Source organism: Achromobacter sp. 1011791174, assembly GCF_059760925.1.
Map to the genome: position 1 here is coordinate 1 of NZ_JCBANH010000020.1, position 57,671 is coordinate 57,671.

Annotated in this window: 46 protein-coding genes and 1 tRNA gene; 19 read left to right on the top strand and 28 right to left on the bottom strand. The window is 67.6% G+C overall.

All coding sequences use genetic code 11. From position 1 onward, the window contains the following. Positions 1–75 precede the first annotated feature (75 nt). Both AC6LJ5_RS09800 and AC6LJ5_RS09805 read right to left on the bottom strand, forming a co-directional pair. Positions 76–1,617: a hydantoinase/oxoprolinase N-terminal domain-containing protein gene (locus tag AC6LJ5_RS09800; RefSeq protein WP_392408946.1), complete on the bottom strand. Its 1,542-nt coding sequence runs from the start codon at positions 1,615–1,617 to the stop codon at positions 76–78. 10 nt (positions 1,618–1,627) lie between these two features. Then, positions 1,628–2,692: an S-methyl thiohydantoin desulfurase family protein gene (locus AC6LJ5_RS09805; RefSeq protein ID WP_392408945.1), complete on the bottom strand. Its 1,065-nt coding sequence runs from the start codon at positions 2,690–2,692 to the stop codon at positions 1,628–1,630. A gap of 275 nt (positions 2,693–2,967) precedes the next feature. Here AC6LJ5_RS09805 and AC6LJ5_RS09810 point away from each other — a divergent pair, with 275 nt between their 5' ends. The 7 genes from AC6LJ5_RS09810 to AC6LJ5_RS09840 all read left to right on the top strand — a co-directional run bounded on the left by AC6LJ5_RS09810 (position 2,968) and on the right by AC6LJ5_RS09840 (position 10,303). Further along, on the top strand, positions 2,968–4,554 hold the full coding sequence (locus AC6LJ5_RS09810) for an ABC transporter substrate-binding protein (protein ID WP_103271392.1): 1,587 nt from the start codon (positions 2,968–2,970) through the stop codon (positions 4,552–4,554). 14 nt (positions 4,555–4,568) lie between these two features. Next, entirely contained in the window at positions 4,569–5,579 is a 1,011-nt protein-coding gene (locus tag AC6LJ5_RS09815) for an ABC transporter permease (RefSeq protein ID WP_392408943.1), read from the top strand. A 5-nt stretch (positions 5,580–5,584) separates the two neighbouring features. Then, on the top strand, positions 5,585–6,481 hold the full coding sequence (gene nikC / locus AC6LJ5_RS09820) for a nickel transporter permease (RefSeq protein ID WP_103271394.1): 897 nt from the start codon (positions 5,585–5,587) through the stop codon (positions 6,479–6,481). Between the two features lie 41 nt (positions 6,482–6,522). Then, on the top strand, positions 6,523–7,551 hold the full coding sequence (locus tag AC6LJ5_RS09825; protein WP_498140353.1) for an ABC transporter ATP-binding protein: 1,029 nt from the start codon (positions 6,523–6,525) through the stop codon (positions 7,549–7,551). Beyond that, the gene (locus AC6LJ5_RS09830; RefSeq protein ID WP_498140354.1) at positions 7,541–8,491 is read left to right on the top strand and encodes an ABC transporter ATP-binding protein; all 951 of its coding nucleotides are present in this window, start codon (positions 7,541–7,543) and stop codon (positions 8,489–8,491) included. Before AC6LJ5_RS09825 ends, AC6LJ5_RS09830 begins: the two co-directional genes overlap by 11 nt. 71 nt (positions 8,492–8,562) lie before the next feature. Further along, positions 8,563–9,480 (top strand): LysR family transcriptional regulator, encoded by a 918-nt coding sequence (locus AC6LJ5_RS09835; protein ID WP_392408940.1) that lies wholly within the window; start codon positions 8,563–8,565, stop codon positions 9,478–9,480. Between the two features lie 115 nt (positions 9,481–9,595). Next, on the top strand, positions 9,596–10,303 hold the full coding sequence (locus AC6LJ5_RS09840; RefSeq protein WP_498140355.1) for a FadR/GntR family transcriptional regulator: 708 nt from the start codon (positions 9,596–9,598) through the stop codon (positions 10,301–10,303). A gap of 85 nt (positions 10,304–10,388) precedes the next feature. Here AC6LJ5_RS09840 and otnK read toward each other — a convergent pair whose 3' ends face one another. The 7 genes from otnK to AC6LJ5_RS09875 form a co-directional block, all read right to left on the bottom strand. Further along, positions 10,389–11,648, bottom strand: a complete 1,260-nt coding sequence (gene otnK / locus AC6LJ5_RS09845) for a 3-oxo-tetronate kinase (protein WP_498140356.1) — start codon at positions 11,646–11,648, stop codon at positions 10,389–10,391. After that, a complete protein-coding gene (gene ltnD, locus AC6LJ5_RS09850) occupies positions 11,645–12,565 on the bottom strand; it encodes an L-threonate dehydrogenase (protein ID WP_392408937.1) in 921 nt (306 codons plus the stop codon). Before ltnD ends, otnK begins: the two co-directional genes overlap by 4 nt. A 52-nt stretch (positions 12,566–12,617) precedes the next feature. Further along, positions 12,618–13,589 carry a D-erythronate dehydrogenase gene (gene denD / locus AC6LJ5_RS09855; RefSeq protein WP_212314384.1) on the bottom strand — a complete coding sequence of 324 codons (972 nt, stop codon included), beginning with the start codon at positions 13,587–13,589 and terminating at the stop codon, positions 12,618–12,620. 45 nt (positions 13,590–13,634) lie between these two features. Next, a complete protein-coding gene (otnI, locus tag AC6LJ5_RS09860; protein ID WP_103271402.1) occupies positions 13,635–14,423 on the bottom strand; it encodes a 2-oxo-tetronate isomerase in 789 nt (262 codons plus the stop codon). Between the two features lie 23 nt (positions 14,424–14,446). Continuing rightward, positions 14,447–15,766 (bottom strand): MFS transporter, encoded by a 1,320-nt coding sequence (locus tag AC6LJ5_RS09865; protein ID WP_233772801.1) that lies wholly within the window; start codon positions 15,764–15,766, stop codon positions 14,447–14,449. Positions 15,767–15,852: 86 nt separating this feature from the next. Then, a complete protein-coding gene (otnC, locus tag AC6LJ5_RS09870; protein WP_498140357.1) occupies positions 15,853–16,503 on the bottom strand; it encodes a 3-oxo-tetronate 4-phosphate decarboxylase in 651 nt (216 codons plus the stop codon). A gap of 227 nt (positions 16,504–16,730) precedes the next feature. Next, entirely contained in the window at positions 16,731–17,417 is a 687-nt protein-coding gene (locus tag AC6LJ5_RS09875) for a DJ-1/PfpI family protein (RefSeq protein WP_103271405.1), read from the bottom strand. A gap of 134 nt (positions 17,418–17,551) precedes the next feature. Between AC6LJ5_RS09875 and AC6LJ5_RS09880 the strand changes: the two genes are divergently transcribed. Continuing rightward, positions 17,552–18,514 (top strand): GlxA family transcriptional regulator, encoded by a 963-nt coding sequence (locus AC6LJ5_RS09880; protein WP_498140358.1) that lies wholly within the window; start codon positions 17,552–17,554, stop codon positions 18,512–18,514. Positions 18,515–18,533: 19 nt separating this feature from the next. On the opposite strand, the gene AC6LJ5_RS09885 is transcribed toward AC6LJ5_RS09880, so the two are convergent. Further along, the gene (locus AC6LJ5_RS09885; RefSeq protein ID WP_498140359.1) at positions 18,534–19,268 is read right to left on the bottom strand and encodes a GntR family transcriptional regulator; all 735 of its coding nucleotides are present in this window, start codon (positions 19,266–19,268) and stop codon (positions 18,534–18,536) included. 369 nt (positions 19,269–19,637) lie between these two features. On the opposite strand from AC6LJ5_RS09885, the gene AC6LJ5_RS09890 reads away from it, so the two are divergent. The 3 genes from AC6LJ5_RS09890 to AC6LJ5_RS09900 all read left to right on the top strand — a co-directional run bounded on the left by AC6LJ5_RS09890 (position 19,638) and on the right by AC6LJ5_RS09900 (position 22,192). Further along, the gene (locus AC6LJ5_RS09890) at positions 19,638–20,540 is read left to right on the top strand and encodes a dihydrodipicolinate synthase family protein (protein ID WP_392408932.1); all 903 of its coding nucleotides are present in this window, start codon (positions 19,638–19,640) and stop codon (positions 20,538–20,540) included. 122 nt (positions 20,541–20,662) lie between these two features. After that, complete coding sequence (locus AC6LJ5_RS09895) at positions 20,663–21,607, top strand: tripartite tricarboxylate transporter substrate binding protein (RefSeq protein WP_392412805.1); 945 nt, start codon at positions 20,663–20,665, stop codon at positions 21,605–21,607. A gap of 96 nt (positions 21,608–21,703) precedes the next feature. Continuing rightward, positions 21,704–22,192 carry an NADAR family protein gene (locus AC6LJ5_RS09900; RefSeq protein ID WP_498140360.1) on the top strand — a complete coding sequence of 163 codons (489 nt, stop codon included), beginning with the start codon at positions 21,704–21,706 and terminating at the stop codon, positions 22,190–22,192. 7 nt (positions 22,193–22,199) lie between these two features. Here the strand turns inward: AC6LJ5_RS09900 and AC6LJ5_RS09905 are convergent, their stop codons facing one another. The 5 genes from AC6LJ5_RS09905 to AC6LJ5_RS09925 all read right to left on the bottom strand — a co-directional run bounded on the left by AC6LJ5_RS09905 (position 22,200) and on the right by AC6LJ5_RS09925 (position 36,764). After that, entirely contained in the window at positions 22,200–24,812 is a 2,613-nt protein-coding gene (locus AC6LJ5_RS09905) for an autotransporter family protein (protein ID WP_498140361.1), read from the bottom strand. Positions 24,813–25,023: 211 nt separating this feature from the next. Further along, on the bottom strand, positions 25,024–26,469 hold the full coding sequence (locus AC6LJ5_RS09910; protein ID WP_498140362.1) for a TolC family outer membrane protein: 1,446 nt from the start codon (positions 26,467–26,469) through the stop codon (positions 25,024–25,026). Beyond that, positions 26,469–27,836, bottom strand: coding sequence for an HlyD family type I secretion periplasmic adaptor subunit (locus AC6LJ5_RS09915; protein ID WP_498140363.1), 1,368 nt, complete (start codon positions 27,834–27,836; stop codon positions 26,469–26,471). Before AC6LJ5_RS09915 ends, AC6LJ5_RS09910 begins: the two co-directional genes overlap by 1 nt. 59 nt (positions 27,837–27,895) lie before the next feature. Next, complete coding sequence (locus AC6LJ5_RS09920) at positions 27,896–30,076, bottom strand: type I secretion system permease/ATPase (protein WP_498140364.1); 2,181 nt, start codon at positions 30,074–30,076, stop codon at positions 27,896–27,898. 25 nt (positions 30,077–30,101) lie between these two features. Beyond that, positions 30,102–36,764: a calcium-binding protein gene (locus AC6LJ5_RS09925; protein ID WP_498140365.1), complete on the bottom strand. Its 6,663-nt coding sequence runs from the start codon at positions 36,762–36,764 to the stop codon at positions 30,102–30,104. Between the two features lie 12 nt (positions 36,765–36,776). On the opposite strand from AC6LJ5_RS09925, the gene AC6LJ5_RS09930 reads away from it, so the two are divergent. Further along, on the top strand, positions 36,777–37,136 hold the full coding sequence (locus AC6LJ5_RS09930; protein WP_498140366.1) for a hypothetical protein: 360 nt from the start codon (positions 36,777–36,779) through the stop codon (positions 37,134–37,136). 532 nt (positions 37,137–37,668) lie between these two features. Here the strand turns inward: AC6LJ5_RS09930 and AC6LJ5_RS09935 are convergent. From AC6LJ5_RS09935 to AC6LJ5_RS09960, 6 genes are all read right to left on the bottom strand, one after another. Then, complete coding sequence (locus AC6LJ5_RS09935) at positions 37,669–38,325, bottom strand: imm11 family protein (protein ID WP_498140367.1); 657 nt, start codon at positions 38,323–38,325, stop codon at positions 37,669–37,671. Between the two features lie 438 nt (positions 38,326–38,763). After that, entirely contained in the window at positions 38,764–39,426 is a 663-nt protein-coding gene (locus tag AC6LJ5_RS09940; protein WP_212314427.1) for a hypothetical protein, read from the bottom strand. Positions 39,427–39,758: 332 nt separating this feature from the next. Continuing rightward, complete coding sequence (locus tag AC6LJ5_RS09945) at positions 39,759–40,442, bottom strand: hypothetical protein (protein ID WP_498140368.1); 684 nt, start codon at positions 40,440–40,442, stop codon at positions 39,759–39,761. Between the two features lie 114 nt (positions 40,443–40,556). After that, positions 40,557–40,633: transfer RNA gene (locus tag AC6LJ5_RS09950), tRNA-Pro, on the bottom strand. A gap of 113 nt (positions 40,634–40,746) precedes the next feature. Further along, positions 40,747–41,712 (bottom strand): octaprenyl diphosphate synthase, encoded by a 966-nt coding sequence (gene ispB, locus AC6LJ5_RS09955; protein WP_498140369.1) that lies wholly within the window; start codon positions 41,710–41,712, stop codon positions 40,747–40,749. A 148-nt stretch (positions 41,713–41,860) separates the two neighbouring features. Next, complete coding sequence (locus AC6LJ5_RS09960; protein WP_498140370.1) at positions 41,861–43,045, bottom strand: fumarylacetoacetate hydrolase family protein; 1,185 nt, start codon at positions 43,043–43,045, stop codon at positions 41,861–41,863. A 137-nt stretch (positions 43,046–43,182) separates the two neighbouring features. On the opposite strand from AC6LJ5_RS09960, the gene AC6LJ5_RS09965 reads away from it, so the two are divergent. The 5 genes from AC6LJ5_RS09965 (at position 43,183) to proB (ending at position 47,360) form a co-directional block, all read left to right on the top strand. Then, positions 43,183–43,941, top strand: coding sequence for an IclR family transcriptional regulator (locus AC6LJ5_RS09965; RefSeq protein ID WP_498140371.1), 759 nt, complete (start codon positions 43,183–43,185; stop codon positions 43,939–43,941). Positions 43,942–44,238: 297 nt separating this feature from the next. After that, positions 44,239–44,550 (top strand): 50S ribosomal protein L21, encoded by a 312-nt coding sequence (gene rplU, locus AC6LJ5_RS09970; RefSeq protein WP_103271416.1) that lies wholly within the window; start codon positions 44,239–44,241, stop codon positions 44,548–44,550. Positions 44,551–44,585: 35 nt separating this feature from the next. Continuing rightward, positions 44,586–44,846 carry a 50S ribosomal protein L27 gene (gene rpmA / locus AC6LJ5_RS09975; protein ID WP_006216229.1) on the top strand — a complete coding sequence of 87 codons (261 nt, stop codon included), beginning with the start codon at positions 44,586–44,588 and terminating at the stop codon, positions 44,844–44,846. Between the two features lie 184 nt (positions 44,847–45,030). Then, a complete protein-coding gene (gene obgE / locus AC6LJ5_RS09980; protein WP_498140372.1) occupies positions 45,031–46,167 on the top strand; it encodes a GTPase ObgE in 1,137 nt (378 codons plus the stop codon). Positions 46,168–46,223: 56 nt separating this feature from the next. Continuing rightward, positions 46,224–47,360 carry a glutamate 5-kinase gene (proB, locus tag AC6LJ5_RS09985; RefSeq protein WP_103271418.1) on the top strand — a complete coding sequence of 379 codons (1,137 nt, stop codon included), beginning with the start codon at positions 46,224–46,226 and terminating at the stop codon, positions 47,358–47,360. Here the strand turns inward: proB and AC6LJ5_RS09990 are convergent. Beyond that, complete coding sequence (locus AC6LJ5_RS09990; protein WP_498140373.1) at positions 47,329–48,048, bottom strand: winged helix-turn-helix domain-containing protein; 720 nt, start codon at positions 48,046–48,048, stop codon at positions 47,329–47,331. The two genes, proB and AC6LJ5_RS09990, sit on opposite strands and share 32 nt — an antisense overlap. A gap of 58 nt (positions 48,049–48,106) precedes the next feature. Here AC6LJ5_RS09990 and AC6LJ5_RS09995 point away from each other — a divergent pair, with 58 nt between their 5' ends. Then, positions 48,107–48,574 (top strand): helix-turn-helix domain-containing protein, encoded by a 468-nt coding sequence (locus AC6LJ5_RS09995; RefSeq protein ID WP_369869731.1) that lies wholly within the window; start codon positions 48,107–48,109, stop codon positions 48,572–48,574. A gap of 124 nt (positions 48,575–48,698) precedes the next feature. On the opposite strand, the gene AC6LJ5_RS10000 is transcribed toward AC6LJ5_RS09995, so the two are convergent. Beyond that, positions 48,699–49,289 carry a SecDF P1 head subdomain-containing protein gene (locus AC6LJ5_RS10000; RefSeq protein ID WP_103271419.1) on the bottom strand — a complete coding sequence of 197 codons (591 nt, stop codon included), beginning with the start codon at positions 49,287–49,289 and terminating at the stop codon, positions 48,699–48,701. Between the two features lie 375 nt (positions 49,290–49,664). On the opposite strand from AC6LJ5_RS10000, the gene thiC reads away from it, so the two are divergent. After that, positions 49,665–51,578 (top strand): phosphomethylpyrimidine synthase ThiC, encoded by a 1,914-nt coding sequence (thiC, locus tag AC6LJ5_RS10005; RefSeq protein ID WP_392412788.1) that lies wholly within the window; start codon positions 49,665–49,667, stop codon positions 51,576–51,578. A 94-nt stretch (positions 51,579–51,672) separates the two neighbouring features. Here the strand turns inward: thiC and AC6LJ5_RS10010 are convergent, their stop codons facing one another. The 5 genes from AC6LJ5_RS10010 to AC6LJ5_RS10030 all read right to left on the bottom strand — a co-directional run bounded on the left by AC6LJ5_RS10010 (position 51,673) and on the right by AC6LJ5_RS10030 (position 57,579). After that, a complete protein-coding gene (locus tag AC6LJ5_RS10010) occupies positions 51,673–53,085 on the bottom strand; it encodes an FAD-binding oxidoreductase (RefSeq protein ID WP_498140374.1) in 1,413 nt (470 codons plus the stop codon). Between the two features lie 85 nt (positions 53,086–53,170). Then, the gene (locus tag AC6LJ5_RS10015) at positions 53,171–53,878 is read right to left on the bottom strand and encodes a FadR/GntR family transcriptional regulator (protein WP_498140375.1); all 708 of its coding nucleotides are present in this window, start codon (positions 53,876–53,878) and stop codon (positions 53,171–53,173) included. 184 nt (positions 53,879–54,062) lie between these two features. Beyond that, entirely contained in the window at positions 54,063–55,250 is a 1,188-nt protein-coding gene (locus AC6LJ5_RS10020) for a GGDEF domain-containing protein (RefSeq protein ID WP_498140376.1), read from the bottom strand. A gap of 134 nt (positions 55,251–55,384) precedes the next feature. Continuing rightward, positions 55,385–56,140, bottom strand: coding sequence for a HesA/MoeB/ThiF family protein (locus AC6LJ5_RS10025; RefSeq protein ID WP_103271423.1), 756 nt, complete (start codon positions 56,138–56,140; stop codon positions 55,385–55,387). Beyond that, entirely contained in the window at positions 56,137–57,579 is a 1,443-nt protein-coding gene (locus AC6LJ5_RS10030; RefSeq protein WP_103271424.1) for a S41 family peptidase, read from the bottom strand. The genes AC6LJ5_RS10025 and AC6LJ5_RS10030 overlap by 4 nt, the downstream gene beginning before the upstream one ends. Positions 57,580–57,671 lie beyond the last annotated feature (92 nt).

Genomic DNA, 57,671 nt, shown 5'->3' on the forward strand with positions numbered 1-57,671 from the left:
CCGGCCTGAAAAACCGAAGGCTGTCCGGCAACAGCCCCGGCACTGCAATCGTCCGATGCCCAAGCCCCGCCCTGTTCAGCCCGCGCGGCCAGCGATCTCGCCCACCACCCGCACCCGCGCCCGGACGGCGTTGCCCGGCAGGTAGGCCAGCGGAATGTCCTCCTGCTCGATCACGGTGACGGTATCCGCGTCGGCGCCGGCGGCCACCGCGCGGCCCACGGCGATCTTGCGCGCCTGTTCCAACAGTTCCTCGCGGCCGAGGTTGGTGAAGATCTGGTCGACCTCGCCCGACACCTGCGCGATGGCCGCGCCCACGGCATTGGCCACCGCGTGATTGGCCACCCGTGCGACTTCCGAGAAGCCCGCCACGCGATCGGGAATCAGCACCGAGCCGCCGCCGACCGCGATCAGCGGCACGTCGCGCGCATCGCTCTTCATGCGGTCGCTGGCTTCGGCGATGGCTTCGTGGATGCGCGCCAGCGCCCCTTGCACCGTGGCCGCGCTCAGGTGCGCCACGCGCGAGCGGTCGCCGATGTCGGCCAGGCCCGCCGCCACCGCGATGTCGGTGCAGGTCAGCTGATTGCCGCCGAACACCAGCGCCTCCTGCAGCAGCCGGTGGCCCACGCTGACCGGCCCGATCTGCAGGGTATCCGGGTTCACCAGCGTACCGCCGCCCACGCCGATGGACAGCAGATCCGGCATGCGGAAGGCCGTGCGCACGCCGCCCACCTCGACCATGTTGTTGGCCTGCCGGGGGAAGCCGTTCTGCACGCAGCCCACGTCGGCGGTGGTGCCGCCCACGTCGCAGACCACCGCGTCATTGATCTTGGCCAGGAACACCGCGCCGCGCATGGAGTTGGTCGGCCCCGACGCGAAGGAATGCACCGGGAAGTCGCGCGCGTTCTCGGCCAGCGTCACGGTGCCGTCGTTCTGCGTCAGGAACAGCGGCGCGTCGATGCCGCTGTCGGCCAGCGCCTGCACGAAGGCGTCGGTGGTCTTGTGCGCCAGGTCGATCAGCGTGGCGTTCAGCAGCGCGACGTTCTCGCGGCCCAAAAGGCCGATGCGGCCGAGCTGGTGCGAATAAGTGATGCGGCAGTCCGGATGCTCCTGCTTCAGGATCTCGCCGGCACGCAACTCGGCGTCGCCGATCAGCGGCGAGAACACGCCGCTGATCGCCACGGTCGACACGCCCGAGGCGCGGATGGCGCGGGCGGCGTCGCGCACCGCGCGTTCGTCCAGCGGCATCAGCTCGCGGCCGTCGAACTCATGGCCGCCCTGCACCAGATAGGTGCCGCCGTTGACCTTCTGCGCCAGGTCCTCGGGCCAGTCGCAGAACGGCAGCAGCGAGGCCGCGGCCGGCAGGCACACGCGCAGCGCGGCGGCGGGCTCCAGATCGCGGCGCTGCACCACCGCGTTGGTGAAATGGGTCGTGCCGATCATCACCGCCTCGGGCGCCGCGGCCTGCGGGCAGGCCTGGATCAGCGCCGCCAGCGCGCGCCGCACGCCAGTGGTCACGTCGGAAGTGGTGGGCGACTTGACCGCCCCGAGGACCTGGTTGTCCTGCACGAATACGGCGTCCGTGTTGGTGCCGCCTACGTCGATGCCAATGTGTTTCATAGCGATTGCTTCACGCGAAGACGGTGCGATAGTCGATGTCGAATCCAAACGCGCGCGGGCCGACCAGTTCGAGGCCGCGTTCGCTGGTGAATACCTGGGGCGCGGGCAAGGCCAGCACGCTGACACGCTGGCCGAAGCGCAGCACGTCGGTGCCGATGCCGTCGCCGCTGACCGAGTCCAGCACGCAGATCAGGTCCGGCGTCATGACCTCGGGCACGCCGTCGCGCTCGCCCACCGAGAACTCGTTCTGGAAATGCAGCGTGTAGCGCGAACCGCGATCCTCGCCCAATCCTTCGAGCACGGCGCGGCCGCGCAGGAAGCCCGCCGTGGTGCGGCGTTCCACGTCCACGACCTTGCCGCTGAACATGCGCTTGCCGCCGGATTCCTGCAGCACCGCGTCGATCACGTCGTCGTGCTGGCGCCGCGCGCGCAGCACCACCTCGCCCAGCCGGATGGCCTTGCTGACTGTGTAGAGGATGCCGTGTTCCTTGACCTCGGCGCCGCTGCGCGGGGTCTTGCAGGTGGCGGCGGTGGAGCCCATCTCGACCACCACCTTGCGGCTCAGGCGCTCGACCCAGGTGGCCGACGCGGCGCGCGTGACGATGACCTCGTTGTCGCGGATGTCGGCCACGGCCAGCGGATACATGGGCAGGCCGCGCACGGCGAAGCTGGTCATCTGGGCCTCGGGATAGGCGCGGCCCATGCTGTCGGCGTCCACCACCGGCAGGCCCATCAGCGCGGCCACCATGAAGGGTTGCAGGCCGTTGCCGCCGCCGATTTCCAGCGCCATGATGGCGCGGAAGCGCTGGCCGCAGTATTCCTCCATCATGCGCACCGGCTTGACCGCGAAATGCGGATCGGCCAGCCGTTCCTGGCCGACCAGCGGCGCGCCCATGCCCGACACCACCGCCACGCGGTCGTCCTCGTTCAGGTACATGGGATCCAGCAGCGAGGCGCGATAGCCCTTCTTGTAGAGCTGGCGCATGTTGAGCAGTTTCTGGTACGGATCGCCGCCGCCGCCGGTGCCCAGTATCCAGGCGCCCACGGCCAGGGCTTCCATCTCTTCGGCGGACACGACGCGCGTTCCGGTTTGCGTGCTTGCGACTACAGATAGCATGGTTCGATGAAGTCTCTGGTGAACCGGGAAGGTGGCCAAACATTACTGCGCGCTTCCAAGCCCGGGCAAATTGAATCTGTGCATGCCTCGCATAAACCCAAATCATGCGGCGGCATGCGCTGCGCCTATGCGCCGCATTCTTCGTATTTATTTGCCGCCGCCGGGTCCATCTGCAAATATCGGCGTACAGACTCCGGCAGCGTCCGGCACGCGACATACAAGGGGAAACACCAATGCGGCATCGTCTGAGCAACTTCCTGCTGGCGGCGGCCATCGCCTGCGCGCCGCTCGCCTCGCATGCGTTCGAGACCGCCAACGGCAAGCGCATCCTGGTCATCGGCGGCCAGCAGGCCGTGTCGGTGATGGACCCTGCGCAGAAGTACGACTTCTCGATCCGCACCATCCAGCAGGCCACCTACGACGCGCTGCTCAAGTACGAGGGCGACCCCGTCGAGCTCAAGCCCTGGCTGGCCACGTCCTGGACCGTCAACGACGACGCCACCGTCTGGACCTTCAAGCTGGACCCGCGCGCGAAATTCCAGAACGGCGATCCGGTGGACGCCGCCGCGGTCAAGGCCTCGTTCGAGCGCACGCTCAAGCTGAACAAGGGCCCGGCCTGGATGTACACCGATTTCCTCAAGCCCGAGAACATCAGCGTCGAAGACCCGCAGACGCTGCGCTTCACGCTCAGCCGCCCCTACGCGGCCTTCCTCAGCCTGCTGCCCTGGTGGTACGTGGTCAACGTCAAGCAGGCCATGGCCAACGAGCACAATGGCGACTATGGCCAGCAATGGCTGACCGATCACACCGCCGGCTCCGGCCCTTACCGCGTCAAGCGCGTCGAACCCAATTCCCTGTACGAGCTGGAAGCCTGGGACGGCTACTGGAAGGGCTGGCCGCAGCCCGAGAAGGCGCGCCTGGGCGGCATCATCTACCGCGTCATCACCGAGAACTCCAGCCGCCGCGCGGCGCTGGCGCGCGGCGAGATCGACATCGCCGGCAGCCTGTCGCCCGAGGACCTGGACCAGCTCGAATCGGTCAAGGGCGTGAAGATCGGCCGCAAGGCCGGCACCGGCATGGGCGGATTCGGTCTGAAATTCAATACGCAGGGCAAGTACATGTCAGACCTGAACCTGCGCCGCGCCCTGGCCTACGCCTTCGATTACGACTCCTTGCTGAAGATCTACAACGGCCGCGCGCGGCTGATGGACAGTCCCTTCCCGCCGTCGGTCAAGGGCCATGTGGCCGTGCCCGACATGCCGCGCCGCGACATGGACAAGGCCCGCGCATACCTGGCCAAGTCCAAGTGGCCGCAAGGCGGCATCGAGCTGGAATACGTCTACGTGCAGGGGCTGGAGGAAGAGCGCCAGATGGGCCTGTTGCTGATCGACAATCTCAAGCCGCTGAACATCACGATCCGCATGGTGCCGCTGACCTGGCCCAACATGGTGGCGCGCGGCGCCAAGGCCGAGACCTCGCCCGACATATTCGCGTCCTTCAGCACCACCATGTCGATCGATCCGGACCCGGTGGCCTACATGTATCACAAGGGTTCCTGGGGCCAGTACTACGCCACGCATTTCCTGGACGACCCGGAACTGTTCTCGCTGATCGACCGCGCACGCACGCTGCCGGCCTGGTCCGACCGCCAGCCGCTGTATGAAGAGATCCAGCGCCGCATCGTGGCGGACCAGCCCGAGATCTTCGGCATGATCCGCGACCGCAACACGGCCACGCGCGACTACGTGCAGGGCTTGGTGGACTCGCCCATCCGCATGGCCAGCGAGTTCGACCTGTACCCGCTGTACATTGGCCGCTAGGACCGTCACGCCCCATGCTGCGCTTCATCGTCAAACGCTCGGCCTTCATGCTGCTGATGGTGGCGGGCCTGCTGGCCATCACCTTCACCATCTCGCACGTGGCGCCGGGCGATCCTGCCCGGCTGGCCGCCGGCCCGAACGCCACCGAGGCCATGGTCCAGACGCTGCGCGCCGAGTACGGCATGGACAAGCCGGTGGTGGCGCAGTTCGGCGGCTATCTCGCCGGCGTCGTGCAGGGCGACCTGGGACGCTCCATCACCACCACCCGGCCGGTGTTCCAGGACCTGCTGCGCTATTTCCCCGCGACGTTGGAGCTGGTGTGCTTCGCCATCCTGCTTTCCATCGTCGGCGGCGTGGCGCTGGGCACGCTGGCCGCCGCCACGCAGAACCGCTGGCCCGATCACCTGATCCGCCTGCTGTCCACGTCCGGCGTGGCCTTCCCGATGTTCTCGCTGGGCCTGCTGCTGAAATACGCCTTCGCCCAGCACCTGGAATGGCTGCCGCTGGGCGGCCGGCTCGACATGCTGGCCTTTCCGCCGGACACCATCACCGGCTTCTACACCATCGACAGCCTGCTGCACGGCGACGTCGACACCTTCCTGTCGGCGCTGTCCTACATGCTGCTGCCGGCGCTGGCGCTGTCGTTTCCGGCGCTGGCCTCCATCATCCGCGTCAACCGCGCCGAGATGCTGGAAGTGCTGCGCCAGGACTACATCGTCGCGGCGCGCGCGCACGGCGTGGCGCCCTGGCGCGTGATCGCCAAGTACGCGCTACGCAACGCCATGCTGCCCACGCTGGCCATGATCGGCCTGCGCTTCGGCTGGATGCTGGGCGGCACGGTGCTGATCGAATCGGTGTTCGACTGGCCCGGCATCGGCCTGTACGCGGTGCAGGCCACCATGAATTCCGACTTCCAGCCCATCATGGGCGTGACGCTGGTGCTGGGCGTGAGCTTCATGCTCATCAACTTCGTCATCGACATCATCTACGGCCTGCTGGACCCGCGCGTCCGGCAGCAGGGTTGAGCACCATGTCCACCACCGCCCTACCCACCTCCCAGGATGCGCGGCACGGCCTGGGCCGCCAGCTGCGGCTGTATGCCAGCACCTTCGCGCGCAACAAGTCCGCCATGCTGGGCCTGGTCATCGTCGTCGGCTTCCTGCTGGTGGCGCTGTTCGCGCCCTGGCTGGCGCCCTATCCCGAAGACGCCGCCGGCAGCGTCAAGCTGGCGCAGAAGCTGCTTCCGCCCAGTTCGGCGCACTGGTTCGGCACCGACGAGATGGGCAACGATGTGTTCTCGCGCGTGATCCTGGGCGCGCGCACCTCGTTGCAAATCGGCCTGACCATCACCGTGATCGCCGCGCTGATCGGCGTGCCGCTGGGCGTGATCGCCGGCTACTTCGGCGGCCGCGTGCAGGAATGCATCATGCGCGTCACCGACATCTTCCTGTCGGTGCCCGGACTGGTGCTGGCCATCGCCATCGTCGGCGCGCTGGGGCCCGGCATCCTCAACGCCATGATCGCGCTGTCGCTGGTCTGGTGGCCGGGCTACGTGCGGCTGGTGCAGGCCAAGACGCTGTCGCTCAAGGGCGAGGTCTATATCGACGCGGCCCGCATGATGGGCGCCGGCCCGCTGCGCATCGTGTTCGTCCACATCCTGCCCAACTGCGTCTCGCCCATCGTCATCAAGGCCTCGATGGACATGGGCATGGCCATCCTCAGCGCCGCCAGCCTGGGCTTCCTGGGCCTGGGCGCGCAGCCGCCCGCGCCGGAATGGGGCGCGATGATCTCCGTGGGCCGCAACTACCTGCCGCAATGGTGGTGGTACTCGGCCTTTCCCGGCCTGGCCATCTACCTGACGGTGCTGGGATTCAACCTGATCGGCGACGGGCTGCGCGACGTGCTCGACCCCAAACAACGAGGCTGAGGCTTCCCCCGAAGCGCCGGAAGCGCGGCGGAACGACTGACATGAACGCACCTTTGCTCGAATTCGACGATTTCAAGCTGCACTTCGATACCTTCGACGGTTGCTACCAGGCGCTGGACGGCGTCACGCTCAGCGTGGCGCCGGGCGAAGCCCTGGGGATCGTGGGCGAAACCGGCTGCGGCAAGTCGGTCACGGCCAAGAGCGTGCTCGGGCTGATGCCCAGCCCGCCGGCGCGCGTGGCGGGCGGCGACCTGCGCTATCGCGGCCGCAGCCTGCTGGGCCTGGATGAAGCCGCCATGCGCCGCATCCGTGGCGTGGAGATCGCGATGATCTTCCAGGATCCCACGACCTACCTGAATCCGCTGTTCACCATCGGCGACCAGATGTCGGCGGTGATCGCCGCGCACGACGCCGGCAAGCCGCGCGGACAACGCCGCGACGCGCGCCAGCGCCGCGCCCATGCCACCGAGATGCTGGCCCGCGTGCACCTGCCCAATCCCGACACGCAATTGACGCGCTATCCGCACCAGCTGTCCGGCGGCCAGCGCCAGCGCGTGCTGATCGCCATGGCGCTGGCCGGCTCGCCGTCGCTGCTGATCGCCGACGAGCCCACCACGGCGCTGGACGTCACCATCCAGGCGCAGATCCTGGACCTGCTCGACGAGCTGCGCCGCGACCTGGGCCTGGCCATCCTGCTGATCTCGCACGACCTGGGCGTGATCTCGCGCGTCTGCGACCGCGTCGCCGTGATGTACGCCGGCACGGTGGTCGAGACCGCGCCGGTGCAGGCGCTGTTCGACGCGCCGCGCCATCCCTACACGCGCGGCCTGCTGGCCTCGGTGCCGCACCCGCGCCGGCCCGCGCAGATGCCGGTGGGCATCCCCGGATCCGTGCCCAACCTGCTGCATCCGCCCGCCGGATGCCGCTTCCAGGCGCGCTGTCCGTCCGCCGCCGCGGCCTGTGCCGTCAAGCGCCCGCCCACCGTGGAACTGGCGCCGGGCCACGGCGCCGCCTGTCTGCTGCTGACGCCGGCCTCGGCCACCGCCGGAGGCCGCGTCCATGCTGCTTGAGCTGCAATCCGTATCGCGCGAGTTCGCGATGAACGACGGCCGCAAGCTGCACGCGGTCAACGAGGTCGACCTGGCCATCGCGCCCGGCGAGGCGCTGGGCCTGGTGGGCGAGTCCGGCTGCGGCAAGTCCACGCTGGGCCGGCTGTGCGCGCGGGCGCTGGACCCGACGCGCGGAAAGGTCATGTTCGAAGGCCGCGACATCACCCGGCTGCCGCCCGCCGAGCTGCGCGCGCTGCGCCGCTCGATCCAGTTCATCTACCAGGATCCGCATTCGGCGCTGAACCCGCGCATGACCATCCTGCGCAGCGTGTCCGAGCCGCTGATCCTGCATACCGATCTGCGCGGCGCCAGGCTGCGCGCGCACGCGGCCGAGCTGATGGAGATGGTGGGCCTGCCGGCGCAATTCCTCAGCCGCTATCCGCACGAACTGTCCGGGGGCCAGAAGCAGCGCGTGTGCATCGCCCGCGCCATCGCGCTCAAGCCCAGGCTGCTGGTTCTGGACGAACCCACCTCGGCGCTGGATGTATCGGTGCAGGCGCAGATCCTGGGCTTTCTCAAGGATTTGCAGGAGCGCTTCCAGCTGTCCTATCTGTTCATCTCGCACAACCTGGCGGTGATCCGCGCGCTGTGCCCGCGCGTGGCGGTGATGTACCTGGGCCGCATCGTCGAGCAAGGCCCCACCGAGGCGGTCTTCGCCCAGCCCCGCCACCCTTATGCGCAGGCGCTGATCGACGCGATCCCGGTGCCCGAGGCGCGCCAGCCGGAGCGCCGCATCGTGCTGCAGGGCGACATCCCCTCGCCCATCGACCTGCCGCGCGGCTGTGCCTTCGCCTCGCGCTGCCTGCAGGCCATCGCCGGCCGCTGCGACGCGACGCAGCCGGGGCTGTACCGCGACGGCGCGGCGCGCGAGGTGCGCTGCCATCTGTACGCGCCGGCCTGAGCGGGCCGCGCTGACACGCTCCTGACGGCCGGCAAGATGGTAAAACAGCACACTGATATGAGTCGCCCGGCATGACCGCTCTCGTGGACAAGTTCGCCAACCAGCTCGACTGGAACCTGCTGCGCACCTTCATGGTGATCGTGCAGGAACGCAGCATCACGCTGGCCGCCCACCGGCTGTCGGTGACGCAGCCCTCGGTCAGCGCGGCCCTGCGCCGCCTGGAAGAGCGGCTGGACCGCCGGCTGATCGAACGCGGCGGCGCGGCGTCCTTCCAGCCCACCGCCGCCGGCGAGGTGCTGTACCGGCACTGCGCCGACATCTACCGCCTGGTCACCGCGCTGCCCGACGCGCTGGACGCGGCCCATAGCGCCGTGCAAGGCATCGTCACCCTGCACCTGAGCGGCCATGTGCACTGGCCCGAACTGCCGGCCCTGATCGCCGCCTACCGTCAGGAGTATCCGCTGGTCCGCTTCCGCATCAAGCGCGGCACCTGCGGCGACATCCTCAGCCTGCTGGCGCAGAAGAACGCCGCGCTGGGCGTCGTGTCCGCGTCCGACGCGCGCCCGACCCTCAGCCGTGCGCCGCTGTTCGAGCAGGACATGCTGCACTACGCCGCCGCCGGCGCGCCGTCCGGCGAACTGCGCGGCGCGCCCGTGATCGGCTACGAAGACGAACAGACCGGCGCGCCGCTGGCCGCGCTGGCCGTGCACCGGATCCGCTGCGGACTGGAAGGCGCCACCGTGGCCGAGGGCCTGGACTGCGACGCCGTCGCCGCGCTGGTGCGCGCCGGCGCCGGCATCGGCGCCCTCCCGCGCCGCTACGCCGAGGCCGATCCCGCCCTGGCGGCGTTGCCGCTGGAACCCGTGACGCTGCCGGTCTACCTGGTGCGCCACGAACAGGCCGGCGCCAGCCGCGCGGACCAGAGCTTCCTGCAATTCCTGGCGTCGCGTCTGCCGGCCGCCAGCACGCCCCGCGCCGCCTCGGACTGAGCCGCCCCGCGCCGGGCAAGCGCACGCGCCCCTGCGGTTATCATTGCGCGTAGCCCGGACGCCCCCGCCTGCCAGACGGACGGCGCGGATCCGCCCACCCCTGCCGCCGCGACCCATGTCGTTCCCCAAACTCTCCTCGCCGCCCACCCTGACCGACACGGTCACCAAGCGCCTGCTCGCCGAAATCCAGGAAGGCCGCGCGCAGCCCGGCGACAAGCTGCCCACCGAAACCGCGCTGGCCGAACAGTTCGGCGTCAGCCGCACCGTGATTCGCGAAGCGGTGTCGCGGCTGCGCCAGGACGGCATCGTCGAGGCGCGCCAGGGCAGCGGCGTATTCGTCACCGGCGCCACCGGCAACCGCGCGCTGCGCATCGACGCCGCCGAGCTGCGCTCGCTGGATGCCGTGCTGCATATTGTGGAATTGCGCCGCGCGCTGGAGACGGAGATCGCCGCGCAGGCCGCGGCGCGGCGCAAGAAGCGCGACATGGCCGCCATCGACGCGGCGCTGGCCGCGATCTCCGAGGCCGTGGCCGCCGGCGGCGACGGCGTCCAGGAAGACGTGGCCTTTCACCGCAGCATCGCGCACGCCACGGGCAACCCGTACTTCCTCACCACGCTCACCTTCGTCAGCCAGTTCCTGGTCGCCGCCACCCGCATCACACGCGGCAACGAGGCGCGCCACGCCGACCAGATGCGCGCCGTGCTGCAGGAACACGCCGCCATCGTCGAGGCCATACGCGGCCAGGACGTGGAAGGCGCGCGCGAAGCGGCCCGCGTGCACATGGTCAACGCCGCCAAGCGACTGAGCCTGGCGCACCGCTGAACGGCGCGGCGACGATTGCCGCAAGAGGCCACGTCATCCGCCCACGCTCAAACGCGCGGGCGCGCCGTCGCCAGCAGCGCCGGCATCAACCTTGCGCGAACGCCTTCAGGAAGAAATCCGCGGCGCCGAAATTGCCGGACTTCAGCGCGATGCTGATGTCGGCATCGACCGCCGCCGCGCGGCCCGAACACCAGGGCACGCCCGGATCGATCTGCTCGCCGATGGCGATCTGCTCCAGTCCCAGCGCCTGCACCACCGCGCCCGAGGTCTCGCCGCCGGCCACGATGAGCTGGCGCACGCCGAGTTCGATCAGACCGCGCGCGATGCGGGCGATCTCGGCCTCGATCAGCGCGCCGGCCCGTTCCGCGCCCAGCGCGCCCTGCGTCTGCCGGACGCTGTCCGGCGCGGCCGTGGAATAGAGCAACACCGGTCCCGAGGCCAGCAAGGGCCGCGCCCACGCCAACGCCTCGCCCGCCACGTCCTCGCCAGCGGCGATGCGCAGGGGATCCAGCGCCAGCGCCGGACGGCCGCTGGCGATGAACGCGGCAACCTGCCCATTGGTGGCGGCCGAGCAGCTGCCGGCCACCACGGCCTGCGCGCCGGCCGCGCGCGCCGGCGCCGTGGCCGCGCCCGGCGTCAGGGCCCAGTTCGCCGGCAGGCCAATCGCCACGCCCGAACCCGCCGTCACCAGGGGCATGCCCTTCAGCGCCGGTCCCAGAGCCAGCAGGTCGTCGTTGGACACGGCATCGACGATGGCGATCTCCACGCCCTCGGCGCGCAGCGCGGCGATGCGCTCGCGGATGGCGGCGCTGCCGCGCGCCACCACGGCATGGTCGATCAGGCCGACCTTGCGCCGCGTCTGCGCCGCCAGCACGCGCAGCAGGTTCGGATCCGTCATGGGCGTGAGCGGATGATGCTGCATGCCCGACTCGTTCAGCAGCACGTCGCCCACGAACAGATAGCCCTTGAACACCGTGCGCTTGTTGTCCGGAAAGGCCGGCGTGGCAATGGTGAAGTCCGTGCCCAGCCGGGCCATCAGCGCATCCGTCACCGGGCCGATATTGCCCTGCGGCGTGCTGTCGAAGGTGGAGCAGTACTTGAAGTAGATCTGCTCCGCGCCCTGCGCCCGCAGCCATGCCAGCGCCGCCAGCGAGTGCGCGACCGCCTCGTCGGCGGGCAGGCTGCGCGTCTTGAGCGCGACCACTACCGCGTCGGCATCCGCGCGCAGCGGGCCGCCCGGCACGCCGATGGTCTGCACGGCGCGCATGCCGGCGCGCACCAAATTGTTGGCCAGATCGGTGGCGCCGGTGAAGTCGTCGGCGATGCAGCCCAGCTTGATGCTCATTTCGCCTCCGGCAGGCGGATGCCCGGGAAGATCTTGATGACCGCGCTGTCGTCCTCGCGGCCATGGCCGGCGGTGGACGCCTGCATGAACATCTGGTGCGCGGTGGACGCCAGCGGCAGCGGGAATTTGCTGTGACGGGCCGTGTCCAGCACCAGCCCCAGATCCTTGACAAAGATGTCCACCGCCGACAGCGGCGCATAGTCGCCGGCCAGCACGTGCGCCATGCGGTTCTCGAACATCCAGCTGTTGCCGGCGCTGTGCGTGATCACTTCGTACAGTGCATCGGCGTCCACGCCCTCGCGCAGGCCCAGCGCCATGGCCTCGGCGGCCGCGGCGATGTGCACGCCGGCCAGCAGCTGGTTGATGATCTTGACCTTGCTGCCCGCGCCGGCGCGGTCGCCCAGCCGGTAGACCTTGCCGGCCATCGCTTCCAGCACGCCTTCACAAGCCGCGTAGGCGGCGGCGCTGCCGGCCGTCATCATGGTCATCTGGCCGGCGGCGGCCTTGGCCGCGCCGCCTGAGATCGGCGCGTCCAGATAGTGCAGGCCCAGCGCCTGCAGCCGGGCCTCCAGCGCCACGGACCAGTTCGGATCCACGGTGGAGCACATGACGAACACCGAGCCGGGTTGCAATTCGCCGGCCAGCCCGCCGTCGCCGAACAATACGGCCTCGGTCTGCTGCGCGTTGACCACCACGCTGACGATCACATCGCAGGCCCGCGCCATCTCGGCCAGCGTGGCGCAGGCCACGCCGCCCTCGGCGGCGAAGGCGGCGGCGGCCTCGGCGCGCACGTCGTACACGTGCACGGTCAGGCCGGCGCGGCGCAGGCTGCGGGCGATGCCCGAGCCCATCGCGCCCAGGCCGACCACGCCGACGCGGCGGCCGGTCGAGTTGGAAGAAGAAGTTGTGCTGTTCATGGTGTGAAGAGAGTGACGGCGATGAGTTGCGATGATGGGCGGCCGGGCGCGCTCAGCGCGGCAGGTCGTCGTCGATGTAGGCCCGGATGATGTCGGCGAAGCTGCCGTCGCCTGACAGCCCCAGCCGTTCGGCCCGGGACGTGTCCCAGCGGCCCGGCCAGCTGCCGACGATGCGCTCGACGCGCGCGTCCGGCTCCCAGTGGATGCGGTCCGCGACCGTGTCGCCCGCCACCTCGCGCAGCGCCCGCGCCATGTCTTGGGCCGTCACGCAGACGCCGGGCAGGTTGATGGGCGCGCGGCTGTCCAGCCGCGCCGCGTCCAGCTCGCAGCCCGCCACCAGCGCCGCGATCGCGCCGCGCGGCGACAGCAGCCACAGCCGCGTGCCGGGACGCACCGGGCACACGGCATCCTCTCCGTTCAGCGGCTCGCGGATCATGCCGCTGGCGAAGGACGAGGCGGCGGCGTTGGGCTTGCCCGGCCGCACGCTGATGGTGGGCAGGCGCAGCACCCGGCCGTCGACGAAACCGCGCCGCGTGTAGTCGGCCAGCAGCAGCTCGGCGATGGCCTTCTGCGTACCGTAGGACGATTGCGGATTCAGCGCGGTATCGTCGCGCACGATCTCGGGCAGGTCTCCGCCGTACACCGCGACGGAGCTGGTGAAGATCACGCGCGGCCGGTGTCCCAGCGCGCGGCAGGTTTCGAGCAGCGCGCGCGAGGCATCCAGGTTGATGCGCATGCCCAGGTCGAAGTCGGCCTCGGCCTGCCCGCTGACGATGGCGGCCAGATGGAACACGACGCGCGTGTCGGCGTCCATCGCCTGACGCAGCACGGCCGGGTCGGAAATATCGCCCACCTGCGCATGCGCGCGCGGATCGCCGTGCGTATCGGCGGCGACCACGTCCAGCAGATCGATGCGCGAGATCGGCTCGGCCGCGCCGTCCAACGTCAGCACGCCTTGCGCCAGCAGCTTGCGCGCCAGCCGCTGGCCCAGGAAACCGGCGCCGCCGGTGATGAGTATCTTCATGGCTGTGTGCCTCGTAGCGGATTCAGGGGTGCATGGCGCGCCGGATCAGGCGCCCCGGTTCAGATAGGGCCGCGCCCAGCCCAGGCCGGCCGATGTGCCCGCGCGGGGCCGGTACTCGCAGCCGATCCAGCCGTCGTAGCCCAGCGCGTCGATCTGCTCGAACAGGTAGGGGTAGTTCAGCTCGCCCAGGTCGGGTTCGTGCCGGTCCGGCACGCCCGCGATCTGGATATGGCCGATGCCGGCCATGTCGCGGCGCAGTTTCATCGTCAGATCGCCTTCGACGATCTGGCAGTGATAGCAGTCGAACTGCACCTTCAGGTTGGCCGCGTCCAGCACGGCTCGGACGGCCTGGGCCTCGTCCTGGCGCGTCAGGAAGAAACCGGGCATATCGCGTGGATTGATGGGTTCGATGACGATAGTGATGCCGGCGCCGGCCGCGAGACGCGCGGCGTAATCCAGGTTCTCCAGGTACGCGGCGCGATGCGCGGCCCGGTCCTGGCCGGGCGCGATCAGCCCCGCCATCACGTGCAGGCTGCGGTTGCCCAGCCGCGCGGCGTATTCCAGCGCCTGGTCCAGCCCGCGCCGGAACTCGTCCTGCCGACCGGGCAGCGAGGCGATACCGCGCTCGCCGGCCTGCCAGTCGCCGGGCGGCGCGTTGAACAGCGCCTGCGCGAGGCCATGCGCGTCCAGCCGCGCACGGATCTCGGCGGCGGGATGCTCGTAGGGGAACAGGAACTCCACCGCCCGGAAGCCATCGCGAGCGGCCGCGGCGAAGCGTTCCAGGAAGGGATGTTCGGTGTACATCATGCTGAGGTTTGCAGCCAGGCGCGGCACGGCGATTCCTTTTCTGTATAAAGCTAACGGTTCACCATCCGGGCCGGCGTCAGCCACACGGCGACGGCGCCCAGCACCAGCAGCGCAGCCAGCACGTACATGCCGGACTGCGTCGACTGGGTCAGGTCCTTCAGGTAGCCGACCATGTAGGGGCTGACGAAGCCCGCGAGGTTGCCCACGGAGTTGACGATGGCGATGCCGGCGGCGGCGGCTGTGCCCGACAGGAAGGCGGTGGGCAGCGACCAGAACAGCGGCGCGCAGGTCAGCACGCCAGCCGCGGCCAGCGACAGGAACAGCAGCGACATCGCGGTGTTGTCGGCGAACGAGGCCGTGGCGGCGAAACCGATGGCGCCCGCCAGGGCCGGCACGATCAGGTGCCAGCGGCGCTCGCGGCGGCGGTCGGCGCTGTGGCCCAGCAGGTTCATGACCACGATGGCGCACAGGAAGGGGATGGCGCTGAGCAGCCCGATCTTGAACGCGCCGCTCACACCGGTGGACTTGACCAGCGTGGGCATCCAGAAGGTCAGCCCGTACTGGCCGGCCACGAAAGTGAAGTAGATCAGGCACATCCACCAGACGCGCTTGTCGGCGAAGACTTCGCGCAGCGAATGGCGCTGCGCGCCGGCCTGCTTCTGGTCGGCCTCGATCTCGCGCGTCAGCAGCCGCTTTTCCTCGTCGCTGAGCCACTTGGCGCGGTCGATGCCGTTATCCAGGTACATGACGGTGACGATGCCGATGAGGATGGCCGGCAGCGCCTCGATCAGGAACATCCACTGCCAGCCCTGCAGGCCGTGCGCGCCATGGAAGGCTTCCATGATCCAGCCCGACAGCGGATTGCCGAAGATGCCGGCCACGGGAATCGCGGACATGAACAGCGCGATGATCTTGGCGCGGCGCTGCGCCGGATACCAGTAGGTCAGGTACAGGATCACGCCCGGATAGAAGCCCGCCTCGGCCAGCCCCAACAGGAAGCGCAGCACGTAGAAGCCGGTGGGCGTCTCCACGAACATGAACAGGGCGGACAGGATGCCCCAGGTGATCATGATGCGCGCGATCCAGATGCGCGCGCCGATACGATGCATGAGCAGATTGCTGGGCACCTCGAACAGGAAATAGCCCAGGAAGAACACGCCCGCCCCCAGGCCAAACACCGCTTCGCTGAAGCCCAGGTCCTGCGACATCTGCAGCTTGGCGAAGCCGACGTTGACGCGGTCCAGGTAGGCGATCACGTAGCAGAGCATCAGGAAAGGCACCAGGCGCCAGAACACCTTGGCGTAGGCGCGCGCGGTGGCGCGGGCATCGGGATCCTGCGGGGTGCTGCCGGCGGCCGTCTCCACGGCCATGTCCATCCGGGTCATCGTTGTCTCCAGGGTCTTGCGCCGCGCCGGTCCGCTTGCTCACGGCCGGCGGGCTTGGTGGTCGGGAAAAATCACCAGCGGGCGCCGAACGCGGCGCGCAGTTCCTCCAGCGCGGCGGCGTCCAGCGGCTCGGGACGCGGCTGGCTCATCAGCCACAGGCGCGCGGTTTCCTCGAGTTCTTCGAGCGCGTAGGCGGCATGCGCCACGGAGCGCTCCCAGACCACCGGCCCCAGCCGCTCGAACAGCGCGCCACGCACCTGGGCAGCCAGCGCCGCCACCTCGGCGGCGACCTGGGGATCACCGGGACGGCGATAAGCGATCAGCGGAATGCGCCCGACCTTCATGACCTGGTAGGGCGTGATCGGCGGCAGGACTTCGTCCGGACGCCAGACGCCAGCCAGCGTCAGCGCCACCAGATGGGTGGAATGCGTGTGCACGATGCCGCGCGCCTCGGGATTGGCGCGGTAGATGCCCTGGTGCAGCGCCAGGGTCTTGGAGGGCTTGGCGCCGGACACCCAGTTGCCGGCGGGATCGACCTTGGACAGCGCGGCGGGATCGAGCCGGCCCAGGCAGGCGTCGGTGGGCGTGATCAGCCAGCCGTCGTCCAGGCGCGCGCTGATGTTGCCGGCCGCGCCCACGGTATAGCCACGGTTGTACAGGCTGGCGCCGACGGTGCAGATTTCTTCGCGAATGCGGGATTCGGGGCGGGTGTCTTCGGTCATGGCCTTGCGCCGGGCAGACACCCGGCCGGCCGCCAGCGCGGCCCGGACGAGGCGCCACGACAGCGTGTCTCTTTGGGTTTAAGTTATCGGGTCATCATACAAATTTGAGAAAATGGGAGGAACCGGGAAAACCCGGATCCGGAAGGTTTGAATATCAAATCGAAGGCGGCATCGCGCTCGCGGCAACCGCCGGGCCGCGCGCCGCCGGCCTGGCGCCGGCAGCCGGTTCAACCCGCCACGAAACCACGCCGCCGCGCCGCCGCCCGCACCAGCTCCGCCGGCATCATCGGCCCGGTTAGCGCGCGCGCCTGCGCCAGCGTGGCGGCGTCGGCCAGTTCGGGGCGGCCGCAGGCGTTGGGCGGCTCGGGCGCGTATTCCAGCACCAGCTCGATCAGCTTCGATGTCTCTTCGCCGCGCCAGTGCCGGATCATCGACAGGCCGAAGTCGATGCCGGCGGTGACGCCGCCGCCGCTGGCTCGGTTGCGATCGATGACGACGCGGGCCGCGTCGGGTATCGCGCCGAACTGGTCCAGGTAGTGACGCGCGGTCCAATGGCTGGCCGAACGGTAGCCACGCAGCAGTCCCGCCGCGCCCAGCAGCAGCGCGCCGGTGCAGACGCTGGTCACCCAGGCCGCGCCCTCGCCCGCCCGCGCGATGGCGTCCAGCAAGGCGTCGTCCTGCAGCGCCTCGAACGTCGGCAGCGCGCCGCCCGGCACCAGCAGCACGTCGGGCGCGGTGGAAAAGTCGGTAAAGTCATGCGTGGCGCGCAGCGTCAGCCCGGAATCGGTGAGCACGTCGCCCTTGGCGGACGCCACGAACTCGAACGCGACGTCCGGCATGGCGCCCCAGGCGGTGACAGGTCCCACCAGGTCCAGCGCCGTGAAACCCGGGTACATGAAACATACGATCTTCATTACAGCCTCGATAAAGTGTCTATGCGTTTTCGCCCTGTTTTTATAGTGTCGGCGCCCGCCGGCGACAACGCCGCGGCACAGGCAGATCCGGCCAAACGCAAGCCCGTTCGCGCCACCGCCTGGAGCGCGGCCTGATGCTCGCGCCGCGCAGCGTCGCCCTCGCCTTCGGCCCGGACGCGGCGGCGCTGGACCTGGCCGGCCCCATGGATGTGTTTTCGGCTGCCACCGCGATGCTCGGCGAAGGCGCTGGCTACCGCCTGCTGCTGGTGTCCCCGCAGGACGGGCCGGTGCGCCTGTCCAACGGATCACGCATGCTGCCCGACCTGCGCTGCGCGGACGCCAACGAACGCTACGACGTGGTGCTGGCGGCGGGCGGCCCCACGCCCGCGCACGACTCCGCCTTGAGCGGCTGGCTGCGGCGGGCCTGCCCACGCGCACGCGTGCATGGATCGATCTGCACCGGCGCCTTCGCGCTCGGCCACGCCGGGCTGCTGGACGGTCATACCGTCACCACGCATTGGGAATTCGCCGATGAGCTGGCGACCCGCTTTCCCGCCGCGCGGGTCGAGCCGGACCGCATCCATGTGCGCAGCGGCGCGCTGATCACCTCGGCCGGCGTAACCGCCGGCATCGACCTGGCCCTGGCGCTGGTGGCCGAGGACCATGGCGCGGAACTGGCGCTGCGCATCGCGCAGAAGCTGGTGGTGGTGGCCCAGCGGCAAGGCGGGCAATCGCAGTTCAGCCCCTACCTGAGCGCGCCACAGGATCCGGGCACGCCGATCGCGCGGGTACAGGCCCATGTGATGGAACACGCCGGCGACGACTACAGCGTGGCCAGGCTGGCCGCCATCGCCGGCATGAGCGCGCGCAGCTTCGCGCGCCATTTCACGCAGGCCGCCGGCATCACGCCGCGCGAATTCATCGAGCGCGCGCGCGTCGATGCCGCGCGCCGCCAGCTCGAAGGCAGCCGCCAGCCGCTCAAGGCCATCGCCTACGACTGCGGATTCGGCAACGCGGACAATATGCGGCGCGTGTTCCAGCGGCGGCTACGCGTCTCGCCCGCCGACTACCGGGCGCGCTTCAACCGCGACGCCTGAAACGCGACAGCAGCGGGCGTCAGGCGGACCTGACGCCCGCCTGCGCGTCGCTCCAGCCCGGCGCGGCCGCGCTGCTCTCCAGCAAGCGGTCGACGATGGCCAGGATCTGCGTCGCGGCCTGCTCGATATGCCGCTCCAGCGCCGCGCCGGCGTCGTCCGCCCGCCCCTCGCGGCACAGCGCGATCAGCGCCATATGCTCATCGTGGGCCTGCTGACGAATGGGCGCGTTGACGATCTGGAAGCGGAAATAGCGTTCGGACTTTTCATGCAGCGCGCGGATCATGCCCAGCGCCGCCGGCCGCCGCGCCGCGCGGTACAGGTGTTCATGCAGCTGCCAGTTCAGCTGGCCCCACTGCCTGGGTTCGGCCGCGTCCATGCGCGCCACCACGTCTGAGGCCTGCGACAGATCGGTTTCTTCCAGCAGCGGAATCGCCTCGCGCAGGATCCAGGGTTCCAGCCGCAGCCGCAGCTCGAAGAACTCCTGCACTTCCGCGCGCGACAGCATCGTCACGAACGCGCCCCGGTGGGCGATGGTGTCGACCAGTCCCTCCGCGCTCAACAGGCGCAGCGCCTCGCGCACCGGGATGCGGCTGACGCCCAGCTCCTCGGCGAACAGTTCCTGGCGCAGCGGTTCGCCCGGCGGGATGTCGCCCGACAGGATGCGGTCCCGCAATACGTCGGCCACCAGTTCCGTCGTGGTCTTGCGCACGATGCGCTGAGGGTTGGCGTCGGACGGGGAAGAATGTCTGCTCACTGCGATAGCCTCTGCTGCAAGGGGCGGGCCAGCATGCCCTGGCCAGGCGACTTCGAACCGCAAGCCGCTTGCGGCGGACCTCGGCGGCACCCCAGGGTGGCGGCACGCCCGGAATGCGGACACTAGGGGAACCCCGCAGAGACAAGAACGCGCGGATCCCGCAAGCTAGTCGCAGAATTATATTGGATCCAAAATCCCTGTCCGTTCCCGATAACGGTTCCAGATGATCCCGTGGCAGCATTTGGCGGGGTGGCACAGGAGATTTCATCGAGTGCAGGCATACCTCGCCGAATTGGATCCAATATAAAGTAACCACGATCCGTACCGAATTTCCGCCTGCTTTCTTCCCCATCGCCCAGGAGCGCACACATGGCCATCCAATGGAAAGGCGTTTTCCCCGCCGTCACCACCAAGCTGAAACCGGATTTCTCACTGGACACCGACGCCATCCGCGCCGGGCTGGAACGCCTGATCGCCAATGGCGTCAGCGGCGTCGTGATGATGGGCATGGTGGGCGAGAACGCCCAGCTCGCGCCCGAGGAAAAGCTGACCGTGCTGCGCACCGCGCTGGAAACGGTGCGCGGCCGCGTGCCGGTCATCTCCGGGCTGGCGGAAACCAGCACGGCGCGCGCCGCCGCCTACGCCCGCGAAGCCGAGAAACTGGGCGTGGATGGCCTGATGGTGTTTCCCGGCCTGACCTATAAGTCCGACGCACGCGAGACGATCGCCTTCTACCGCAGCGTGGCGCAGGCCTCGCGCCTCGAGATCCTGCTCTACAACAACCCGCGCGGCTATGGCGTGGACCTGACGCCGGACGTGGTGGCCGAACTGCTGGAATCGCCCACCATCACCGCCATCAAGGAGGAGTCCTACGACACCACCCGCGTCACCGACCTGGTGTCGCGCTTCGGCGACCGCCTGGCCGTGGTCTGCGGCGTCGACGACCTGATCGTCGAAAGCGCGGCGCTGGGCGCGCGGGCCTGGGTGTCGGGCATGGCCAATGCCCTGCCCAGGGAATCAGTGCGACTCCTGGAACTGGCCGTGGCCGGCGACTTCGCGCAGGCGCGCAAGCTCTACGCCGCGCTGACGCCGCTCTTTCACCTGGATACCGTGGTCAAGCTGGTGCAGCACATCAAGCTGGCCGAGCACCTGATCACCGGCTCGGCCGAGACCGTGAAGCCGCCGCGCCTGGATCTGGCCGGCGAGGAACGCGAGCGCACCATCGCCATCGTCAAGCGCACGCTGGAGGACCTGAAGGCGCTGGGCTGCTGAGGCCCGGCGCACCTACCCGAAGCCCCCGCCGGCGCAAGCCGGCCCGGGCGGCGGCGCCGCGGACGGCATTCGATGCAGCGAGATCGGCGCCCCAACCCTGCTCAAGGCCTCACCCGAATCCCATGAAACTGCTCAACCTGCTCCTGCTTTCCGCCGCCTGCTGCGGCGCCGCCGCCCAGGCCGCGGACAGCTATCCGACCAAGTCGATCGAACTGGTCGTGTCCTACCAGCCTGGCGGCGGCAGCGACAGCACGGCGCGCGCCATCGCCGACGCCGCGCGTCCGCTGATGCCCCAGTCCGTGGTCGTGCTGAACCGCCCCGGCGCCAGCGGCTCCATCGGCTGGTCTTATGTGGCCGGCTCCGACGACGGCTACCGCCTGATCCTGATGACGCCCGAGATGCTGGTCGTGCCGCTGATGGGCATCGGCAAGGTCACCGTCGGCGACTTCCAGCCAATCGCGCGCTTCACCGACGACCCGTCCTCGATCACCGTGCGCGCCGACGCGCCATGGCGGACCGCGCAGGAGTTCATCCAGTACGCGAAGGCCAATCCCGGCAAGGTCACGTTCTCCAACGCGGGCAACGGCACCATTCCTCACGTGGCCGCCGGCGCCTTCGCCGAGACGATCGGCGCACAGCTGGAACACATCCCCTACAACGGCTCCGCGCCGGCCATCATGGGCCTGCTGGCCGGCGACGTGCAAGCCACCACCGTGGCCTATGCAGAACTGCGCCAGTACGTTGAAAGCGGCAAGCTGCGCACGCTGGCGGTGATGTCGGAAAAACGCGTGGCCGGGCTGGACGCGCCGACCTTGAAGGAGCTGGGCCACGACCTGCAGTTCAGCGTGTGGCGCGGACTGGGCCTGCCCAGGAACGCGCCGCGAGAGGCGGTGGAGAAATGGCGCGCGGTGTCCAGAGAACTGGCCACTTCGCCCAAGTTCCAGGAAACCATGACCAAGCAGAACCTCACGCCGTCCTATGCCGACACGCCGGCCTTCATCGCCGACATCGAGCGGCAGAACCAGGCGGTCAAGACGCTGATGCCCAAGCTGAACCTGAAGCAATGAACGCATGAAGACGCGGCCGGCGGCGGCGCCATTTGCCGCCGGCCCGCCGCGCGGGTATGTTTGAGGGCCCTCCCGCCGCCAGACGAGACCCCGCCGATGTCCTCATCCCCGCCCGCCGTGAACATCTCCGCCAACGCCAGCGACTGGCGCGGCCAGGCGCTGTCGAACTTCTGCCTGTCGCCCTTCGTGCTGGACGGCGCGCTGTACGCCTCCATCGAAGGCTTCATCCAGGGCATCAAGTTTCCCGAGGGTGATCCGGTCCGAGCGGCCGCGTTCCAGGCCAGCGGCTGGGACGCCAAGCGCCTGGGCGACGGCGCCCGCCGCGATGCCGTGCACTGGCAAGGCGCGCGCATCGCCTATGGCTCGCCCGAACACCATCGCCTGATCGAACGCGCCATCCGCGCCCGCGTGTCGCAAAGCACCGGACTGCGCCAGGCGCTGGCGTCCACCGCGAGCGCGGCGATCGCGCATGAGACCGGCGCGCCCGAGTCGCCCGCCACCTCGCTGCCCGCGACGGTGTTCTGCCGCATCCTGGAGACGCTGCGCGAGGATATCCTGGCGGGCACACTGCGCGAGGAAGGCTGAAGCCGGCTTACCATCGGTAGCCCGCGTCCACCATGCCGCCGTAGCCGTGCTGGCCGCCCCGACCCTCATAGCCAAAAACGTGCCCGGCCACCAGCAGCCTGTGACTGATCCGCCCCTCGGCCCCCAGGGTCAATTCCAGGCGGTCGCGCGAGGACGCGGCGGCCAGCGTGTTGGGCCCCATCCGCACGGACGGCGTATTGAAGCGGTGCAGCCAATCCAGTTCCATGAACGGACGCACCGCCGGCGCGCCCGCAATGGCCGCGGGATACATGCGCACGCCGGCATGCGCGTCCCAGGCGCCGGGGTTGCCTTCGCCCATGCGGGTCCCCTGCAGCACGGCATCCTGCGCATCGTAGTGGCTGTAGACCAGCTGGACGTGCGGCTCGACAACGAGCGGCCCCAGCGGCGAGCGCTCGGCGAAAGGCTGGAGCGCATAGCCGGTTTCGGCCGAGGCGCTCCACACCGTGGAGTCATAGCGCGCCGACCCCAGTTCGCTGTCGATCCGGTTGTTGAAGCGGCCGTACTGCAGCCAACCGTCGGCATAGGCGCCCATGCGGCTGGCGTCATCCTGGTAGTACGTGCCATACACGCCCGCCGAATAGCCGGAGACCTTGCCGCGCGCCCGCGCCTGCGCCGTCGCGCCGCCCGGCAGCGCCAGGCTGGAGGTGGATGTGCTGCGCGCGCTGCCGTAGCCGCCCATGAGGCCCAGGTGCACCGCCCCCTTGCCTCCCAGCGGCGCGGTCAGCAGGTCCCCGCCCAGCTGCACGATCTGGCTGCTGCGCTCGATCCCGACACGACCTTCCGCCATGCGCAGTCCGCTGTCCTGGCGGCCCTGCACGCGCGTCCAGATACCACGATACGAGGCTCCGCCCTCGGCAGAGGCGTCCCTGGCCTCGCCGCAAGCGCCGCACGACGGCACGCGATCGTGCAGGCCATGGGTGAAGAACGCGGCGCTGGCCAATTGGTTGCCAATGTAGGCGCCGCTCTCGGGCGACACATTGCGCCAAGGCGCAGCGGCTGGCCGCGAGGCGGGCGCCTGCGGCTGGACGGCAAGCTGCGGCGTCATTTCCTGCCGCTGGGCGGGCGCCGGCGGCGCGGGCGTATAAGGCGCGGAGGTCAGATACCAGTCTGGCGCCGCGCCGCCCTGACCGCCGCGTACCAGGCTGTATTCGTAGCCGTTCACGGCCAGCGTGCCGGCGCTCTGGCGAAAGCCGGTCGAGCCTGCATCGAGCCGGAAGGCGTCCGGCGCCGTCGTGCCGCCATGGAGCGTCTGCACCACCCGGATGCCTTGCGTCGTCTGTGCTCCGCTTCCGCCGGCGTTGATGATGCGCAGCGAGGCGCGGCCCGTGGCCGAACCGCCATCGATCACCAGCCGGTCCGTAGGCGAGGCGTCATCGCCCAGCCGCGTATTCAGCACCAGTAACCCGCCATCGATGTACTGATTGACTGTCAGGGTCTTGAAGCCGCCCTTGGCGCCCGGCGCCACGAACGCGACCGTGCCGGCGTTGTCCAGCACCGCCATCGAGGAATCGGCGCGCACGTTCCAGACGCTGGACGCATCCAGCGCCAGACGGTTGACGCGGCCGCCGCCGCGCTCGATCAGCGCGCCGGTCAGCACCGAACCGCGTCCGAGCGTGATGTCCGCGCTGCCGCTTTCGATCAGCACGTCGCCGCTCAGCCGGGAAGCCGCGGCGTTCAGCTGGATGCGCCCCGTGGCGATATCCGCGTTCGCAACGCTGCCGCTGGGAACGCGCAGGTCGCTGGCCTGGCCGGTGGATTGCGAGCGCAGCAACACGCCGCCATCGAGCACGCCTGCACTACGCGCATTGATCTCGGCGCCGTCCAGCGAAAAGACATGATCGCCGCCAGCGGCCAGCAAGGCCACGCCGTCCTGCGTCTCTACACGACTGCCGCGCGTCAGCGTGATGCTGTTCCGGCTGCCCGCCTGGACCGCGTAACTGGAAATGCCGCGCGCGTCCGCGCCATGGACGCTGATGCGGGTATTGGCCAGATCCAGCCTGCCATCGCTCACCACTTCCGCGCCAGAAGTGCCCCGCGCCTCGGTGCTGATGCTGCTGCCGGAGGCCGAGATCACGGCTCCCTTTCCCACCACGAGCAGGCCGCTGGCCAGATAGTCATGCGTCAGGATGGATGAATCCGTCAGATCGATCCTGGCGCCGGCGCCGCTGGCCACTGCCCCTAGCGCGCCCGCGCCGAAGGTTTCGACGCGCACCCTCGTGACATTGATGTTCGCGGAGTCATGGAGCGGATCGGCCTGCAGCCCGATAGCGTCGCCGCCATGGGTGGTCACCGAGCTGTCCTGCAACGAAACGGTGCCGCCGCGCACACGCACGCCCCCCACCTTGTTCCTTGGATCCGTCGTGCCCGTCGTAATGCTTATGTTGCTGCCGGTCACGGTGTTGGATTCACCCGACAGGAAAATCGCCGGACCCGGTCCGTCATAGTTGATCGTGTCGCCCGGATTGATCACGACATGGCGATTGGACGAGGCTGGTGTCACGATGATCGCGCCCGGATCGGCGCTATGGCCGACAAGGGGAAACGTCGCCAGGGCTGTGCCGAGCAGCCCCAGCATGAGGGAAGGCGGATATTTGGACATGGCGAGTCCTTCTGGATTGGGCGGGCATCTCATGTCTCCACCGATCCGGCTCTATCAAGCCTTACTGAGGATGTGGCCGTGTCCGCGGTGGCCGGTGCAACGGTTCAGACGATCCCAGCATTTCGGACTCAGGAATATCAGACGGTTCTGAAACCTTGACGGCGATGATCCATCCCCATTTTGGTGAACCAGGCGCCGACCCGCCTCACCGCTACTGCCTCCGGCTCACGGGTGTCGTGGAAGCCCCCGAAACCTCGGGAGCGTCCGCAATCACCGTCCGGGCCTTGCGCGCCGCGAAATAGCCATCCACCTCGCGCACATCGCCCGCCGCCAGCGTGCCCGCCAGCTGCCTGACCTTCAGCCCGGCCAGCAGATACGCGTAACGCGCCTGCGCCAGATTCTTCAAGGCATCGAAATAGCGCTGCTCGGCATCCAGCACATCGGCATTGACCCGTTCGCCGCCCGCCACGCTCTTGCGCACCGCGACGGTCAGCTCGCGCGCGGAGTCCACGGCCAGCTGGTAGGCGCGCAGCTTGGCGACGCTGCTGTTGTACAGGTTGTACTGCTTGCGCAGCTCGTTGAGCACCTCGCGCGTCTTGGCGTCGTTCTCGTAGCGCAGCCGGTCGCGATTGTCGACGGCCTGCCGAACGGATGACGACACGCCGCCGCCGGCGAAGATCGGGATGCTGACCTGCAGGCCGAACGAATTCGTCACGTACTTCTGCCCGTAGGTACTTTCGGAGCTGGACTTGTCGCGGCCGGCGCTGGCATAGGCGCTGACCTTGGGCATGTGGCCGGCGCGGGCCTTGCCGATGGCGTGGTCGGCGGCATCCGCCGAATGGCGCAGCGCGATCAGCTCGGGGTTGTGCGCCAGGGCCTGCGCGCGCCAGTGCTCGAAGTCGTTCGGCGCCAGCGGCCGCACCGCGAACTGACCGCCCAGCGCGTCCAGGTCGGCGGCGTCGATCGGCTCGCCCACCATGGCGGCCAGCGTGTTCAGCGCCGCGTCCAGGTTGTCCTGCGCCTCGATCTCCTGCGCCAGCGCCAGGTCGTAGCGCGCCTGGGTCTCCAGCACATCGGTGCGATTGCCCTCGCCAGCCGCCAGCCAGCGCTCGTTCTGCGTCTTCTGCGCTTCATAGGCGCGCTTCTGCACCCGCACCAGGTCGATCTGGTCGGTGGCGTACAGCGCATCCATATAGGCCTGCGCCACCCGCACGGCCAGTTCCTGGCTGCGGCTGCGGAAACGCTCGTCGGCGTGGCGCGCCTGGGCCACGCCGTAGTAATAGGAAGAGATGGCCTCGTAATCGAAGATCGGCTGCTGCAACGTCAGCGAGGATGAGCTGCTGCGATAGCTGCGGTCGGTGGTCTGCTCGCCGAAAAAGGTGGGCTGGGTCACTTCCGAACGGTTGCGCCCGTTGCGGTACTGGAACGCGATGTTCGGCAGCAGGCCGGCCCGCCCCTTGTTGCGCTCTTCCAGGCCGGCGTCGCGTTCCTTGCCGGCGGCCAGGTAGGCCGGATCGTTCTCCAGCGCCATACCGTAGAACTGCATCAGCCCGGCCGCGCCGGCCCCCGGCGCGCACAGCGCCAGCACCAGTCCGGCGCACAGCATGCCCACAACGGACCCGGCATCGCGCCACGGATCTCCCCGAATCTCGTGCATCAGCGCTCCCGGATGCTTTCCATGCCGTACTGCATCAGCGGATCCAGGAAATACTCGATAACCCGTCGCCGGCCCGTCTTGATTTCCGCCGTCACCGCCATGCCGGGAGCCAGGCGGATATCGGCGCCGTTGACCGCGATGGTCGAGCGCGCCATCTCGACGCGCATCGAATAGACCAGCCCACGCTTCTCGTCGTTGATGGCGTCATCGGACACCGACTTCACCGTGCCCGGCACGATGCCGTACTTGGTATACGGAAAGGTCTCGATCTTCACCTCGGCTTCCTGCCCGGGCCTCACGAAGCCCACGTCCTTGTTTTCCAGGAAGGCCTCGATCTCCAGCAGATGTTCCTGCGGCACCACCAGCATCAGCGGCTGCGCCTCGGTCACCACGCCGCCCACGGTGCGCACGGCCAGCTGCTGCACCGTGCCGGACACCGGCGCGGTCAGCCGGGTCAGATGCTCGGATTGACGCGCCTTGACCAGGTCCTGTTCCAGCAGCGCCATGCGCTGGCGCGCCTCGTTCAGCCGGTTCAGGCTGGCGTGCCGGGCGTCGGCGCGCACGGTCTCGCGCTGCTGGCGGGCCTCGGCGATGGTCGCCTCGATCTCTTTCAGGCGGCTGCGCTGCATGGCCAGGTCCGATTCCTGCTCGATGCGCTCGCGCTCGCGCTCCAGATAGGCGTTGCGCGCGACATACTGGTCGCCGGCCAACTCCTTCAGCGACTCGGCGCGCTGGCGCGCGATGGGCGACGTGCGCTCCAGCTTGCGCGCCAGCGCCTGCGTGGTCTGCAGCTCGGCCTGGCGTCGCGCGATTTCGGCGTCGATGCCGGCCAGCTTGGCCTGCAGCGCCAGGTACTCGGCGCGCGCCAGGCGACGGACGTCCTCGGCCGCCCTGGGATCGGCCTGCACCGGTTCCAATACCGGCGCGCTGCCCTGGTCGATGGCCACCAGCATGGCCTCGGCATGCGCCGCCTGCAGCGCCCAGGTCTGCAATTCGTTGACGATGCGCTGCTGCTCGGCCCGCGTCACGGTGCCGTCCAGCTCGATCAGCAGGTCGCCCGCCCGCACCGACTGCCCTTCGCGCACATGGATGGCCTTCACGGTGGCGGTGCCGATCGGCTGCACCACCTGCGTGCCTTCGCTGGGAATGATCTTGCCCTGCGCCGTCGCCACGATATCGACCCGGCCCAGCACCGACCACGCCAGCGCCAGAGCCGCGAAGGCGATCAGCAGCCACATCGCCACCCTGGGCGCGGGCGACACCGCCTGCTGCTGCAAGGACAGCGCGGCGGGCAGGAACTCGGCCTCGTCGCTGCGGTAGCGCGTGCGTTCCCACGACTTGCGCTCGCGCCAAGAAGATGCGAACACCGCGCCGTACCGGCGGACCAGATCACGCCACGCGCCCAGTGCATGTCCCAGCGCCATCGCTACCCCTGCTGCATGCGATACAGCGCGGCGTACTGCCCCTGCTCGCGTTGAAGGAGGTCGGCGTGCGTGCCTTCCTCGACGATATCGCCGCGATCCATCACCACGATGCGGTGCGCGTCCTTCACGGCGGACAGCCGGTGCGCGATGATCAGCACGGTGCGCCCGCGGCTGATCTCGCGCATGTTCTGCTGCACGATGCGCTCGGACTCGTAGTCCAGCGCGCTGGTGGCTTCATCGAAGATCAGGATGCGCGGATTCGACAAGAGCGCGCGGGCGATGGCGATGCGCTGGCGCTGCCCGCCCGACAGCGTGGCGCCATGCTCGCCCACCATGGTGTCGTAGCCTTCCGGCAGCTCGGCGATGAACTCGTGCGCGCCGGCCAGCTGCGCCGCCTGCATCACGCGCTGCAGCGGCATGCCGGGATCGCTGAGCGCGATGTTGTCGCGGATGCTGCGGTTGAACAGCACGTTCTCCTGCAGCACCACGCCGATCTGCCGCCGCAGCGAGCTGGCGTCGATGGTGGAGATGTCCACGCCATCCACCAGCACCCGCCCCTGCTCGGGCTGGTACAGCCGCTGCACCAACTTGGTCAGCGTGCTCTTGCCCGAGCCCGAACGGCCGACGATGCCCACGGTCTCGCCCGGCTGCACCCGCAGCGACACGCCGCGCAGCGCCGGCTGCGCGCCGGGCCGGTAGCGGAACTCGACCCGGTCGAACTCGATGCCGCCCTGCACCGGCGGCAGGGCCGGCCTAGGCGTATGCACCTCGGTGCGCGTGTTCAGGATGTCGCCCAGCCGCTGCATCGAGATGCCCACCTGCTGGAAATCCGTCCACAGCTGCGCCAGCCGCATCACCGGCCCGGCCACGTTGCCCGACAGCATGTTGAAGGCGATCAGCTGCCCCACGGTCAGCTGCCCGTCGATCACCAGCCGCGCGCCCAGCCACATGGTGGCCACCGTCACCAGCTTGCTGACGAAGGTCACGCCGCCGTTGGCCACGGTGCCGATCGCGGTCGTGCGAAAGGCCGCCTTGACGTAGGCCGCCAGCTGGTTGTCCCACTTGCGGATCCATTGCGGCTCGACCGCGCTGGCCTTGACCGTCTCCACGCCGCTGATCGTTTCCACCAGGAAGGACTGGTTTTCCGCGCCACGGTTGAACTTCTCGTTCAGCCGCGCCCGCAGCGTGGGCGTGAAAGCCAGCGACAGCACCACGTAGCAAGGCAGCGACGCCACCACGATCAGCGTCAGCCAGACGCTGTAGTAGGCCATCACGGCCAGAAACACGATGGAGAAGAACAGGTCCAGCACCACCGTGATGGCATTGCCCGTCAGGAACGAGCGGATGTTCTCCAATTCCCGCACCCGGGCCACGGAATCGCCCACCTGGCGCGCGCGGAAGTAGCCCAGCGGCAGGTTCAGCAGATGCCGGAACAGGCGCGCGCCCAGCTCCACGTCGATGCGGCTGGAGGTGTGCGCGAACACGTAGCTGCGCAGCGCGGTCAGCACGACCTCGAACGCCACCACCGCCAACAGCCCGACCGCGATCACGTCCAGCGTGGTGAAGCTGCGGTGCACCAGCACCTTGTCCATCACCACCTGGAAAAACAGCGGCGTCACCAGCGCGAAGCACTGGATGACGAAGGACACGAGGAATACTTCGAGCAGCAGCTTGCGGTAGCGCACCACCGCCGGGATGAACCAGCTGAAATCGAACTTGGCCAGCGCGCCGGTGATCGAGGCGCGCGAGGCCACCAGGATCAGCTCGCCGGTCCAGGTCCGCTCCAGCTCGTCCAGCGTCAGCTCGGTGGGGCCGCTGCGACGCGGATCCTGGATCAGCGCCTTGCCGGCATCGACGCGCGCCAGGATGAAGAAATTGCCTTCGCTGTCACGGCCGATGGCCGGCAGGGGCGTGGTCGTCAACCGATCCACACGCACCTTGGCGCGACGGGCGCGCAGGTCCAGCTTGCGCGCGGCGAGCAGGATCTCGGTCACGCCGAATGGCGCGCCGTCGGCGCGGAATTCGTGAGCCAGCTGGTCGGGGTCGGCGGCGACCTGGTGGTAGCGGGCCAGCATGGCGAGGCAGAGCAGGCCGGTGTCGGGCGTGGCGGGCTCGGGCTGAGGTGCGCGTCCGTCCGCCGGCGGACCGCCCGCTCCGCTGGATGCGCTTTCGATGTGCCTCATGCCTTTGCCTGCCGCGCGCCGTCCTTCATTGCCAGTTGGCCGCCAGCACCGGGTTCAGGGCCGCAGCGTAGTTCGGCGGCAGCGTGGTGACGCCGCTGGGAGGCGGCGTGAAACCGGCCATCGCGTTCACCAGGTTGTCGACCTTGGTATCCAGCAAGAAGCGGGAGCCGGCCTGGAATTTCTCGACGTGGTGCTGCTGCCCGGCGTACCAACGCTCCACCGTCACCCGGTTCTGCGTGCCGATGACGCTGACCTCCAGGTCCTCGCCGACGCGCCGGAACCAGAGCTGGTCGAAGGTGCGCCCTCCGAGCACGGCCACGTCGACATCACCGGGATCCGACTCGGTCTCGATAATGCGGTCCTGTCCGAACTCCTGGGTAAAGAAATAGCGGTCGCCACCCAGACCGCCAATCAAGATATCGTTGCCACCCATGCCGTTGAGGATATCGTTGCCCTTTCCCGCGCTGAGGATATTGGCGGCATCGTTGCCCACCATACTGTTCAGTGCGTCGTTGCCGGTGCCGTTGATAGCATCGTTGCCTCTCAACGTCAGGCCTTCGACATGCTCCGGCAGCGTGAAGCTGATCGTCGACTCCACGCGATCCCCGCCCTCGCCCGCCAACTCGATGATGCGGTCCAGCGGACTGTCGATGTAGTAGACGTCATTACCCTTGCCGCCGATCAGCGTGTTGGCGCCATCCCCGCCATGCAGATGATCGTCGCCATCGTTGCCGATGAGGATATCGTCGCCGTCCAGCCCCCACAGCACGTCGTTGTTGCTGCCGCCTTCCAGGATATCGTCGCCAGCCGTGCCGGTCAGCGTGAGCGGACCATTGACCACGCCCGTCCAGCTTCCCGACATCGCCGTCTTCAACGCCAGCGCCTGCGCGGCCGTCAGGTTGAGCTGTCCCAGCGGCGGCGGCGTCATTCCCGCCATCGCCGCGACCAGCGCCTCGACCTTGTCCTCGCGCAGGATGGCGCCCTGCGTGGTGGTGAACTGCTCGACGCGGTAGCGCGCGCCCAGGAACCAGTTGCTGATCGTCACGCCCCCAGTAGTGCCGATGACGCGCGCCTCCAGGTCGTTGCCCACCCGTCGGAACCAGAGCTGGTCCGCCGCGATGCCTTCGCCGAAGGCCACGACATCGTTGTTGCCGGCGGTGTCGTCGTCCTCGATGATGCGGTCCATGCCGCTGTCGCGGGCAATGACGTAGCGGTCGTTGCCGTCTCCGCCGATCAGCGTGTCATCGCCACCGCCGCCGTTGAGCGTATCGTCGCCGCCGCCGCCGCGCAGCGTATTGGCGGCGCTATTGCCGACCAGCGCGTTGTTGCCGCCGTTGCCCGTGCCGTCGATGGCCTGGTCGCCCGTCAGGTACAGCAGCTCGACATTGTCGGCCAGCGTATGGCTGACCGAGGCGTAGACCCGGTCCAGGCCCTGCCCGGGCAACTCGATGATGACGTCGTCGACGCTGTCGACGTAGTAGGCGTCGTTGCCATCGCCGCCCACCAGCGTGTTCCTGCCCGCGCCGCCATGGAGCTGGTCATTGCCGTCGCCGCCATACAGCGCATCATCGCCATCGCCGCCGTAGAGCTTGTCATTGCCGCCATGGCCGTACAGCACGTCGTCCCCGGCGCCGCCGGTCAATACATCGTCGCCCGCGCCGCCTTCCAGGCGCACCGCCTCGGGCCGCGTCAGGCCCCAGGCCGTCTTGACCGCCGGCCACAGCGCGCCCTGCTGCTCCGCCGTCAGGCCGGCCTGCGGCACGGTTGGCGACAGGGCGGCCATCGCGTCCACCAGCGCCTGCACCGCCTCGGCGCGCAACAGCGCGCCGCTGGCGGCCTGGAAGATCTCCACCCGATACTGCGCGCCCAGGAACCAGTTCGTGACCGTCAAGCGGTCCGCCGTGCCCGGCAACGAGACCACCAGGTCGTCACCCGAACGCGAGAACCACAGCTGCTGCACCTTGACGCCGGCGCCGAACAGCACCGTGTCGGTATTGCCGATGGTCAGGTCATTTTCGACGATACGGTCGGCGCCGTAGCCCAGGTCGAACAGATAGGTATCGTTGCCCGCGCCGCCGATGAGCACATCGTTGCCGCCGCGGCCGTCCAGGATGTCGTTGCCCAACCCGCCGTTCAACACGTTGTCCTGCGCATTGCCGTACAGTTTGTCCGCGTAGGCCGAGCCCGTCACGTTCTCGAAGTTCGACAGCCTGTCCGTGCCGCCCATGCCGTTCTGCGCGCTGCCGGCCGCCAGGTCCACCACCACACCGACGCCCGCGCCGGAATAGTCGACCGTATCGATGCCCGCGCCGCCGTCCAGCGTGTTGTTGCCGGCGCCGCCCGCGATGCGGTCATTGCCCGCGCCGCCCAGGATCACGTTGTCCTGCGAGTCGCCCAGCAGCACGTCGTCGTAGTAGCTGCCGGTCAGGTTGCTGGCATGCAGATAGCCGTCCGCGGCGCGCGTCGTCAACGAGTCCAGCTTGATCGACACGCCCGCGCCCATGCGGCTGAAATCCACGGTGCGCGCGCCGAGCAGGTTGTCGTAGAAGGACAGGTCAGCCAGCGCCACGCCGTTCAATCGCAGCTGCGCGGCCTGTCCGCCCGCCGTCGAATAGGACAGGACCACGCCGTTCGGGCCAACCGTGACGTAGGCGCTGTCGCCGCCCGGCTGGAGCAGCCAGATGCGGTCGGCCGACAGGCCGGTGCCAAAGCCCAGCACGTCATCGACGGTGCCGGCCGCGGCCTGCGCGAACAGGAACACATCGCGGCCCGCGCCGCCCACCAGGCGGCGGTTGGCGCCGCTGCCGGCGATCAGCAGGTCGCCGCCCGCGCCTGCCTGCACGGTCTGCCCGCCCGCGGCATAGTGCGCCTGCTGGAAGTTGTCCAGGCCGCGCAGCGAGCCGATGAAGCTGCTCGCGAAGCGGGCCGCGTTGTTGTAGGCATTGGTGCCGTGCTGCCACACGGACAGGAACGCCTGGTAGCGCGCGCTGTCGGTACTGGAATAGAACGTCGTCTCGTAGTCGTACCAGATGCCGCGATCGACCGTCTGGCGATACTTCGCCGCCGGCTCCGCCCCCGTCAGGTACTGGCGATAGACAGCCAGCTGGGAATACAGGCCGGCCAGGGTCGCGCTGTAGGCCTGGTAATTGGCCAGCGCGGTCCACAACTGCGCGCTGAACTGCTGCGCGGCCTGCGCCGCCGCCGCGGCCGACGCGGCCGTGGGCGCCGCGTTCGAGGCAACGGCGGCGTTCAGCGCCGATTGCCTGGCGGTGAAGGCGGTCTCGTAGCTGGCGGTGTACGCGGCCAGCTGGTTCACGCTGCCGACCAGCTGGTTGCCATAGGCGGTCAGCGTGCCGACCTGCCCGGCGGGGCCTTCTCGCAAGAAATCCCGCACGCCGTAGTCCTGCATGTTGCTGGTGACGCGCAGGTTGTAGTAGAACCTGCCGGCTTCGGCGCCGGACAACTCCACGTAGCTGGTAACGTACGAGGGGCGGCCCAGGACGGGACTGGGGTTGCTCCAGTCGTGGAAGGTCAGCATGATCAACTCGCCCGGCTCGGCGGACGAGGTGTAGCGGTACAGGTGCCAGCGCTCGGGAATGGTGATCGGCGTTACCGTGGCGCCGAGCTGGTTGGCGGACGCCATGTAATTGGCCAGGTTGTTGCGGTCCCAGGCGGTGGAGCTGGCGACCGAGCGGACTTCGGAGAGGGAGGTGGCGACCTTGCCGCTGTTGAGCAGTTGGCGCGTCTCCAGCGCGACGTCCACGGGATCCCCGACCACGGGCAGTTCATAGTCCTTGCGGAAAAAGCCTTCCGCGTTCACGGCGACTGGCCTGGGCAGGCCGACGGCCGGGTTGAATTCGGGATAATCGGCGCGCCAGGCCTGCATGGCGCCAGTCAGCGCCTCGATAGCCGCGACATCCATTCGCAGGCCGTCCGCTAACTCCAGGATCGCGACCTTGCGGAAGGCATCCTGATACCAGCCTTGGACGACCAAGGCGTCGTCCGTTCCCAGGATGCGGATCCAGAGGTCATTGCCCTGGCGTTCGAACCACAGATCGCTCGGGCGCAGGTTCGCGCCCAGGATGATCCGCGAGCTCGGGCCGCCATTGGCAGCGACGCCGTTCTGCACGGTATCAACGCCATAGCCGCGGCCGAACAGATAGACATCGTTGCCGCCACCGCCGACGATCATGTCATTGCCAGCCTTGCCATCCAGCCAGTTGGCGCCGCTGGACCCGACGAGCCTGTCGTTCCACACCGAGCCGGTGACGTTCTCGATGTTGACCAGCGTCGAACCAAGATCGTCCGAGCCCGCCATCAGGTTGACCACGACGCCCTTGTCCGATTCCAGATAGGAAACGGTGTCGACGCCGGCGCCGCCGTCCATGTAGTAGCCCGTTCCCGTCACCACCAGCGTGTCGCGGCCGGCACCACCGCGCAGCACACTCTTCCACGTGCCGCCTATCAACCAATCGCCATAGTTCGACGCGATCAGTTCGTTGACGTGCACCAGCCCGTCGAACATCAGCGTGCCCCGGAGGCTGCGCACGCCGCCGGCCGTATCGTTGACGAAAGACACCGAGGTCACGCCCGCCAGATTGGCGAACAGGTCCAGCTTGGCGATGTCCGCGCCCATCAGCAGCACTTGCTTGCCGCCCGTCACCAACTCGACGCCGCCCGCGATCCGTCGCAGGAACACCTGATCGGCGACGCCGGCCACCTGCACCTGGTCGCCGCCGGCGCCCGTCTGGAAGCCGTGCAGCGTGACCGATCCGGCGGTCTGACTCAGGATCAGATGATCCACGTTGCGGGACAGCGAGAAACTATTGCTGCCCGCGCCCGCCAGCATCAGGTTGAAACCGTCGCTCAGTGCCACGTTCTCACCGTTACGGCCCAGATAGACACGCGTATAGCCCGCGGATTGCGCGAACGCGCCCAACAGCTCATCGAGGATGATCTTGCGATCCGCCGCATGCTGCAACGCCTTGGCATACGCGGAGAACGTAGCCGCCGCGAACCGGGCGTCGCTCGGCGACCAGTAGGTCATGCCTCCGGGAATGTGTTCGTTATAGGACGCGTTGACCGGCACCAGCCGGTTCAGCTCGATCCGCAGCTGTTCCAGCCTGCCGCCTAGCGCCTGGGTCTGACCATGCGCGAGCCAAAAGGCGTCGACCGCGGCGCCCAATGCGTTGGCCGCCGTCCTGGCGGTGGACAAGGCCTGCAGCCTGTCGGCATCCTTGCCCATGAAGTTGGCGACCGCCGCCGCGGCACCCGCTTCGGTGATCCTGCCGAAAGCCGAGTCCTCTTGCGTCGCGGCGGCCGCGATCGAACCGTCGACGGCGGCGCTGTCCTGAATCCACGACACCATGTCTCGGCCGGCCGTACTGCCGACCTCGACATTGGTCGACGTGTACATGGTGATCAGCGAGGCATCGCGCGTCTGCAACAGCGCATTGGGATGTCCCTGCCACGTCCGGCTCCGCTTGTTCTGCATCCATTGCTGCAGGCTGGCCACATCCGCCGAAAAATCCTGCTTGATATTGGCGAACACCGAGACGGCCGCCCTCACCTGCCCTTGGGCCATGCCGGCATAGCCCCTGGCGATGTACTCCGCATGGATCGCCGCTCCCTGATGCGGCGCCCAAGCCGCCGCGGGAACGGCGGCGGTCGCGGCATTGGCGGCGAGCGAGCGCAGCTGCGGACCGGAGGGCGTGCGGACGATGTACCACAACGTCACCTCGATGATGGATGCCGCCTCGGCCCAGCGGCGCTGCGAAATCGACGACAAGGCCTGGTTCAAGGCTCCGGCCTGGGACCAGGCCAGGTACACGCCATTCATGATGTTCCCGCCCAGCACGATTGGCGCCCAGCGGTCGGAAACGCTCTCCAGCGCCATGCGCGTGGCCAGGTGCAGATTGCTCGCGGCATTGTCGCGGGCTTCATTCACGCCCGCCGCCGTCGTGATCCGCCCGTTGATCCGCAGCGCATCCGCGGCAGCGCGCGCCGCTGCTTGTTGGGCCGCGTTCTGCGAGGCAGTCGACGACAGGAACGCGCCAGGATCGCCAGAGGTGTATGTTTTTCCACCCATCTCCATCTTGACGATCTGCACGACGCCGTCGGGAGACAGCTTCGAATTCACGGTAACGCCGGGACCGGTGATGCGCTTGGAGATTTCACCGCCCTTGAATACGATCTGCTCCTCCCTCCCTGGCAAGGTCACGATCGTCTCGCCATTGACATACGTCACTTCGGCGCCCGGCGGCAGCCAGCTGAAGTCGATCCCATCGACCTTCATACCCTCGACGCCGCCCCGGCCGTAGAGCACGTTCTGCCCCTCCGAGGACGGAATGAACGTCTCGTTAAGCCACTGGCTGAATGCTTCCTTGGAATCCTTGTACTGCTTGTAGCCCTCGCTCTCCTCGATGCTCTTGGCCACTGCCACCAGCTTCTTCAGCGAGAGATTGTCCGGATACAGCGATCCGTACAACTTGATCAGGCCGATCATGTCGTCGCCGGCGAGCAGCGCATCCCATGCCTGCTTGGCCCAGCCGAACGGCAGAACCATGCTGACGGCACCGTTGAACGCGGCTTCGCCCGCCATCTGGCGCAGGCCTTGCTCGGTCACTTCGATGCCGAGTTCACGCCGCGCTTCGTCGAAATCGACCGGCCGGCCCAATTCTGCGGCCATGACATCTCTGGTTTGAGTGATCAACGTGACGACCCCGACAACCAGCGCCGCGAACATGGCGGGGTTCAGCTTGCCCGCTACCCCCTTTGCCCAGAGCGTCAATATGTTGCTCTTGGCGAACATCGAGGTCCCGCTGGTGTTGATCCCCAACTCGCGATGCATGGCAGCCATGACATCTTTCGGCTTTTGATGCGTCGAAACGTCGAGCATGCTGCGCGAACCCGGGGTCGCATCCAATACGCTTGCGCCCGCTCCGGCGTGAACGCCAAGCTGGAACTTGCTGCCTTCGATGAAGGCAGGATGCTCGGTGATTCTGGGGTCCCAGGTCAGCGTTTTTTCGTTGAAAAACACCTCATAAAAGGATTGCCATAGCACCTTTGAATCCAGGTCAACGCGCACCCTGTCGGTAGTATTGAGCTTGATGCCAGACCCTGGATTGGATAACTCGACCTTGAGAAAAGCGACCAATCCATGAATTTCCGCGGCCTTGCCCGCAAGCCACGCCTCTTTTGAAGCGAAGCCAGACCAATTTCCAGATTTCAGACCCGCGGCATATTGCTGGTCATACGCCGCCAGGACCTGTGAGAGCGCCTTTGAATATGCGGGATGGCTCCCCGTATGCGTCGCTGTTCCAACGCGGTCGCGACCGTCGGTTCGCGTCACGATCTGGCCGTCAATGGTTCGCGCCAGAGAAACACCATTGACCCGATAGTCGGCTTGGTTCCACAAGCCCGCATTCTGCATGGCTTGCAGCGCCCTGGAATCCTGGAACGTTTCTATGGGAATCACATGATGGCCCGAGTAGCCTACCCCATCCACATTGGGTAGCGACAAATTCCTGAATTCCCATTGATCCCTGGGGCTAGCCATTTTTGCTCCGTCGCCAAATGCGCGTGACCTTGCGTTACGTCGTCTTGTTTACGCACTTCTTGTCAAAAGACCAGCCGTCTAGCCGCTCTGTCTTGATGAAGTCGCGCAGTTCGTTTGAACAGAAATATGCACTGCTGCCCACGCTCGCCGGATCACCGGGATCGGTGCCGTAATCGTCCGGAACACGCCATAGGTGATGATTGGCGACGATCTTTGGATCGATCACGCAGCGTGTATCCGGCAGCAGCGAAATCCTGCCGGCGCTACGCTTGTAGCCGTCCAATCCACGCCCCTTCGTGAAATCCGTTTCCTCAATGACCACCGCATTCAGGCGGGGAGGAAAGACCCAGTAGTAGGTCCCATAGGACTGATCACGTAGCTTTTCACTCAACCCCCGAATCTCGAACGACTTGAAACGACAGCTCCCTGGCGCAAGCGACTCCAGCTTTTGGTGGATGACCTCGCAAACCAGGAATGGACCCGTGAGCCAACCCAGGATCGCAGGCGCGCCACCTTTACGATGGCGTTCGGATATCCGTAGCAGACGCGGGACAACCCATGCCGCTTCTTCTTCCGGAGATAGCAAAACACCGCAGTCCGCCTTGACCTGGATTGTCTCGTCCAACGGAGGATCGAATTCCTTGGTTACGGACGAACCTGGCGTGCTGCTGAGATTCAACAAATACGACATGCACTCTCCCTCTCTTGCCCAGAACAGCGATCACATGAACGTGAAAGGCGGCCCCGCCCTTGGCATCGATTTTTCAATTTGATGGGGCTTCTTGGACACGCAATTTCACTTTCATGGCCTGAATTGACTGTACCTCCGCCGTTTTGCAGGCACTACATGCCCCCAATGTCACGGAGCGCGACACATGACTGGAAGGCCAGCAAGAATACGAAAGAGAATTGAAAGCATCGTGACAGAATCAGCCCGAAGTCCGGGCCCACTGTCATGATCGGAATTCCAGCAAATTCACTGGATCGGACAACCGGAGCAACCGATCTCTGCCTGCACGCTATTGCACGATCAGCTCTTCGAATCAACGCCAGCGCAACGCCAACAACGGTTTCTAACCCTGGACTCTATGTCGGTGCCGTACTAAGTCTGGGGGTAGGTCAGGCATTCTCAATCCTTCAATGTTCGTTTGATCAACATGACTTGGCCAATCTGTTCAACCACTGTGCGATGTATTTCTTGCCAATTCCGCAATGACTGATATCTGATCGGATACTCGATGAAGACATACCGCTGGAGCTCCGCTCTCACCGTGCACCCCGTATCCTCAACGAGATTTCCAGCGGTGGCGCGATAGGGTTTGGTGCAAAAAAACAGGATCCTCTTGTCACCATCCCCGGACATGAGAAGCGCGGTTCCCGTCTCACCCCGGTCAGACTCCTTCAACACCACGAGGCTGCCTTGCCCCTTGTTGACGGGCAATTCAGGAAGAGACATATAGCGATTGAAGGCCATGTCCGGCGTTTCGATGGCCGTGATTACACTGACCTCATATTTACCGTTCCTGAGATAGCTCGGCACTCCGGCGATTTCAGCGAGCCTGAGTCCGAAGGCGCCCAACTTTTCCTCAAGCGAGTAATACGGCGTCCGCGCGAGCATGGAGGTCTCGCCGTGCACGCTGAAACTCAGTAGATCCTTGCACGCTGATTTGCTCTCTGCCTTGACCATGCAGACGTCAAAATCTATCGGCAAGGTGTCGCGTTGACAGCCGCTCAGCGCCAGCGCCGCCGTGGCGCATGCAACCATCTTCACCATGGCAAGCCCTTTTCCCATGGATAGATCTCCCTGATACCCATCGACCGCCATCACTACCCCATATCGGTGGCCTTCCGTGAACGGCTGTTTGTCCTTGGTCGCGGCAGGGTTTCACCCTTGGATTTCAATCTCATCTTGCAGCGCCCATCGGCCCCGGCAAGCGAGGCGTCAGTGTCGATACCTGGCAGCAATTGGCATTGAGTGCTATTCATATTTAAGCCATTTGAGTATCTTCCATTGCAGCCCGAAGAATTGAGACGGAGGCCCTAGCCGCTTCACTGGTCTTGCGCACGCTTGATATTGCGGGCTCACCGTAAGCCAGGAACGAGTCCACGGTCTTCATCGCTGCCTTAGTCAAGTCGGCGCTCATTTCTCTTCCTTATCCTCTCTACCCATTCGGCTAGAAGCAGCCCCAAGAACAACAGAACGAATGCGAAAAGCGCGAATCCTGGCGCGCTTTCTTTTTCCCATTGAAGATTTCGCCGGAGATGGTCCGAAGGCAGTTGCGATTTGCCGGCGTAACGTATGTCGACGACGCGGCGTCGTTCGACAAACAGATAGACAGGCTGAAGGAACCAGTCCACGGCGACGATCTTTCCGTCCAGCCTCTGAGGATCGTCCTGACCGGCAAAACAATCCGGATTGGATCTGGAGTGCGGACTTTCGCAGCTGTAGTCCTTGCCCTTGACCATCAGCATGTAGCCGCGCTTGACTCGATACTGGAAATGCGCCGTTCCCTCATCGGTGAAGATGGCTTCTTTGGCGGGATAGGCAGCGAAGTAGGCATAGCCGGCCGGAATCGCGAATCCAAAGACATACACGGAAAGAAACATCAGCCGCACGCCGTTCTTGCTGCCGATTTTCTTCAGGGCACGCTTTATCCGCTGCACGCTCAGCCTCTCGGGACCGACTCCCGTCCATTCCGGCTGCGGTCGAGCCCGCGCGAGCGGACTCTCGCCCGCAGCGCGAGCATCAAAAGCGGGCAAGCATAGGCGCGGGAATTGAAGGCGCGATGACCAGATCGGGCGTGCCATGCGAGACGCTGTCACATGCGGGCAGCGAGCAGACGCAAAAAAGCCGGCACGCTTGCGCGATGCCGGCTCTTGCCGATGATGTCGGGTGCATCACCGAGAATTCGACCACATGAGTGGTCGGGGCGAGAGGATTCGAACCTCCGACTCCTGCGTCCCGAACGCAGTACTCTACCAGGCTGAGCTACGCCCCGATTTTGGCAAGTCCCGTACTTCAGACTTGCGCACTTGCTTTACTGCTCTTGCTCTTACTACCAACTTGCTTCACTACTGCAGGTTTGGCATCGCTGCCTCACCGCTTTTTTCGCTAGCGATCTCTGTTCACCGCGAAAGCGCAGAATTCTAACAGAGATTTTTGGAAAACGGAAATGGGGTAGTTCGACAGGGCATTGCGAGCCAGTTCGGCCTCGGCTTCGGCGGCCTGCATGGCGTGCTCCAGCGCGTCGGTGGCCTGGATGGCGGCGGCCACGGCGGCGAAGTCGGCGTCGCCGGTCTTGATGGCGTCGCGGATCAGTTGCTGCTGCTCGGGCGTGCCCACTTCCATGACGCGGATCAGCGGCAGCGTGGGCTTGCCTTCGCGCAGGTCGTCGCCCACGTTCTTGCCCAGCGCCGCGGCGTCGCCGCGGTAGTCCAGCACGTCGTCGACCAATTGGAAGGCGGTGCCGACGTGGCGGCCGTAGGCGGCCGCGGCGGCTTCCTGCTCGGGCGTGGCGCCGGCCAGCACCGCGCCGACCTGGGCGGCGGCCTCGAACAGCTTGGCGGTCTTGTAGCGCACCACCTGCAGGTAGCGCTCCTGCGAGACGTCGGGGTCGTGCACGTTCAGCAGTTGCAGCACCTCGCCCTCGGCGATCACCGTGGTGGCCTCGGACAGGATGCTCATGATGCGCATCGAACCGGCCTCGACCATCATCTCGAACGAGCGCGAATACAGGTAGTCGCCCACCAGCACGCTGGCGGCATTGCCGAACACGGCGTTGGCGGTGTCGCGGCCGCGACGCAGGTCGGACTCGTCGACCACGTCGTCATGCAGCAGCGTGGCAGTGTGGATGAATTCCACCACGGCGGCCAGCAACTGGTGATTGGTGCCTTCATAGCCCAGCGCGCGCGCCACCATCAGCACCATGGCCGGGCGCATGCGCTTGCCGCCGGCGCCGATGATGTAGTCGCCGATCGTGCGGATCAGGACCACCTCGGAATTCAGCCGGCTGCGGATAACCGCATCGACGGCCTTCATATCGTCTGCAATGGGAGCGATGAGCGCGGGGAGATTCAAGACGTATCCGGATTGTGAAGCGAGCCGCGTGGCGGACTCTTACCGCAAGGGCCCCGTCCGGCGGGCGGTCGGGGAGGATTCGACCGGGGATTATACGGGCTGGCCAAAACAGGGACGCGTCTTGTCCGTCCCTGGCCGCGCCCCGACCTCAGCCCGTGGCGGCCCCCGCCAGCAGCCCCCGCCGCGCCAGGCTCGCGTACAGCGCCCGCAAGCCGAAGTCCCAGGGAGGAATGGCGGTGCACTCGCCCACCTCGTTGACCAGCGCGCCCAGCGGGCCGGAGGCGATCTCGACGCGGTCGCCCATCGCGTGGGTGAAGCCGCTGCCCGGCCCGTGCCGGTCCTGCGTGGGCGAGAACATGGTGCCCAGGAACAGCATGCAGCCGTCCGGGTACTGGTGGTGCGCGCCCAGGGTCTGGCGCACCAGGTCCAGCGGATCGCGGCTGATCTGGCTCATCAGGTTCACGCCGGCCAGCGAGAAGCCGTCGGGCCCGTCGATGCGCAGCGCCACCTCGGCGACGCGCACGCTGTCCAGGGTGAAATCGGCGTCGAACAGCCGGATGAAGGGGCCGATGGCGCAGGAGCCGTTGTTGTCCTTGGCGCGGGTCAGCAGCAGCGCGCTGCGCCCTTCCACGTCGCGCAGGTTGACGTCGTTGCCCAGCGTCGCGCCCACGATCTGGCCACGGCTGTCCACGGCCAGCACCAGCTCGGGCTCGGGGTTGTTCCAACGTGATTCGGGCAGCACGCCGATGCGGGCGCCATAGCCGACCGAGGCCATGGGCGGCGCCTTGGAGAAGACCTCGGCGTCCGGGCCGATGCCCACTTCCAGGTATTGCGACCACTGGCCGCGCGCCACCAGCGCTTCCTTCAGCGCCATGGCCTCGGCCGAGCCGGGCCGCAGCCGCGACAGGTCCGAGCCGATCAGGCCCTGCAGGCGTTCGCGGATCGCCTCGGCCTGGCCGGCATCGCCGCCCGCCTCTTCCTCGATCAAGCGTTCCAGCAGGCTGACGGCGAAGGTGACGCCGGCGGCCTTCACCGGTTGCAGGTCGCAAGGCGCCAGCAGGCGGGCCGGGCCGCCGGCCAGACTGGACGCCAGCCAGTCGCGCGCGTCGCCCAGCGGCTCGCCGGGCGCGGACCGCGCCAGCTCGACGCGGTCGGGCCGCTCCAGCAGGTCGGCCATGGTCGGGGCCACGGCGGTGATGTCGAACATCCGGCCGCCGCGCACCGCCACCACGCAGGGGCCGTCCTGCGGCGCCGGGCGCCAGACGCGGCCGACCAGCAAAGCGCGGTCCAGGTCGGCGGGCAGGTGATGATCGGGAATGGTGGGAGCGGCCATGCGGGTTCCTTGGGTCCGAGTTTCGTCCGGGGGTTGTTCGGTCCCAGGCGCGATGCGCCAGGGACTGCGTCCGAGTCTAGGAGCGGCTTGCCACAACGTCCAATATGCTAGATTTCTGTTCAACCTATTGGACACTCATGCCTGACACCGCCGACGTTCCCGCCATTCGCCGCGCCCACGACATCCTCAGGACGCTGGCCGCGCAACCGGGCCCGGTGAAGGCCTCCGAATTGATGCGCGCCTGCGGCCTGCCCCGCAGCACGCTGTACCTGCTGCTGGACAGCCTGGAGCGGCGCCGCTGGATCGAGCGCCGCGAGGGCGGCTACATCGTCGGCATCGAGCTGATGGCGCTGGGCGCGGCCTACCTGCGCCACGACAGCCTGCAGACCGCCTTCCACCGGGTGGCGGCGGAATTCGTGGCGCGCTGCAACGAGGTGGTGCAACTGGCGGCGCTGGACGGTTTCGAGGTGGTCTATCTGGCGCGCGAGGACGCGCGCCGGCCGGTGCGGCTGGTGTCCGATCTGGGGCTGCGGCTGCCAGCGCACGCCTGCGCGCTGGGCAAGGCGATGCTGGCCGGGCTGGATCCGGCCGAGCTGGACGCGCGCCTGCCCGCCAAGCTGGCCCGAGTCACCGAACGCACGCTGGCCACGCCCGAGGCGCTGCGCCGCGAACTGGAAGAGGTGCGCCGCGACGGCCTGGCCCAGGACCGCGAGGAGGTCGCGGCCGGCCTGACCTGCTTTGCCGCCTATGTGGGCGTGACGCCGCTGGGCAAGCGGCTGGCCGTCAGCACGTCCATTCCCTCTGACCGGCTGGACGAGGCCCACCGGCAGGCCGCCATCGCCGGCATCCGCCAGGTGGCGCGCGAGCTGGCCAAGCTGACCGCCGCCCTGCCCTGAGGCCGGCGCGCCACAGCTAAACCCTTAGCCCGCAAGCGCTTTTTGACTTTCCATGGCGGGCGGGCTAATATCCCGGATTCGGCTATTTCCTAATGGCCGAATTACGTCGGCACGTTCCGCAGCCCAAGCCCAGCCTGGATCGATCATCAGATCAGGCAGCGTTCGGTCAAAACCCAGTAGTCAGGGCGGACGGCAAGAGCGAAGGCGCCGCCACTTTGCTGCATGCCATGCGCCAAGCATGTGTGTCAGCGAAGCCGGCAGTCGGACAGGCCTTTTTACCTATTTAAGGAACACCCCATGTACGCGGTCGTAAAAACCGGCGGCAAGCAATATCGCGTTGCTGCTGGCGAAAAACTCAAGATAGAACAGATACCGGCTGACATTGGGCAAGAAATCACCCTGGACCAAGTGCTGTCCGTGGGCGAAGGCGACCAGCTGAAAGTTGGTACGCCTCTCGTCGCCGGCGCCGTGGTCAAGGCAACGGTTCTTGCGCAAGGCCGCCACGACAAGGTCAAGATCTTCAAGATGCGCCGTCGCAAGCACTATCAGAAGCATCAGGGCCACCGTCAGAACTACACCGAAATCCGCATCGAAGCCATCACGGCCTGAGAAGCGACTCGGTACCACATTAGCAGGAGCTAAACATGGCACAGAAAAAGGGCGGCGGCTCTACGCGGAACGGACGCGACTCAGAATCGAAGCGTCTGGGCGTCAAGGCATTCGGCGGTGAACTCATCCCCGCCGGTTCGATCATCGTGCGTCAGCGCGGCACGCGCTTCCACGCTGGCGTGAACGTCGGCATGGGCAAGGACCACACCCTGTTCGCGCTGATCGACGGCAAGGTTCAATTCGGCTTCAAGGGCGCGTTGAACAAGCAAACCGTTTCGATCGTCGCCGCCGAGTAATTCGGCCAGGCACGCTCTGCGACGCGGCCCGGCCGCGTCGACGAACGGCGAAAGCCCTGCCGCATGCGGCGGGGCTTTTTTATCGCCGGCCCATTTCGGGCAGAATGGTTGATGGCCCGGCCATGAACCACCCGGCTGCCGCCCTTATCGGCGCAGTCCCACACATACTTCACGCGCAGACATCATGAAATTCGTAGACGAAGCCACCATCGAAGTCGTCGCCGGCAAAGGCGGCAATGGCGTGGCGAGCTTTCGCCGCGAAAAGTTCATCCCCAAGGGCGGCCCGGACGGCGGCGACGGCGGACGCGGCGGCACCATCTTCGCCGTGGCCGATCGCAACATCAACACGCTGATCGACTTCCGCTACGCGCGCCTGCATCGCGCCAAGAACGGCGAAAACGGCCGCGGCTCGGACCAGTACGGCGCGGCCGCCCCCGACATCACGCTGCGCGTGCCCGTCGGCACCGTCATCCATGACGCCGAGACCGGCGAAGTCCTGTTCGACCTGAACCGCCACGAGCAGAAGGTCGTGCTGGCGGCCGGCGGCCAGGGCGGCATGGGCAACATCCACTTCAAGTCCAGCGTCAACCGCGCGCCTCGTCAGTGGACGCCCGGCAAGGAAGGCGAGCACCGCTACCTGCGCATGGAACTGAAGGTGCTGGCCGACGTGGGCCTGCTGGGCCTGCCGAACGCCGGCAAGTCCACGCTGATCACCCGCATCTCGAACGCCAAGCCCAAGATCGCCGACTACCCCTTCACCACGCTGCATCCGAACCTGGGCGTGGTGCGCACCTCGCCGTCGCGCAGCTTCGTGGTGGCGGACATTCCCGGCCTGATCGAAGGCGCCTCGGAAGGCGCCGGCCTGGGCCACCTGTTCCTGCGGCACCTGGCGCGCACGCGCGTGCTGCTGCACCTGGTGGACGTGTCCACGCCCGATCCCGACGCCGATCCGGTCGAGCAGGCCGTGATCGACGCCCGCGCCATCGTCGAGGAACTGCGTCGCTACGATCCCGAACTGGCCGACAAGCCGCGCTGGCTGGTGCTGAACAAGCTGGACATGGTGGCCGATCCCGAGGACACCAAGCAGCGCTTCCTCAAGCTCTACGACTGGACCGGCCCGGTGTTCGGCATCTCCGGCCTGTCGGGCGAAGGCACGCAGGACCTGATCTACGCGCTGCAGGACTACCTGGACGCCGAGCGCGAAAAGGAACAGCTGGCGCAGGACCAGGCCGACGGCATCTACGTGGCCGAAGACCCGCGCTTCGACGACACGCGCTCGGACGCCACGCCCAAGGGCGGCCAGACCGGCGGCGACGAATAAGCCATAATCGCAGCTTCATCCGATTACGCCTCTTCGCGCCGCAGTCCGCCCTGATCATGTCTGCCGAATCAACCGCCGTATCCGTCGTCTCCAACGCCCAGCGCATCGTCGCCAAGGTGGGCTCGTCGCTCGTCACCAACGAAGGCCGCGGCCTGGACCGTGCCGCCGTGGCCCACTGGGCCGCGCAGATCGCCGCGCTGCGCAAGCAAGGCCGGCAGGTGGTGCTGGTGTCCAGCGGCGCGATCGCGGAAGGCATGGCGCGACTGGGCTGGCGCAAGCGTCCGTCGGTGATGCACGAGTTGCAGGCCGCCGCCGCCGTGGGCCAGATGGGCCTGTGCCAGGCGTATGAGGCCGCCTTCGCGGAACACGGCCTGCGCACCGCGCAGATCCTGCTCACCCACGAAGACCTGGCCGACCGCCACCGCTACCTGAACGCCCGCAGCACGCTGTTCGCGCTGCTGCGCCTGGGCGTGGTGCCCATCGTCAACGAGAACGACACCGTCGTCACCGACGAGATCCGGCTGGGCGACAACGATACGCTGGGCGCGCTGGTCACCAACCTGATCGAAGCCGACACGCTGGTCATCCTGACCGACCAGCGCGGCCTGTACGATTCGGACCCGCGCAAGAACCCCGACGCCAAGTTCATCTCGCACGCGCAAGCGGGCGACGCCGCGCTGGAAGCCATGGCCGGCGGCGCCGGCAGCGGCATCGGCACCGGCGGCATGCTGACCAAGGTGCTGGCGGCCAAGCGCGCCGCGCACAGCGGCGCGCATACCGTGATCGCCTCGGGCCGCGAGCGCGACGTGCTGACCCGCCTGGCGCAAGGCGAGTGCATCGGCAGCGAGCTGCAGGCGGCGCTGCCGGTGTGGTCGGCGCGCAAGCAATGGCTGGCCGATCACCTGCGCCTGCGCGGCCGCGTGACGCTGGACGACGGCGCCGTGCAGGCCCTGCTGCGCGAAGGCAAGAGCCTGCTGCCCATCGGCGTGACCGCCGTCGACGGCGAGTTCGGCCGCGGCGACGTGGTCGCCTGCGTCGACAGCGAGGGCCGCGAATGCGCGCGCGGCCTGATCAACTACTCGGCCGCCGACACCCGGCGCATCCTGCGCCAGCCTTCATCGCAGATTGCCCGCATCCTGGGCAGCATGACCGAACCCGAGCTCATGCATCGGGATAATCTGGTCGTCCTGTAGCGTCCGCGCCCGCCTGCCCGCCCCGCGCCAGCAGGATGTAGCCCCACCCGCGCACCGCCAATACCGGCAGGTCGATATCGAGCCGCCGCGCCTTGCTGCGCAGACGCGAGACCAGCACGTCCACGCGGCGCACGCTGTCCCGCTCGACGGCGGCGTTGCGCGGCAGGAAACGCTCGCGTCGCAGGCAGTGGTCCGGCGCATTGAGCAGACGCACCAGGAAGGCGCGCTCGGTCGCGGTGAGCGGCAGCCGCTCGCCCGCCGGCCCCGCCAGCACACGCGCGTGCATGTCCACGCGCCAGGCCGGCGCGGGACGCCCAGCGCCCTGCAGCCGCCGGCACAGCGTGCGCAGCAGCGCATCCCATTCGGCCATGCTCATGTCCGGCGCCGGGCAAGCGTCCGCGCCCGCGTCCATGGCCGCGATGCGGGCCTGTGCGCAGGCGTCGGCGTCCTGCCAGGCCAGCGCCGCGCCCGGCGCGGCCCGGCGCGCGGCGGCGATGGACAGCGAAGGATCATCGTAGCGATCGCGCAGCACGATCGCGTCCGTCACCTGCCCGGACAGGCGTTCGAGCAGCGCGTTCACCGATGCGAAGCAATGGACGCGCCAGCGCAACTCACGCAGATCCTTGGCGAAATGATTACCCGCAATTTCATCGGATTGCACGACAAAGACGGTGCCTCTGTGCCACATGATCAACCCCTAACAGGCATATTACCTAAGTGATACTTATAGCCACCAAGGTAAATTCGTGGCAAGCTTCAATCGCGCTGTGAAGACATTTTCAGACCGACTGAAGCACGCACGTCTCCTTCGCGGCTACACGCAAGAGGAGCTGGCGCGGCTTGCCCGAATCTCGCAAAGTGCAATCGGCAGCTACGAAAGCAGCCTGCGCCAATCGAGCCGTTCGGCGCGCAAGCTGGCCCAGGTGCTGAAAGTCGAACTCGAGTGGCTGGAAACCGGCAAGGGCTCGATGGAGTTGCCGCTGGACGGCTACGACCTCAGCAACACGCTGCCGCCGGCGAACGTGGCCGAACCGGCGCAGCGCGCGGGTCGCAAGCCGCGCCCGCAAGCGCCATGGCCCTTTCCGAATATTTCTCCGTCGCACTTCGACGCGTTGACGCAGGACGAACGGAACATGCTGGAAGCGCTGGTGCAGACCTACATCGAAACCGCGCAGGCGCGTCGCAGCCTGAAGCCACGCCGCAAGCAAAACTAGCAGCGCCGCCCTTCCCGCTGGCGCAACAGCACAAAGCCCCCTTTGCAGGGGGCTTTGTGCTTAACGGCGGACGCGGTTGCATCCCGCGCGGCCGGCCAAGTGCGGCCGGCCAGGCGTACCGGACTCAGGGCTTGGCCGCCGGCGCCGTGACAGGCGCGGTGGCCGGCGAGCCACCGGCGGCCGGCGCGGACGAATCGCCACGGATGCGGGAAGCGATGTCGGCGGCCGCCTTCGCCGACGGCACGCCAAACGCCAGCACGCCGCGATTCAGCGGCTCGCCGATGCGCGGCGCGGCGATCAGCTCGCGGTCCAGCACCAGGACCAGCATGTTGCCGACGTTCTTGCTGCTGATGTCGTTGAGCTTGCGCGCGCCCGATTCCGAGAAGCGCAGGCCGACGAAGTTGTTGCCTTCGCGGTCCACCAGCTGGGCGGCCTCGGTCAGGTCGGCGCGCGTCAGCACGGGCTGCTGTTCCATGTAGAGCTTGCCGTCGGGCAGCGTGACTTCCGTCAGGCCCGGACCGGCCTGGGTCCTGGCCACGTAGAACTCCACCACGGAAGCCGTGGCCGAGGGCGACTGCTGTTGCTGTTGTTGCTGGCCCGTCTGGGGCGTCGCGGCGGCATCGCCGGCATTCTTGGTCGGCGCGGTCTTGCAACCCGCAAGCGCCAGGGTCAGGACCATCAAGGCGGGCGCCATGTTGCGCAGGGTCAGTTGCATGCTCGTTTCCTTCTTTGAGTAGTCTTCAGACCGGACGGCGGACGTTGCCCGCCGCAATTGACGAAAAAAGTGTACAGAACCTGATTGCCCCTGTCTCGGCAGTCTGATTCCAAATGTAAACCAGTAATACCACGCGTCGACCGCCCGCATCTTGCGCCGCAGCATCGACCACTTTGGCGGCCGGCCCCCGGCAGGCTCTATACTTCGCTTTCGCGCAGGGGTACTCGTCCCGCCCGCAGGGCGCCGACGTGTTGAGAGAGTCCCTTCGTACCAGTACGGATAATGCCGATGCTGGGAGCCGTATTTCCGCCACGCCATCGCGCGCGGCGGGGATTCATTCCCGATCGGCTCCAAACCATTCGCTTGGAGCTTTCCATGAACGCCAATCCCAAATTCCTGGCCGCCACCGCAGAAGTGGACTCGGCCGCCGTCGCGCCGCTGCCCAAATCGCGCAAGGTGTACGAGACCGGCTCGCGGCCCGACATCCGCGTGCCGTTCCGCGAGATCGAGCAGGCCGACACGCCCACCATGTTCGGCGGCGAGAAGAACCCGCCGCTGACGGTCTACGATTGCAGCGGCCCCTACACCGACCCGGACGCCAAGATCGACATCCGCCGCGGCCTGCCCGAGCTGCGCCGCGCCTGGATCGAAGAGCGCGGCGACACCGAGCTGCTGGCCGGCCCGACCAGCGACTACGGCAAGGAACGCCTGACCGATCCCAAGCTGACGGCCATGCGCTTCGACCTGCGCCGTCCGCCGCGCCGCGCCAAGTCGGGCGCCAACGTCACCCAGATGCACTACGCGCGCCGAGGCATCATCACGCCGGAAATGGAATTCGTGGCCATCCGCGAAAACCTGCGCCGCGAGCAGTACCTGGAAACGCTGCGCGCCAGCGGTCCGGATGGCGAGAAGATGGTCAAACGCCTGCTGCGCCAGCATCCGGGCCAGTCCTTCGGCGCGGCCATCCCGTCGGCCATCACGCCCGAGTTCGTGCGCGACGAGATCGCGCGCGGCCGCGCCATCATCCCGGCCAACATCAACCACCCGGAAATCGAGCCGATGGCCATCGGCCGCAACTTCCTGGTGAAGATCAACGCCAACATCGGCAACTCGGCCGTCAGCTCCGGCATCGGCGAGGAAGTCGAGAAGATGACCTGGGCCATCCGCTGGGGCGGCGACACGGTCATGGATCTGTCCACCGGCAAGCACATCCATGAAACGCGCGAGTGGATCATCCGCAACTCGCCCGTGCCGATCGGCACCGTGCCGATCTACCAGGCGCTGGAAAAGGTCGACGGCAAGGCCGAGGAACTGACCTGGGAGATCTTCCGCGACACGCTGATCGAGCAGGCCGAACAAGGCGTGGACTACTTCACCATCCACGCCGGCGTGCGCCTGCCGTTCATTCCCATGACGGCGGACCGGATGACGGGCATCGTCTCGCGCGGCGGCTCGATCATGGCCAAGTGGTGCCTGGCGCATCACAAGGAGAGCTTCCTGTACGAGCGCTTCGACGAGATCTGCGAAATCATGAAGGCCTACGACGTCAGCTTCTCGCTGGGCGACGGCCTGCGCCCGGGCTCGGGCTACGACGCCAACGACGAGGCGCAGTTCGCCGAGCTGAAGACGCTGGGCGAGCTGACCCAGGTGGCCTGGAAGCACGACGTGCAGGTCATGATCGAAGGCCCCGGCCACGTGCCGATGCAGATGATCAAGGAAAACATGGAGCTGCAGCTGGAACACTGCCACGAGGCGCCGTTCTACACGCTGGGCCCGCTGACCACCGACATCGCGCCGGGCTACGACCACATCACGTCCGGCATCGGCGCCGCGCTGATCGGCTGGTACGGCACCGCCATGCTCTGTTATGTGACGCCCAAGGAGCACCTGGGCCTGCCGAACAAGAAGGACGTGAAGGACGGCATCATCACGTACAAGATCGCGGCGCACGCGGCCGACCTGGCCAAGGGCCATCCGGGCGCGGCCATCCGCGACAACGCGCTGTCCAAGGCGCGCTTCGAGTTCCGCTGGGACGACCAGTTCAACCTGGGCCTGGATCCGGACACGGCGAAGGAGTTCCACGACGAGACCTTGCCCAAGGACTCGATGAAGGTGGCGCACTTCTGCTCCATGTGCGGCCCGCATTTCTGCTCGATGAAGATCACGCAGGACGTGCGTGACTACGCCGCGTCGCAGGGCGTGAGCGAGAAGGACGCGCTGGAAAAGGGCATGCAGGAAAAGTCCATCGAGTTCGTGAAGAAGGGCGCCGAGGTCTATCACCGGCAATAAGCGCCGGGCGCTCTCATCCTGCAACGGCCGGCTCGGGCGAACGAGCGCGACGAGATGCCAGAAACGCGGCCTGGCGACGCTCGCGGGCGGCCGCCTACAGCAGCTTGCCCGGATTCATGATGCCCGCCGGGTCCACCAGGCGCTTGATCTCGCGCATCAGCCGCAGCTCCAGCGGATCCTTGCTGTGCAGGAAGTGATCGCGCTTGAGCTGGCCGATGCCGTGCTCGGCGCTGATGCTGCCACCGTATCGGTTGACCTCGTCCAGCACCGCGTCGGTGATGGCCGCGCCCTGCGTGGCGGCCCAGTCGCGCGGCGCGCCGGCCGGGCGCGACAGGTTGTAGTGCAGGTTGCCGTCGCCGAAGTGGCCGAAGATGAAGGGGCGGATGCCGGAGAACTGCGCCTGCAGCCGGGCCTGGGCCGAGGCCATGAAGTCCGGGATGCGCTCGATGGGCAGGGACACGTCGTGCTTCAGGTGCGGGCCATCGGCGCGCTGCGCCTCGGAGATTTCCTCGCGCAGCTTCCACAGCCCTTGCAGCTGGGCCAGCGAGGCCGACACCACCGCGTCCAGGCACAGCTCGTCTTCCAGCGCCTGGCCGATCACGCTTTCCAGCAGGGCGTTCAGCGCGGCCTCGTCGGCCGAGTCGGCCAGCTCCACCAGCACATAGGCGGGGTAACGCTGGCCGAAGGGTTCCTGCACGCCTTCGGCGTGCGTCAGCACCAGGTCCAGGCAATCGCCCGAGAAATACTCGAAGGCCTGCAGGCGCGCGCCGCACTTGGCGTACAACAGCTCGAACAGGCGCAGCGCCTGGGCCGGCGACTCCACCGCCGCCAGCACCACCGAGCGCACGTCGGCGCGCGGGAACAGGCGCAGCGCCACGGCGGTGATCACGCCCAGCGTGCCTTCGGAGCCGATCAGGAGCTGCTTGAGGTCGTAGCCGGTGTTGTCCTTGCGCAGCGTGCGCAGGCCGTGGAACACCTCGCCCGTGGGCAGCACGGCTTCCAGGCCCAGCACCAGCTCGCGCGCCATGCCGTAGCGCACCACGTTCACGCCGCCGGCGTTGGTGGCGACGTTGCCGCCGATCTGGCTGGAGTCCTCGGCCGCCAGGCTCAGCGGCAGCAGCCGGCCGGCGTCCTGCGCCGCGCGGCGCAGATTGCCCAGGATGCAGCCGGCCTCGGCCACCAGGGTGTTGGCGATGGTGTCGATGCCGCGCACCGCGTTCATCCGGTCCAGGCTCAGCACCACGTTGGCCGCGCCCTGGTCGGGCGTGGCGCCGCCGCACAGGCCGGTATTGCCGCCGCGCGGCACCACCGGCACGCCGGCCTGCTGGCACAGCGCCAGGCAGGTGGCGACCTCTTCGGTGCGGCGCGGGCGCACCACTGCCTGGGCGCGGCCGTTGTACAGGCCGCGCCAGTCGGACAGCCAGGGCGCGACGTCCTGTTCAGCGGTGGCGACGGTGTCGGGGCCCAGGGCCTGGACCAGGCGTTGGGCGAAATCGGTTGAACTCATGAGAGGTGCCTGGAAACGGTGGAACTAGCGGTGGAAAGTAGGACGGGTCAGAAGCGAATCGGGTCGATGACGGGACAGCGGTGCGCTACGGCGCGTCCTCCGCCAGCGCCAGCTGCAATCGCGCGGCGGCTTGCCGAAGGTGCCCCACGGCCGCCTGGCGGGCGGCGACGGCATCCTGCGCGCGGATGGCTTCGAACACCGCCACATGCTCCTGGTGCACGGCAACGCTCAGCCCGGCCTGCTGGCGGCTGTTGGCGCGCGCCGCGCCCACGGCCTGGCGCAGTTGCAGGTTCAGGTAGCGCAGCAGGTCCGCGTAATGACTGTTGTGCGTGGCGGCGGCCACGGCCAGGTGGAACGAGATGTCGTTTTCGACGCCCTGCTCCGGGTCTTCGAGGTGCCGCTCCAGCCTCGCCAGCGAGTCGGCCATGGCGGCCAGGTCGGCGTCGTCGCGGCGCAGCGCGGCCAGCGCCGCGGCGCCGCCTTCGAGTTCCATGCGCAGTTCGTACACGCTGGCCAGTTGTTCGCGACTGGCGGCGATGCTGTCCGACAGCAGGAAGCCCTGCGCGCCGGTGCGCGAGGTGACGGTGCAACCGGAGCCCTGGCGGCTCTGGATCAGTCCCTGCGCGCGCAGTCGCTCGGTGACTTCGCGGATCACGGCGGCGCTGACGCCGTACTGTTCGGCCAGCACGCGGCCGGACGGCAGTTTGGCGCCGACGGGATGCACGCCTTGGGCGATGTCGGCGGCGATCTGGCGGGCGACCTGTTCGGTCAGGGTCAGGGAAGGCGTCAGCATGCCGCGATTATAGGCATACTTTTCAGGTTATCTGATAACTTTTCTTGGCAGCATCCAATTTTCCCGGCGAACGAGCGGCGTCCACGACGGCGCAGTCCGGGTGACGGAGAACGCTGCCCTGGCCGGGCCCTGCCCTATTCTTGCCCTATCGTGGCCCTATTTTGGGCCGATACCGCGGCCCGCCTCAGGCCGCCACGACGTCGCCTTCCTGTTGCGCGGCGTCGTCCTCGAACGCTCCGGCGACGGCGCAACAGCGGCCGCCCTGCGCCTTGGCCCGGTACAGGGCGGCGTCGGCCGCGTCCAGCGCGGCCTGGGCGTCGCGGTTGTTGCGCGAGATGATGCTGATGCCGATGGACAGCCCCACGCTCACGCGCGTGCCGTCGGCCAGCGCGATCGGATGCGAGACGTCCTGCAGCAGGTGTTCGCCCAGCCGCAACGCGGCCGGCGCGTCGATGCCGGTGACCAGCACGATGAATTCGTCGCCGCCCATGCGCGCGGCCACATCGTCCACGCGCAGCATGCCGCGCATGCGGTCGGCGATGGTCTTGAGCACCTGGTCGCCGGCGGCATGCCCATGGGTGTCGTTGATGATCTTGAAATCGTCCATGTCCATGTACAGCAGCGCGGCGGGCGTGTCGTGCTCGCGCGTGCCGGAACAGATGCGCTCCAGCGCCGACTGCAGCCCGGCCCGGTTGGCCAGGCCCGTTAGCACGTCCTCGCTGGCGCGGCGGTCGTTCTCGCGCTCGGACAGCATGGTGGACACCAGGATGCGGTTCAGCCGGTGCGAGGCGATGCTCATGCTGACCAGGTAGAACGGGATCTGGATGAAGACGATGGCGGTGACCGCCTCGCCGGTGAACAGCGCCCCCAGACACATCGGCCCCAGGCTCAGGAAGATCATCGCCGCGACCAGCCGGGGCGCGCCGTAGTTGCGAAAGCAGATGCCACCGGCCATCGCGCCGCAGGACACGCCGGCCAGCGTGGCCGAAAGCCAGTCGCCATTCAGGAAGGTGACGAAGACGCCATAGCCCACGCTGAAGGCCCACAGCAGCGCCAGCAGGATGTAGACGTCGGTATGCGTGTTGCCGCCGTGCCGCGCGGCGCGCAGCGCCGAGCGCAGCACCATGACCCGCACGGCGGCCAACGCCAGTTCCAGGATGAGCCAGGACAGGTACAGCGGCTCGGGCCGGCGCCAGGCGACGATGCCGGAGATGAGCACGGTATTGATGACGCCGCCGGCGAAGATGGGCAGCGTCCCGAACAGGCTGGCCAGCAGCGCAGCGCGGATGTCGGCGGGCGTGCCATGGCCGGCGTGGGTCAGCCAACGCGTCAAGCGCCACTTAGGCAAGCTGAACTTCAGTCCCGTATCCACCACTCTCGCGCCCCCGGCCCGGATCCACGGGCAGGCAGCGGTTATAGCAGGGATTTTTCAGTCCATACATTGGCCGCAAGGCCAATAGCACGCCGGTGAAACCGGCTGAAGCCGATAAGGCGCGGCGTGAATTTTCAGGCGGGCCGGTGTCCGCAGACCGGACATTCCGGGTCGCGCTGCACATTGACGCTGCGCCACTGCATGGTGCGCACGTCCAGCCATTGCAGCCGGCCCGACAGGCTTTCGCCGACGCCGGACAGCAGCTTCAGGGCCTCGGCGGCCTGCATGCTGCCAATGATGCCGACCACGGGCGCGAACACGCCCATGGTGGCGCAATTGGCCTGCTCGACGTCATCGGCCTCGGGGAACAGGCAGTGGTAACAGGGCGCCTTGTCGTCGCGCAGGTCGTAGACGCTGACCTGGCCGTCGAAACGGATGGCGGCGCCCGAGACCAGCGGCTTGCGGTGCTCGACGCAGGCGCGGTTGATGGCGTGGCGGGTGGTGAAGTTGTCGGTGCAGTCCAGCACCAGGTCGGCGGCGGCCACCGCGTCGGACAGGGCCTGGCCCTGCAGGCGCTCGACGCGCGCATGGACGCGGGCCTGCGGATTGAACGCCGCCAGCATGTCGCGGCCGGACTCGGCCTTGGGCCGGCCCACGCTGGCCGTGGTGTGCAGGATCTGGCGCTGCAGGTTGCTCAGTTCGACGACGTCGTCATCGGCCAGCGTGATGTCGCCCACGCCGGCGGTGGCCAGGTACAGCGCGGCGGGCGAGCCCAGCCCGCCCGCGCCGACGATCAGCACCCGCGCCGCCAGCAGTCTTTCCTGCCCCTCGATGCCGAGTTCGTCGAGCAGGATGTGGCGGGCATAGCGCAACAGTTGCTCGTCGTTCATTTTTCCTTGCTGGGCTCGACTCCGGTCGGCGTGATCTTCATGCGCTGCGCCGGGCCGCCGACCTTGGCGTCGGCCTTGGCCTGGGCGCGGGCCGAGCCCTTCTGCACCGGCTTGCCGGCCAGCAGGTTCAGCGCCTGCTGCAGCTGGAAGTCGTCCTTGCCGCCGAATTCGAAGATCTTGGCCGGCAGTTCGACGTTTTCCTGGTCGGCGCTGGATTTCACCTCGTTAGAGGTCTGCTGGTTCGACAGGTGGCGTTGCAGGTCGGCTTCGCGCGGCAGGCGGAACAGGTCGCCGTCGGCGGTGTCGGCCACCACGTAGTCGGGCTCGATGCCGGTGGCCTGGATGGAACGGCCGCTGGGCGTGAAGTAGCGCGAGGTGGTGAGCTTGACCGCGGTGCTCTCGGACAGCGGCAGGATCACCTGCACCGAGCCCTTGCCGAAGGTACGGTTGCCCAGCACCTTGGCGCGCTTGTGGTCTTGCAGCGCGCCGGCCACGATCTCGGATGCCGAGGCCGAGCCGACGTTGACCAGCACCACCATCGGCACGGTCTTGGTCCAGGCCGGCAGGCCCGACAGGTAGTTGCTTTCGCCGCGCGCGTATTCCGACGGCGAGGCCAGGTACTTGTGGCGGGCATCGGGCGTCCGGCCGTCGGTCGAGACCACCAGGGTCTCGGGCGGCAGGAAGGCGCCGGACACGCCGATGGCGCTGGTCAGGAGGCCGCCCGGGTCGTTGCGCAGGTCCAGCACCAGGCCCTTGGGGGCTTCCTTGGCGCCCAGGTCCTTGAGCTGCTTGGCCAGGTCGGAACCGGTCTTTTCCTGGAACTGGGCGATGCGGACGTAGCCGACGCCGTTGTCCAGCATCTTGCTGCGCACGCTGCGCACCTTGATGATGTCGCGCACGATCTTCAGCACGATGGGCTGGGGACGATCGGCGCGCATGATGGTCAGCGTGATCGGCGACTTGGGCGCGCCGCGCATGAGCTTGACCGCTTCGTTCAGCGACATGCCCTTGGTGGGCGTGTCGTCGATCTTGATGATGAGGTCGCCGGCCATCACGCCGGCGCGCGCGGCGGGCGTGTCCTCGATGGGGGAAATGACCTTGACGAAGCCGTCCTCGGCGCCGACCTCGATGCCCAGGCCGCCGAACTCGCCCTGCGTGGCGGTCTGCATTTCGCGGAAGGCCTCGGCGTCCAGGTAGGCCGAGTGCGGATCCAGGTTGGACACCATGCCGGAGATCGCGTTGCTGATGAGCGTCTTGTCATCAACCGCTTCGACATAGTTGTTCTTGATCGCGGCGAAGACGTTGCTCAGCTGCCTGAGCTCGTCCAGGGGCAGCGGGCTGCCGCGCTGGGCCACGGCGGATACGCCAACGCTCAGCAATACGCCTGCCACCGCACCGGTGGCGATCAGTCCGAAACCGCGAAATTTGCGAGTGCCCATGCACACTTCCCGAATTTTGTTTTCGCCGAAGGCGAGCCGCAAGCCTGCCGGCTGTCCTACGGATGTACCAACGAGTGGCTGCCAATAATGTA

Bases quoted from the DNA above. Each gene is read 5' to 3' on its own strand.
- AC6LJ5_RS09800 (WP_392408946.1), bottom strand. From the start codon at position 1,617: ATGAAACACATTGGCATCGACGTAGGCGGCACCAACACGGACGCCGTA.
- AC6LJ5_RS09810 (WP_103271392.1), top strand. From the start codon at position 2,968: ATGCGGCATCGTCTGAGCAACTTCCTGCTGGCGGCGGCCATCGCCTGC.
- AC6LJ5_RS09815 (WP_392408943.1), top strand. From the start codon at position 4,569: ATGCTGCGCTTCATCGTCAAACGCTCGGCCTTCATGCTGCTGATGGTG.
- nikC (WP_103271394.1), top strand. From the start codon at position 5,585: ATGTCCACCACCGCCCTACCCACCTCCCAGGATGCGCGGCACGGCCTG.
- AC6LJ5_RS09825 (WP_498140353.1), top strand. From the start codon at position 6,523: ATGAACGCACCTTTGCTCGAATTCGACGATTTCAAGCTGCACTTCGAT.
- AC6LJ5_RS09830 (WP_498140354.1), top strand. From the start codon at position 7,541: ATGCTGCTTGAGCTGCAATCCGTATCGCGCGAGTTCGCGATGAACGAC.
- AC6LJ5_RS09835 (WP_392408940.1), top strand. From the start codon at position 8,563: ATGACCGCTCTCGTGGACAAGTTCGCCAACCAGCTCGACTGGAACCTG.
- AC6LJ5_RS09840 (WP_498140355.1), top strand. From the start codon at position 9,596: ATGTCGTTCCCCAAACTCTCCTCGCCGCCCACCCTGACCGACACGGTC.
- otnK (WP_498140356.1), bottom strand. From the start codon at position 11,648: ATGAGCATCAAGCTGGGCTGCATCGCCGACGACTTCACCGGCGCCACC.
- ltnD (WP_392408937.1), bottom strand. From the start codon at position 12,565: ATGAACAGCACAACTTCTTCTTCCAACTCGACCGGCCGCCGCGTCGGC.
- denD (WP_212314384.1), bottom strand. From the start codon at position 13,589: ATGAAGATACTCATCACCGGCGGCGCCGGTTTCCTGGGCCAGCGGCTG.
- AC6LJ5_RS09865 (WP_233772801.1), bottom strand. From the start codon at position 15,766: ATGGCCGTGGAGACGGCCGCCGGCAGCACCCCGCAGGATCCCGATGCC.
- otnC (WP_498140357.1), bottom strand. From the start codon at position 16,503: ATGACCGAAGACACCCGCCCCGAATCCCGCATTCGCGAAGAAATCTGC.
- AC6LJ5_RS09875 (WP_103271405.1), bottom strand. From the start codon at position 17,417: ATGAAGATCGTATGTTTCATGTACCCGGGTTTCACGGCGCTGGACCTG.
- AC6LJ5_RS09880 (WP_498140358.1), top strand. From the start codon at position 17,552: ATGCTCGCGCCGCGCAGCGTCGCCCTCGCCTTCGGCCCGGACGCGGCG.
- AC6LJ5_RS09890 (WP_392408932.1), top strand. From the start codon at position 19,638: ATGGCCATCCAATGGAAAGGCGTTTTCCCCGCCGTCACCACCAAGCTG.
- AC6LJ5_RS09895 (WP_392412805.1), top strand. From the start codon at position 20,663: ATGAAACTGCTCAACCTGCTCCTGCTTTCCGCCGCCTGCTGCGGCGCC.
- AC6LJ5_RS09900 (WP_498140360.1), top strand. From the start codon at position 21,704: ATGTCCTCATCCCCGCCCGCCGTGAACATCTCCGCCAACGCCAGCGAC.
- AC6LJ5_RS09905 (WP_498140361.1), bottom strand. From the start codon at position 24,812: ATGTCCAAATATCCGCCTTCCCTCATGCTGGGGCTGCTCGGCACAGCC.
- AC6LJ5_RS09910 (WP_498140362.1), bottom strand. From the start codon at position 26,469: ATGCACGAGATTCGGGGAGATCCGTGGCGCGATGCCGGGTCCGTTGTG.
- AC6LJ5_RS09920 (WP_498140364.1), bottom strand. From the start codon at position 30,076: ATGAGGCACATCGAAAGCGCATCCAGCGGAGCGGGCGGTCCGCCGGCG.
- AC6LJ5_RS09925 (WP_498140365.1), bottom strand. From the start codon at position 36,764: ATGGCCGCAGAATTGGGCCGGCCGGTCGATTTCGACGAAGCGCGGCGT.
- AC6LJ5_RS09935 (WP_498140367.1), bottom strand. From the start codon at position 38,325: ATGTCGTATTTGTTGAATCTCAGCAGCACGCCAGGTTCGTCCGTAACC.
- AC6LJ5_RS09940 (WP_212314427.1), bottom strand. From the start codon at position 39,426: ATGGGAAAAGGGCTTGCCATGGTGAAGATGGTTGCATGCGCCACGGCG.
- AC6LJ5_RS09945 (WP_498140368.1), bottom strand. From the start codon at position 40,442: ATGGCACGCCCGATCTGGTCATCGCGCCTTCAATTCCCGCGCCTATGC.
- AC6LJ5_RS09960 (WP_498140370.1), bottom strand. From the start codon at position 43,045: ATGGCCGCTCCCACCATTCCCGATCATCACCTGCCCGCCGACCTGGAC.
- AC6LJ5_RS09965 (WP_498140371.1), top strand. From the start codon at position 43,183: ATGCCTGACACCGCCGACGTTCCCGCCATTCGCCGCGCCCACGACATC.
- rplU (WP_103271416.1), top strand. From the start codon at position 44,239: ATGTACGCGGTCGTAAAAACCGGCGGCAAGCAATATCGCGTTGCTGCT.
- rpmA (WP_006216229.1), top strand. From the start codon at position 44,586: ATGGCACAGAAAAAGGGCGGCGGCTCTACGCGGAACGGACGCGACTCA.
- obgE (WP_498140372.1), top strand. From the start codon at position 45,031: ATGAAATTCGTAGACGAAGCCACCATCGAAGTCGTCGCCGGCAAAGGC.
- proB (WP_103271418.1), top strand. From the start codon at position 46,224: ATGTCTGCCGAATCAACCGCCGTATCCGTCGTCTCCAACGCCCAGCGC.
- AC6LJ5_RS09990 (WP_498140373.1), bottom strand. From the start codon at position 48,048: ATGTGGCACAGAGGCACCGTCTTTGTCGTGCAATCCGATGAAATTGCG.
- AC6LJ5_RS10000 (WP_103271419.1), bottom strand. From the start codon at position 49,289: ATGCAACTGACCCTGCGCAACATGGCGCCCGCCTTGATGGTCCTGACC.
- thiC (WP_392412788.1), top strand. From the start codon at position 49,665: ATGAACGCCAATCCCAAATTCCTGGCCGCCACCGCAGAAGTGGACTCG.
- AC6LJ5_RS10010 (WP_498140374.1), bottom strand. From the start codon at position 53,085: ATGAGTTCAACCGATTTCGCCCAACGCCTGGTCCAGGCCCTGGGCCCC.
- AC6LJ5_RS10015 (WP_498140375.1), bottom strand. From the start codon at position 53,878: ATGCTGACGCCTTCCCTGACCCTGACCGAACAGGTCGCCCGCCAGATC.
- AC6LJ5_RS10025 (WP_103271423.1), bottom strand. From the start codon at position 56,140: ATGAACGACGAGCAACTGTTGCGCTATGCCCGCCACATCCTGCTCGAC.
- AC6LJ5_RS10030 (WP_103271424.1), bottom strand. From the start codon at position 57,579: ATGGGCACTCGCAAATTTCGCGGTTTCGGACTGATCGCCACCGGTGCG.